53 protein-coding genes are annotated in these 50,616 nt (G+C 61.6%); 24 read left to right on the plus strand and 29 right to left on the minus strand.

Features of this window, described 5'->3' with window-relative positions:
- Positions 1–115 precede the first annotated feature (115 nt).
- From M6D32_RS01840 to M6D32_RS01870, 7 genes are all read right to left on the minus strand, one after another.
- Positions 116–535, minus strand: coding sequence for a thioesterase family protein (locus M6D32_RS01840; RefSeq protein WP_298252879.1), 420 nt, complete (start codon positions 533–535; stop codon positions 116–118).
- Positions 535–1,296 carry an SDR family NAD(P)-dependent oxidoreductase gene (locus tag M6D32_RS01845; protein WP_298252784.1) on the minus strand — a complete coding sequence of 254 codons (762 nt, stop codon included), beginning with the start codon at positions 1,294–1,296 and terminating at the stop codon, positions 535–537. Before M6D32_RS01845 ends, M6D32_RS01840 begins: the two co-directional genes overlap by 1 nt.
- A gap of 26 nt (positions 1,297–1,322) precedes the next feature.
- Positions 1,323–3,221, minus strand: a complete 1,899-nt coding sequence (locus tag M6D32_RS01850) for a feruloyl-CoA synthase (RefSeq protein WP_298252786.1) — start codon at positions 3,219–3,221, stop codon at positions 1,323–1,325.
- Positions 3,222–3,348: 127 nt separating this feature from the next.
- A complete protein-coding gene (locus M6D32_RS01855; RefSeq protein ID WP_298252788.1) occupies positions 3,349–3,810 on the minus strand; it encodes a DUF3237 domain-containing protein in 462 nt (153 codons plus the stop codon).
- Positions 3,811–3,885: 75 nt separating this feature from the next.
- On the minus strand, positions 3,886–5,199 hold the full coding sequence (locus tag M6D32_RS01860) for a TRAP transporter large permease (protein ID WP_298252790.1): 1,314 nt from the start codon (positions 5,197–5,199) through the stop codon (positions 3,886–3,888).
- Between the two features lie 7 nt (positions 5,200–5,206).
- Entirely contained in the window at positions 5,207–5,716 is a 510-nt protein-coding gene (locus M6D32_RS01865; protein WP_298252791.1) for a TRAP transporter small permease, read from the minus strand.
- A 202-nt stretch (positions 5,717–5,918) separates the two neighbouring features.
- Positions 5,919–6,935, minus strand: a complete 1,017-nt coding sequence (locus tag M6D32_RS01870; protein ID WP_298252793.1) for a TRAP transporter substrate-binding protein — start codon at positions 6,933–6,935, stop codon at positions 5,919–5,921.
- A gap of 418 nt (positions 6,936–7,353) precedes the next feature.
- On the opposite strand from M6D32_RS01870, the gene pobA reads away from it, so the two are divergent.
- Positions 7,354–8,523 carry a 4-hydroxybenzoate 3-monooxygenase gene (pobA, locus tag M6D32_RS01875; RefSeq protein ID WP_298252795.1) on the plus strand — a complete coding sequence of 390 codons (1,170 nt, stop codon included), beginning with the start codon at positions 7,354–7,356 and terminating at the stop codon, positions 8,521–8,523.
- Here pobA and M6D32_RS01880 read toward each other — a convergent pair.
- Positions 8,520–8,912, minus strand: a complete 393-nt coding sequence (locus tag M6D32_RS01880; protein ID WP_298252797.1) for a DUF6632 domain-containing protein — start codon at positions 8,910–8,912, stop codon at positions 8,520–8,522. The two genes, pobA and M6D32_RS01880, sit on opposite strands and share 4 nt — an antisense overlap.
- A 100-nt stretch (positions 8,913–9,012) precedes the next feature.
- Between M6D32_RS01880 and M6D32_RS01885 the strand changes: the two genes are divergently transcribed.
- The 5 genes from M6D32_RS01885 (at position 9,013) to M6D32_RS01905 (ending at position 11,829) form a co-directional block, all read left to right on the plus strand.
- Entirely contained in the window at positions 9,013–9,594 is a 582-nt protein-coding gene (locus M6D32_RS01885) for a glutathione S-transferase family protein (protein ID WP_298252799.1), read from the plus strand.
- A gap of 98 nt (positions 9,595–9,692) precedes the next feature.
- On the plus strand, positions 9,693–10,049 hold the full coding sequence (locus M6D32_RS01890; protein ID WP_298252800.1) for a metalloregulator ArsR/SmtB family transcription factor: 357 nt from the start codon (positions 9,693–9,695) through the stop codon (positions 10,047–10,049).
- Positions 10,049–10,561: an SRPBCC domain-containing protein gene (locus M6D32_RS01895; protein ID WP_298252802.1), complete on the plus strand. Its 513-nt coding sequence runs from the start codon at positions 10,049–10,051 to the stop codon at positions 10,559–10,561. The genes M6D32_RS01890 and M6D32_RS01895 overlap by 1 nt, the downstream gene beginning before the upstream one ends.
- A gap of 83 nt (positions 10,562–10,644) precedes the next feature.
- Positions 10,645–11,247 (plus strand): glutathione S-transferase family protein, encoded by a 603-nt coding sequence (locus M6D32_RS01900; protein WP_298252804.1) that lies wholly within the window; start codon positions 10,645–10,647, stop codon positions 11,245–11,247.
- A gap of 162 nt (positions 11,248–11,409) precedes the next feature.
- On the plus strand, positions 11,410–11,829 hold the full coding sequence (locus M6D32_RS01905) for a PaaI family thioesterase (RefSeq protein ID WP_298252806.1): 420 nt from the start codon (positions 11,410–11,412) through the stop codon (positions 11,827–11,829).
- Here the strand turns inward: M6D32_RS01905 and M6D32_RS01910 are convergent.
- The gene (locus M6D32_RS01910) at positions 11,826–12,719 is read right to left on the minus strand and encodes a LysR family transcriptional regulator (RefSeq protein ID WP_298252808.1); all 894 of its coding nucleotides are present in this window, start codon (positions 12,717–12,719) and stop codon (positions 11,826–11,828) included. The genes M6D32_RS01905 and M6D32_RS01910 overlap by 4 nt on opposite strands.
- 105 nt (positions 12,720–12,824) lie before the next feature.
- Here M6D32_RS01910 and M6D32_RS01915 point away from each other — a divergent pair, with 105 nt between their 5' ends.
- Positions 12,825–13,451 (plus strand): pyridoxamine 5'-phosphate oxidase family protein, encoded by a 627-nt coding sequence (locus tag M6D32_RS01915; RefSeq protein WP_298252810.1) that lies wholly within the window; start codon positions 12,825–12,827, stop codon positions 13,449–13,451.
- Between the two features lie 149 nt (positions 13,452–13,600).
- On the opposite strand, the gene M6D32_RS01920 is transcribed toward M6D32_RS01915, so the two are convergent.
- Positions 13,601–14,329, minus strand: coding sequence for a glutathione S-transferase family protein (locus M6D32_RS01920; RefSeq protein ID WP_298252812.1), 729 nt, complete (start codon positions 14,327–14,329; stop codon positions 13,601–13,603).
- Between the two features lie 223 nt (positions 14,330–14,552).
- On the opposite strand from M6D32_RS01920, the gene M6D32_RS01925 reads away from it, so the two are divergent.
- Together M6D32_RS01925 and M6D32_RS01930 are read left to right on the plus strand one after the other, a co-directional pair.
- The gene (locus M6D32_RS01925; RefSeq protein ID WP_298252814.1) at positions 14,553–15,251 is read left to right on the plus strand and encodes a YafY family protein; all 699 of its coding nucleotides are present in this window, start codon (positions 14,553–14,555) and stop codon (positions 15,249–15,251) included.
- A gap of 35 nt (positions 15,252–15,286) precedes the next feature.
- A complete protein-coding gene (locus tag M6D32_RS01930) occupies positions 15,287–15,619 on the plus strand; it encodes a YkgJ family cysteine cluster protein (RefSeq protein ID WP_298252816.1) in 333 nt (110 codons plus the stop codon).
- 16 nt (positions 15,620–15,635) lie between these two features.
- Here M6D32_RS01930 and M6D32_RS01935 read toward each other — a convergent pair whose 3' ends face one another.
- Entirely contained in the window at positions 15,636–16,028 is a 393-nt protein-coding gene (locus M6D32_RS01935; RefSeq protein ID WP_298252818.1) for a hypothetical protein, read from the minus strand.
- A gap of 129 nt (positions 16,029–16,157) precedes the next feature.
- Positions 16,158–16,511, minus strand: a complete 354-nt coding sequence (locus M6D32_RS01940; protein ID WP_298252880.1) for a DUF3307 domain-containing protein — start codon at positions 16,509–16,511, stop codon at positions 16,158–16,160.
- Between the two features lie 391 nt (positions 16,512–16,902).
- On the opposite strand from M6D32_RS01940, the gene M6D32_RS01945 reads away from it, so the two are divergent.
- From M6D32_RS01945 to M6D32_RS01955, 3 genes are all read left to right on the plus strand, one after another.
- On the plus strand, positions 16,903–18,300 hold the full coding sequence (locus tag M6D32_RS01945) for a TAXI family TRAP transporter solute-binding subunit (protein WP_298252820.1): 1,398 nt from the start codon (positions 16,903–16,905) through the stop codon (positions 18,298–18,300).
- 17 nt (positions 18,301–18,317) lie between these two features.
- Positions 18,318–19,427 carry a cyclic nucleotide-gated ion channel gene (locus M6D32_RS01950; RefSeq protein WP_298252822.1) on the plus strand — a complete coding sequence of 370 codons (1,110 nt, stop codon included), beginning with the start codon at positions 18,318–18,320 and terminating at the stop codon, positions 19,425–19,427.
- A gap of 115 nt (positions 19,428–19,542) precedes the next feature.
- Positions 19,543–20,322: an enoyl-CoA hydratase/isomerase family protein gene (locus tag M6D32_RS01955; RefSeq protein ID WP_298252824.1), complete on the plus strand. Its 780-nt coding sequence runs from the start codon at positions 19,543–19,545 to the stop codon at positions 20,320–20,322.
- 172 nt (positions 20,323–20,494) lie between these two features.
- On the opposite strand, the gene M6D32_RS01960 is transcribed toward M6D32_RS01955, so the two are convergent.
- The 6 genes from M6D32_RS01960 to M6D32_RS01985 form a co-directional block, all read right to left on the minus strand.
- Complete coding sequence (locus M6D32_RS01960) at positions 20,495–21,196, minus strand: nitroreductase (RefSeq protein WP_298252826.1); 702 nt, start codon at positions 21,194–21,196, stop codon at positions 20,495–20,497.
- A gap of 3 nt (positions 21,197–21,199) precedes the next feature.
- On the minus strand, positions 21,200–22,444 hold the full coding sequence (locus tag M6D32_RS01965; protein WP_298252828.1) for an acyl-CoA dehydrogenase: 1,245 nt from the start codon (positions 22,442–22,444) through the stop codon (positions 21,200–21,202).
- Between the two features lie 130 nt (positions 22,445–22,574).
- Positions 22,575–23,822, minus strand: a complete 1,248-nt coding sequence (locus M6D32_RS01970; RefSeq protein WP_298252829.1) for an acyl-CoA dehydrogenase — start codon at positions 23,820–23,822, stop codon at positions 22,575–22,577.
- 129 nt (positions 23,823–23,951) lie between these two features.
- A complete protein-coding gene (locus M6D32_RS01975) occupies positions 23,952–25,079 on the minus strand; it encodes an acyl-CoA dehydrogenase family protein (protein WP_298252831.1) in 1,128 nt (375 codons plus the stop codon).
- A 22-nt stretch (positions 25,080–25,101) separates the two neighbouring features.
- The gene (locus M6D32_RS01980) at positions 25,102–25,860 is read right to left on the minus strand and encodes an SDR family NAD(P)-dependent oxidoreductase (protein ID WP_298252833.1); all 759 of its coding nucleotides are present in this window, start codon (positions 25,858–25,860) and stop codon (positions 25,102–25,104) included.
- A complete protein-coding gene (locus M6D32_RS01985; RefSeq protein ID WP_298252882.1) occupies positions 25,851–26,495 on the minus strand; it encodes a TetR family transcriptional regulator in 645 nt (214 codons plus the stop codon). Before M6D32_RS01985 ends, M6D32_RS01980 begins: the two co-directional genes overlap by 10 nt.
- 231 nt (positions 26,496–26,726) lie before the next feature.
- Here M6D32_RS01985 and M6D32_RS01990 point away from each other — a divergent pair, with 231 nt between their 5' ends.
- Positions 26,727–27,899, plus strand: a complete 1,173-nt coding sequence (locus tag M6D32_RS01990) for an acetyl-CoA C-acetyltransferase (protein ID WP_298252835.1) — start codon at positions 26,727–26,729, stop codon at positions 27,897–27,899.
- 57 nt (positions 27,900–27,956) lie between these two features.
- Here M6D32_RS01990 and M6D32_RS01995 read toward each other — a convergent pair whose 3' ends face one another.
- Positions 27,957–28,862 (minus strand): ATP-grasp domain-containing protein, encoded by a 906-nt coding sequence (locus M6D32_RS01995; protein WP_298252837.1) that lies wholly within the window; start codon positions 28,860–28,862, stop codon positions 27,957–27,959.
- Positions 28,863–29,063: 201 nt separating this feature from the next.
- On the opposite strand from M6D32_RS01995, the gene M6D32_RS02000 reads away from it, so the two are divergent.
- From M6D32_RS02000 to M6D32_RS02010, 3 genes are all read left to right on the plus strand, one after another.
- Positions 29,064–30,206, plus strand: coding sequence for an alpha/beta hydrolase (locus M6D32_RS02000; RefSeq protein ID WP_298252839.1), 1,143 nt, complete (start codon positions 29,064–29,066; stop codon positions 30,204–30,206).
- Between the two features lie 117 nt (positions 30,207–30,323).
- Complete coding sequence (locus tag M6D32_RS02005) at positions 30,324–30,641, plus strand: hypothetical protein (protein ID WP_298252841.1); 318 nt, start codon at positions 30,324–30,326, stop codon at positions 30,639–30,641.
- Positions 30,642–30,858: 217 nt separating this feature from the next.
- The gene (locus M6D32_RS02010; protein WP_298252843.1) at positions 30,859–31,263 is read left to right on the plus strand and encodes a hypothetical protein; all 405 of its coding nucleotides are present in this window, start codon (positions 30,859–30,861) and stop codon (positions 31,261–31,263) included.
- A 93-nt stretch (positions 31,264–31,356) separates the two neighbouring features.
- On the opposite strand, the gene M6D32_RS02015 is transcribed toward M6D32_RS02010, so the two are convergent.
- Positions 31,357–32,079, minus strand: coding sequence for a hypothetical protein (locus tag M6D32_RS02015; protein ID WP_298252845.1), 723 nt, complete (start codon positions 32,077–32,079; stop codon positions 31,357–31,359).
- 171 nt (positions 32,080–32,250) lie between these two features.
- On the opposite strand from M6D32_RS02015, the gene mbfA reads away from it, so the two are divergent.
- A complete protein-coding gene (gene mbfA / locus M6D32_RS02020; protein ID WP_298252847.1) occupies positions 32,251–33,222 on the plus strand; it encodes an iron exporter MbfA in 972 nt (323 codons plus the stop codon).
- 30 nt (positions 33,223–33,252) lie between these two features.
- Here the strand turns inward: mbfA and M6D32_RS02025 are convergent, their stop codons facing one another.
- A complete protein-coding gene (locus M6D32_RS02025; RefSeq protein WP_298252849.1) occupies positions 33,253–35,028 on the minus strand; it encodes an acyl-CoA dehydrogenase family protein in 1,776 nt (591 codons plus the stop codon).
- Positions 35,029–35,107: 79 nt separating this feature from the next.
- Between M6D32_RS02025 and M6D32_RS02030 the strand changes: the two genes are divergently transcribed.
- Positions 35,108–35,809, plus strand: a complete 702-nt coding sequence (locus M6D32_RS02030; protein ID WP_298252851.1) for an SDR family NAD(P)-dependent oxidoreductase — start codon at positions 35,108–35,110, stop codon at positions 35,807–35,809.
- 147 nt (positions 35,810–35,956) lie between these two features.
- On the opposite strand, the gene M6D32_RS02035 is transcribed toward M6D32_RS02030, so the two are convergent.
- Together M6D32_RS02035 and M6D32_RS02040 are read right to left on the minus strand one after the other, a co-directional pair.
- Positions 35,957–36,571: a GNAT family N-acetyltransferase gene (locus M6D32_RS02035; RefSeq protein ID WP_298252853.1), complete on the minus strand. Its 615-nt coding sequence runs from the start codon at positions 36,569–36,571 to the stop codon at positions 35,957–35,959.
- Positions 36,572–36,702: 131 nt separating this feature from the next.
- Positions 36,703–36,906 carry a DUF1127 domain-containing protein gene (locus M6D32_RS02040; RefSeq protein ID WP_298252855.1) on the minus strand — a complete coding sequence of 68 codons (204 nt, stop codon included), beginning with the start codon at positions 36,904–36,906 and terminating at the stop codon, positions 36,703–36,705.
- A 111-nt stretch (positions 36,907–37,017) separates the two neighbouring features.
- On the opposite strand from M6D32_RS02040, the gene M6D32_RS02045 reads away from it, so the two are divergent.
- From M6D32_RS02045 to tcuB, 5 genes are all read left to right on the plus strand, one after another.
- On the plus strand, positions 37,018–37,905 hold the full coding sequence (locus M6D32_RS02045; RefSeq protein ID WP_298252857.1) for a transcriptional regulator GcvA: 888 nt from the start codon (positions 37,018–37,020) through the stop codon (positions 37,903–37,905).
- A 252-nt stretch (positions 37,906–38,157) separates the two neighbouring features.
- On the plus strand, positions 38,158–39,468 hold the full coding sequence (locus M6D32_RS02050; RefSeq protein ID WP_298252859.1) for an MFS transporter: 1,311 nt from the start codon (positions 38,158–38,160) through the stop codon (positions 39,466–39,468).
- 58 nt (positions 39,469–39,526) lie between these two features.
- Positions 39,527–40,924 carry an FAD-dependent tricarballylate dehydrogenase TcuA gene (gene tcuA, locus M6D32_RS02055; RefSeq protein ID WP_298252861.1) on the plus strand — a complete coding sequence of 466 codons (1,398 nt, stop codon included), beginning with the start codon at positions 39,527–39,529 and terminating at the stop codon, positions 40,922–40,924.
- 221 nt (positions 40,925–41,145) lie between these two features.
- A complete protein-coding gene (locus tag M6D32_RS02060) occupies positions 41,146–42,177 on the plus strand; it encodes an esterase (protein WP_298252863.1) in 1,032 nt (343 codons plus the stop codon).
- Positions 42,178–42,194: 17 nt separating this feature from the next.
- The gene (tcuB, locus tag M6D32_RS02065) at positions 42,195–43,295 is read left to right on the plus strand and encodes a tricarballylate utilization 4Fe-4S protein TcuB (protein WP_298252884.1); all 1,101 of its coding nucleotides are present in this window, start codon (positions 42,195–42,197) and stop codon (positions 43,293–43,295) included.
- Between the two features lie 139 nt (positions 43,296–43,434).
- Here tcuB and M6D32_RS02070 read toward each other — a convergent pair whose 3' ends face one another.
- Genes M6D32_RS02070 through M6D32_RS02080 form a run of 3 tightly spaced genes read right to left on the minus strand, consistent with a single transcriptional unit; the run spans position 43,435 to position 46,070 of the window.
- The gene (locus tag M6D32_RS02070; protein WP_298252865.1) at positions 43,435–43,848 is read right to left on the minus strand and encodes a Rieske (2Fe-2S) protein; all 414 of its coding nucleotides are present in this window, start codon (positions 43,846–43,848) and stop codon (positions 43,435–43,437) included.
- Positions 43,849–43,854: 6 nt separating this feature from the next.
- The gene (locus M6D32_RS02075) at positions 43,855–44,976 is read right to left on the minus strand and encodes an amidohydrolase family protein (RefSeq protein ID WP_298252867.1); all 1,122 of its coding nucleotides are present in this window, start codon (positions 44,974–44,976) and stop codon (positions 43,855–43,857) included.
- Positions 44,973–46,070 carry an amidohydrolase family protein gene (locus M6D32_RS02080; protein ID WP_298252869.1) on the minus strand — a complete coding sequence of 366 codons (1,098 nt, stop codon included), beginning with the start codon at positions 46,068–46,070 and terminating at the stop codon, positions 44,973–44,975. The genes M6D32_RS02075 and M6D32_RS02080 overlap by 4 nt, the downstream gene beginning before the upstream one ends.
- Before the next feature lie 237 nt (positions 46,071–46,307).
- Here M6D32_RS02080 and M6D32_RS02085 point away from each other — a divergent pair, with 237 nt between their 5' ends.
- The gene (locus tag M6D32_RS02085; RefSeq protein ID WP_298252871.1) at positions 46,308–46,790 is read left to right on the plus strand and encodes a CinA family protein; all 483 of its coding nucleotides are present in this window, start codon (positions 46,308–46,310) and stop codon (positions 46,788–46,790) included.
- A gap of 9 nt (positions 46,791–46,799) precedes the next feature.
- Here M6D32_RS02085 and M6D32_RS02090 read toward each other — a convergent pair whose 3' ends face one another.
- The 3 genes from M6D32_RS02090 to M6D32_RS02100 all read right to left on the minus strand — a co-directional run bounded on the left by M6D32_RS02090 (position 46,800) and on the right by M6D32_RS02100 (position 50,384).
- On the minus strand, positions 46,800–48,131 hold the full coding sequence (locus tag M6D32_RS02090; RefSeq protein WP_298252873.1) for an HlyD family type I secretion periplasmic adaptor subunit: 1,332 nt from the start codon (positions 48,129–48,131) through the stop codon (positions 46,800–46,802).
- Positions 48,128–49,876 (minus strand): type I secretion system permease/ATPase, encoded by a 1,749-nt coding sequence (locus tag M6D32_RS02095; protein ID WP_298252875.1) that lies wholly within the window; start codon positions 49,874–49,876, stop codon positions 48,128–48,130. Before M6D32_RS02095 ends, M6D32_RS02090 begins: the two co-directional genes overlap by 4 nt.
- Before the next feature lie 238 nt (positions 49,877–50,114).
- Positions 50,115–50,384 (minus strand): GlsB/YeaQ/YmgE family stress response membrane protein, encoded by a 270-nt coding sequence (locus M6D32_RS02100; protein WP_298252877.1) that lies wholly within the window; start codon positions 50,382–50,384, stop codon positions 50,115–50,117.
- Positions 50,385–50,616 lie beyond the last annotated feature (232 nt).

Below are 50,616 nucleotides of genomic sequence, written 5' to 3' on the forward strand. Positions count from 1 at the left end.
GCTGGGCGCTGCCGGCAGCGCGAATGCGGCAGCCGCAACGACAGTGAGAAGCATCTTGTTCATCAATTCCCTCCCTTGGCTTTATTATCTTATCGTTTCGCTCGGACAGATCGAGCTATCCTTTCGTGAATTTTACGACCATCTCCTCCGGCATCGGCGCCGACTTCAGCCGGGTGGGGTCTTCGGGATGATGCCCAACCAGGACCCGCGTCTCGAACGCCTCGATCGCAAGCTGCTCGCCCTTGAACACCTTGTGGGTGACCTCGAAACTCGAACGCTTGACACTTTCGACCCGGCTCTCGATCGTGATCCAGTCGCCATGGGTCGAGGCGATGTAGAATTTCGCGCTGGTATCCACCATGGGGATGCCGACCAGCCCGTACTTCTTGACAATGTCCTGCTTGGAAAAGCCGGCCGCCTCGAACAGGATCGAGGTCGAGTCGTCGAACATCTCGAAATAGCGCGGGTAATAGACGATGTTGGCGGGGTCGCAATCGCCCCACTGGATCTGCACATCGCGCCGGTGAACGAACATCATTTCGGCGCCATGCGCAGCGAGGCGTCGAGCCGCACCACCTCACCATTGAGGTAGGGGTTGTCGACCATCTGCATCACGAGCGAGGCAAATTCGCCGGGATCGCCGAGGCGGCGCGGGAACGGAATCGATGCAGCGAGCGAATCCTGCGCCTCCTGCGGCAGCATGGCGAGCAGCGGCGTCAGGAACAGGCCCGGCGCGATCGCGAGCACGCGAATGCCGAATTGCGCCAGCTCGCGCGCGATGGGGAGTGTCATCGAAACGATGCCGCCCTTGGAGGCCGAATAGGCGGATTGCCCGATCTGGCCGTCATAGGCGGCGACCGAGGCGGTCGAGACCACTACGCCGCGCTCGCCGTTTGCCAGCGGCGCGAGCTTCGACATTTCCGCGGTCGCAAGCCGCAGCATGTTGAACGAGCCGATCAGATTCACCTTGATGACGCGCTCGAAGTCAGCCAGTGCCATCGGCCCCTCACGTCCGACCACCCGCTTGGCCACGCCAATGCCGGCGCAGTTGATCAACACCCGCGCCGGACCATGGGCTTTCGCCGCGGCCGCTACCGCCGCTTCCGCCGAGGCGGTTTCGGCGACGTCGCACGTGATAGCCACGCCGCCGATTTCCCTGGCGACCGTCTCGGCGAGCTTGGTGTTGAGGTCGCACACCGCGACCTTTGCACCTTCCTTCGCAAGCCGTCGCGCGGTCGCCGCGCCCAATCCCGATGCGCCGCCGGTAACGATCGCGGCCTGGTCCTTCAACTGCATTCCGTCCTCCTCAACACGTTTTCCACCTAAGGCGTGATCACGCCGTCAGCCACTTCAGATGAATAAAGCATCTCGACCAGGGCGTTGCGGTGATCGAGCACCGCACGCTGGTTGATCGATCCCTTGTCGGTAACCTCGCCGCGATCGATCGAAAGTGGTGTATCGACCAGCAATGCCCGGGCCACCCGCGTCGACGAGCCGGTCGCTGCCGACTGGAACGTGGCAAATTTCTGCCAGAAAGCGTGACGCACCGCTCCATCATGCGCGCAGATGGAAATGTCGTTCGACGGCAATGCCGGATTGATCTGGCGGCAACCGTCAGGATCGAGCACCACCAGCGCGGCAATTTCGTCGCGGTTGATGCCGGCGATGACGACATCGCGCACCAGCGGCGCGCAGGCCGCGATAAAGCGGGCGCGCAGCGGACCGACGCTGACCCAGGTGCCGCTCGCAAGCTTGAAATCCTCGGCAATGCGGCCGTCAAAATCGAGACCGGCGGCAAAATCGCACTCTACTGCCGGCTTGGCGGCATCGCCGAATTTGTAAAACCCTTCTTCGTCGAAGGCGGCGGCCGTGAGCTTCGGCTCGCGCCAATAGCCGGGCGTGACGTTCGGTCCCCTGGTGCGGAGATCGAGCTTGCCGTTGACCGGCACCAGCTTGACGTCGTTGCCGAGCACGGGAAGGCCGATATGGCCGGACCGGCTGCTCTGCGGTGTCGCGAGCAAGCACAGCGGCGCGGTCTCGGTCGCCCCCAAGCCAGTCAGCATCGGCACGCGGTAGCCGGTCTCCCTGACCGACAATTCGTCAAGGCCGTTCCAGATATGCGGCGACATCGCAGCGCCGGAGAAGAACATCGACTGCAGGCGGTGGAAGAACATGTGACGCAGATGCGCGTCGTCGCGCAAATAAGGCAGCAGCGACTCGTAACCTTTTGGAACGTTGAAATAGACTGTCGGCGAAATCTCGCGGAGATTGCGCACGGTCTCTTCGATGCCGCCGGGCATCGGCTTGCCGGCGTCGAGATACATCGAGCCACCGTTGACGAGCACAAGCCCGGTATTGTGGTTGCTGCCAAAGGTGTGATTCCATGGCAGCCAGTCGACGATGACGGGCGGCTCTTCCTTCAGGAAGGTCATGGTCTCGCGGATCATCACCTGGTTGGCGCACAGCATCCGCTGGGTATTGACGACCGCCTTCGGATTGCCGGTCGAGCCCGACGTCAGCAGGAATTTCGCGATGGTGTCGGGACCGATCGCCTGATGCGCGGCATCGAGGCCGGGATCGAGCGGCGTTGCGATCAATTCGGACAGCCGTGTCATCGAACGGTCTACTAGCGCGCCGCGGGAGGCGGCGATCTCGACCTCGCCGGGGACATTTGCTTTCAGCGCGGGAGCGAACTGATCCGCGTCATCGACAAAGACCAGTCCCGGCGTCAGCAGCTTCATCAGATAGGAAAGCTTGCCGTAGTCTTTCGAGATCAGCGAATAGGCCGGCGAGACCGGACAGAACGGCACACCGGCATAGAGCGCGCCGAACGAGACCAGCGCATGGTCGATCGAATTGCCGGAAAGGATCAGCAACGGCTTCTCTGCCGAAAGGCCGCGCGCCAGCAAGCTGGAGGCGATATGGCGACTGAGCGTCAACAATTCGTCGTAGCTGAGCGTGCGCCAGCCGCTATCAGCATCACGCTCCGCCATGAAGACGCGATCCGGCGCGACCTCAGCCCAATAGTGCAGAGAATCAGTGAGCCGCACCGGATAACCGGTGAGCGCTTGCTTCGGCCTGAGATAGATCGTGCCGTCGGCGCGGCGATCGACCGATACGGCCGGATCGCCGAATGAAATCGGGCGCAACGGATGCGAGCCGCCGCCAGGCGGCGACACGCTGCGCTTCGACTGCAGGGACAGGTCGGCTTTCGCGCTCATGTCCGGTGCTCTCCTCCCGAATAGTTATGTTTTATAACTAATTTGCCGGGAGTCAATAATTTCACGAGAATTCCTCATCCCGAGGTGCCGCCAACGGGCCGCGCGAACGCGCGCCCGATGCCAGCGCTCACAGCACCTGATGCACATCGATCACGACCCGCGAAGCGTGGCGCGCGGCGGAGGCAACGAACAGGCTCTGCATCAGCCAGCGGTATTTCGCAGCCCCGGTTTCGAACCGCGGTACCGTACGAAAATAGATCAGCGCCGGGTCGACCGCCTCGCCGCGATTGAGCCTCTCGATCAGTTCACTCGGGCCACAACGAATGCCACGGTTTTCGACATAGATCACTGCGCCGTCGTCGGTCTCGATCGCGTATTTCGCTTCCAGATCGATAGAGGAGTCCGGGCGGACGATCTGGAAGTCCGCGCCAAAGCCCAGGACCTTGCCGCTGAGGTCCTTGCCCCGCACGTCGCCGCCCGTGATCGGAATGATGCGGCGCTCGCCGTAACCGAGCTGGCCGGCCGATGTGACGCCGGCAATGTGCGCGGTAATGGTGAAGGCATATCGGGTCGCAAGCACAGGTTCCATCGAACCACTCCAATGCGTCATTATCCACCCATCCTTCGAGACGCATCGCCGGAGCGATGCTCCTCAGGAATGAGATCATCTCATGTGCTGCGGCAACCAGGTCGCCAGCAGCGGAAACGCAATCAGAATAATCAGGCGGATGATATCGGTGGCGACAAAGGGAATCACGCCTTTGAAGATCGTGGTGAAGGAGACGTCCTTGACCACGCTCTTGATGACGAAGACGTTCATGCCGACCGGCGGATGGATCAGTCCGAGTTCGACCGTCATCACGATGATGACGCCGAACCAGATCGGATCAAAGCCAAGCTGCGAGACGACCGGAAAGATGATCGGCACCGTGAGGATGATCATCGCCATCGCATCCATCAGGCAGCCGAGCACGAGGTACATCAGCATGATGACGGCGAGCACGCCGTAGCTGCCGAGGCCGAGACCGGTGAGAAACGCCGTCACCTTTTGCGGTGTCTGCGTCACCGTCAGGAAATAGCCGAACAGCAGGGCACCGATCAGCACCGTGAAGACGGCGGCTGCCGTTCGCGTCGCCTGCAACAGCGAAGCCAGCACCTTCTCCTTGTCGAGCCGGCCGGTGAAGATGCCGATCAGGAACGCGCCGGTCGCGCCGACGCCGCCGGCTTCGGTCGGCGTAAAGCGCGGCAGAAACGGCAGGCCATAGAGGCCGCCGATGACAAAAACAAACAGCAGCACCGGCGCCCAGATATCCTTCAGCGCAAGCAAGGTCTCGCGCCGGGACAATTGCGTGCCGGTCGGCAGGAAGCCTGGGCGCAGATAGCCGATCAGGGTGATCGTGACCATATACATCGTCATCGCGAGCAGGCCGGGAATAATGCCGGCCATGAACAGCTTGCCGATGTCCTGTTCGGTGATGATGCCGTAGACGGCGAGCACGGTCGACGGTGGCAGCATCGCCCCCAACGTGCCGCCGGCCGCAATCACGCCGGTGGCAAAGGACTGCGGATAGCCGAAGCGGCGCATCTCCGGATAGGCCACGGCCGAGAACGTCGCGGCGGTCGCAACCGACGAGCCGCAGATCGCGGCAAAGCCGCCACAGGCCGCGATCGTCGCAATGCCGAGACCGCCGCGCAAATGACCGACAAAGCCGTTGGCGGCGCGGAACAGGTCGCGGCTCATGCCGGAATGGCTGACGAACGTTCCCATCAGGAGGAACATGGGGATAACGCCGAAGGTGTAGTCGGTCACCGTGCGCATCGCGGTCTGGCCGACAAGCTTTAGCGCCGGCGTGCCACCGACGAGGTAACCGAAGCCGGAGACGCCGACGAGGCCCATCGCCATGCCGACCGGCACGCGCAACAGCATCAGCACAAACAGCGCGGCGAATCCGAGGATGGCGGCGGCATCGGTGCTCATGCCGCGCTTACTCCGTGCTCTTGAGCTTGGGGTCGTGCATGTCTTCGGGGTGGAAGACAAGCCGGTAGGTACGGATCGCGATCAGAAGCACCGCGGACACGTCGCCGATCCAGGCCACCGCGAAGAACGGCCAGGTCGGCATGTGCAGGTCGAAGGTCTCGACATGATCCCGATAGGTGCCGTGCACCTTGTCGAACAGCGTCCAGGTTTGCACCGTCACCACGAACAGCAGCACCAGCGTCGCGAACACGTCGACCCAGCGCTGATGTCTCGGGCTGACGTTGCCCCAGACGAGATCGACGGTGATGTGGGTGCCGCGATAGCTGGTCGCGGCAATGCCCCAGAAGATAAGGATGCCGAGCAGCATGCGGCCGATATCGAACGAGTCCGGGATCGAATAGTTGAACAGGTTACGCAGCAGCACCGATGCGAAGATGTCGATCGCGACGAGGCCGACAAAGCCGGCCGCGATCCATTCGATCGTGTCGATGAAGCGATCCATGAAATGGCGCGTCATCTATCGCTCCAGCGATGCGCGAGATGGCGAACCAGTGGCGTGGATTTGACATTCGCTATCCGGTAGCCGAGCACTCGAAATGCGAATGTCAAATCCGGAACTCCACTGGAGATTTTTGGTTTGCTAGTGGTCCTTGGATTCTAACATTTGCAAATGCACCCACCGCGACGGGATGCAAATGTTAGAATCGGACCACTAGTCGCTACGGCGTCAGGGCGTTGTACTTGGCGAGAGAGGCTTTCAGTTCCGAAAGCGCCGCATCGGGATCGACGCCCTTCCTCCGGACATTATCGGCCCAGGTCTTGACCAGCGGTTCGGCGGCCTTCTTCCACTGCGCGGTCTGCTCCGGTGTCAGCGAATAGACGTCCTGGCCGGGCTCGGCCTTCACCTTGCCGAGCCCTGCGTCTTCGAATTCGCCCCAGGGGCCGCCGACGCGGCCGGCCGCCTCCGTATTGCAGTTGTCGTCGATCGCCTTCTTCTGGCGGTCCGACATCTCGTTGTATTTGTCCTTGTTCATCACGAGAACGAAGGTGGTGACATAGAGCGGCGCGTCCATCTGGAACTTCGTCACCTTGTCGATGCCGAACAGCACCAGTGATCCCCACGGGAAGGTGACCGCATCCGCGACGCCGCGCTCGATGATGTCGCGCACTTCAGGCGCGGAAGCTTGCACATTGGTGCCGCCAAGCAAGGTCACGAAATTCGCGATCGTCGCATCCGCGGGGCGGATCTTCATGCCCTTGATGTCCTCAGGCACGACGATCTTCTTGGTGCGGGAATGAAAGGAGGAAGGCGAATGGATGAAGGCTAGGCAGAACTTGACGTCGCCCATCTCCTTCGGCGCATATTTGCGGTACCAGGCGTCGAGCCCCATCGAGCCACCCTTGGCAGCCGACATCAGGAAGGGCAATTCGCCGGCGGCGATGATCGGGAAACGGCCGGGCTGGTAGCCAGGATTGACGTAGGTGACGTCGGCGATGCCGTCGCGCGCCATGTCGTAATGGTCGAAAGCCTTGCCCAGCTGCTGTGCTGGATAGACGTGCGACTTGATGGTGCCGCCGGAGGCCTTCTCGACCGCGGCGCCCCAATCTTCCAGCGACTTTTGCAGCGGATGCGATGCCGGCACCCAGTGCGAGATCTTCAGGTCGAAGGTTTTTTCCTGCGCCATCGCGGGCGAGGCGAGCGCAGCCAGCAGCGCCGCGAGCAAGGCCTTTTTCATCGATCACTCCCTTTGGGCAAAGACAGGCTTCGGCCCGCTCTTTTTATTTAACATGTTATAGAAGATTTGGTTGTCGTTTCAACACGAACCGTCGGCATCCAAAAATTCCGTGCGATATGCGAACCGAATCTCTTCCAGACGCCCCCGCACACCATCCGATTGAACTAGAGCTCCGATTCCGAAGTTCGCAAACCATCGCGGTGACCTCCGATGCGAACTTCGGAATCAAAGGAGCTCTAGCAACTTGTTGATTCTAGTGCGGCTTTGAATTTGAAGTTCCTATGACGAACTTGCAGCAATCCAGATAGGAACTTCAAATTCGCCGCACTAGTTGCCAGCCGCTTTCCCAAAACCGTTATATGATATAACTACCAGCGTCGACCACCGTCGCAAACTAATACTATCGGGGAGGGAAAGATTGCGGACCAAAGTCGCGATCATTGGCGCGGGGCCTGCGGGTCTCTTGCTCGGACAGTTGCTGCACATCTACGGTATCGACAATGTGATCCTGGAGCGTCACACGGGCGAATACGTGTTGGGGCGCATTCGCGCCGGCCTGCTTGAGGAAGGCACCGTCTCGCTGCTCGACGAGGTCGGCGCTGGCGGACGCGCGCACCACGATGGGCTGGTGCACGAGGGCATCGAACTCGCCTTCGGCGGGGAGCGCCACCGCATCGATCTCCATGGCCCCACCGGCAGAACGGTGATGATCTACGGCCAGACCGAAGTGACGCTGGATCTGATGAACGCGCGGCGCGCGGCTGGGCTGACCAGCGTCTACGAAGCCGACCACGTCACGCCGATCGATTTCGACACCGACCATCCCCGCGTCTCCTACGTCAAGGACGGCGTCACGCATGAAATCGATTACGACTTCATCGCCGGCTGCGACGGCTTTCATGGCGTCAGCCGCGCCAGCGTCAAGCCGCAAGCGATCGAGACGTTCGAGCGGGTGTACCCGTTCGGCTGGCTCGGCATTCTGTCGAACACCCCGCCGGTCAGCCATGAGCTGATCTATTCCAACCACGCGCGCGGATTTGCGCTCTGCACCATGCGATCGACCAAGCGCAGCCGCTATTACGTGCAATGCCCGCTGGACGATCACATCGACCAGTGGCCGGACGACCGGTTCTGGGACGAACTGAAAAGACGCGTCGATCAGAAGGCCGCCGACATGCTCATCACCGGGCCCTCGATCGAAAAGAGCATCGCCCCCTTGCGCAGCTTCGTCGCCGAGCCGATGCGCTTCGGGCGAATGTTTTTGGCGGGCGATGCCGCTCACATCGTGCCACCGACCGGGGCCAAGGGACTTAATCTAGCGGCGTCGGACGCACATTATCTGGCGCAGGCGTTCCGCGAATATTACGACGAGAAATCGTCCGCCGGCATCGACGCCTATTCGGCGAAAGCGTTGTCGCGGGTGTGGAAGGCGGTGCGCTTCTCGTGGTGGATGACCTCGATGCTGCACAAATTCCCCGACAACGGCGCTTTCGGCGCGCGGATTCAGCTTGCCGAGCTCGACTATGTCGTGAACTCGAAAGCGGCCGCCGCGTCGCTGGCGGAAAACTACGTCGGGCTGCCGTTCTAAGCGCTTGCGGTTGCCATCTTCGACCGCGGCATCAGCATCGCCAGTACGATCGCAACCACCAACAGCGCCGGCACGTCGCCAATCAAATGGCCGTATTCCATCGGATCCTGGATCGACTCGACGGCCATAATTGCGCCATGCACGACGCTCGACCAAACGGTGAACCAGATCAGGCTGCGGCTGCCAAGCGGATCGCGCGAGGCGATTAGCAGGAACACGCCGAGCGTCGCATAGACGCCGACAATCATCATGGCGTAATGCGAATGCTCGTGCCCCCATGCCCAGCCCGACGGCCACAAAATCGTCAGCGGATAGATCCCAAGGATAAAAATCAGACCGACCACGATCAAGGCGATTCGAAGATAGAAAATCTGAGTGTCGTTCGACATATTTCCCTCTCCTCTACTGCCTTAACTTCCCGAAGTTCTCCGATTTGCCATACGCTACGATAGCAGAGACAAGGTCACCGGTCAGTCGCGGAATTGGATGATGCTCACGCTTTATTTCTCGCCCGGCTCAAGCTCGATGGCGGCCCATATCGCGCTTCACGAGATTGGGACCACATTTGAGGCGAAGCCGCTATCGTTGAGACGCAACGAGACGCGATCGCCGGAATTTCTGAAGATCAATCCTGCCGGCAAGGTACCGACGCTCCTGGTCGATGGACGGCCGCTGGTCGAAGTTGCCGGAATCCTGTTTTATCTGGCCCGGCGTTTTCCGGAAGCCGCCCTGTTGCCGCACGGCGATATCGAAGCCGAGGCCCGCGTCGTTTCCTGGATGTCGTTCATCGCATCCACGCTGCACCCGGCGCGTCAGCGCGGGATCGATCATGCCCGCGAAGTCTACGGCCTCGCGGACCGGCTGCTCGGAAGCGGCTGGGTGCTTGGCGACCGCTATTCGATCGCCGACATTCATCTGTTTCGCCTGTACTGGCGACTGTTTCACGCGCTCAAGCTGGAGCGCGGCACGTTTCCGAACCTCGACGCGCTCTACGAACGCATGATGGCGCGGCCCGCCGTGCAGCGGACGATCGAGGCGGAGAGCGCGGTCGGCTATGACTTGCCGCCGTGAGCTGTTCAAAACGCGCGCGTAAATACTGTTTGAAACTTTGTAGGCGGTGATTTTTCGCCGCTCGCCCGGTCTTCAAGGGCGGTTCATCGAAAACACGATTGGAAGAATGTAAGCCGCCCCACGCCGGACGATGCCCGCTTGCTGATCCTGCCCGCCTGCGCATCCTCGAGGCCATGAAGTCTCGCGAATGCGCCGTCGGCGAAATCGTCGGACGCATGGACATCTGTCAGTCGGGCGTCTCGCGACACTTGCGCATTTTGACTGAGGCCGGGATCGTGCAAGCGCGCCGCGACGGACAGAGGCGACTCTACTCGTTGCGAAAGGACGGCTTCGATCAAATCGAGGCTTGGGTAGCGGGGTATCGACGCCATTGGGAGGCGAGGCTCGACCGATTTGGTGCGGCCCTCGAAAAAGGCCGCGCTCGCCCAAAGGAAAGCTCTCGGGAGAAATCATGATGGCCGCGACAACCGGTACGGCACGCGCCCAGTTTTCGATCCAGCGTGAATACGCCGCCTCTATCGATGAAGCCTGGACGCTTTGGACCACAAAGGCGGGGATCGAATCTTGGTGGGGTCCCGAGGGCTTCGAGGTAGACGTTACCGCGCTGGACCTGCGCGCTGGAGGCGAACTCGCTTATCGGATGACCGCGGTGGGACCCGAACAGGTGGCTTTCATGAAGCAGGCAGGCATGCCGCTGACGACGGTATGCAAAGTGACCTATGTCGAGGTCTCGCCTCCGCGCCGGCTGGCTTACATAACCCTGACTGATTTCGTGCCGGGCGTGACGCCGTATGAAGTTGCTACGGTCGTCGAATTCCGGGCAACGTCAGGCGGCGTGCAGGTGACGCTCGCCTTCGACGCCATGCATGATGACGTTTGGACGGAACGCGCGCGAGCGGGACACGAAGGCCAGTTGCGCAAACTCGACGCACTGTTTACCGCGCAAGGCAAGGCGGTGCGTTCGTGAAGACTTCGCTCTCCGACGCAGTCGCGGCCGGATTCATGGTTACGGCGCTGGCCCTCACACCGCCGGTACTAAGGCAATAACCGATGATCAAAATCCATGATTTTCCTCACGGCGCGCGTGGACTTCGGGTGGCGTGGTTATGTGAGGAAATGGACCTCGCTTACGCAGTGACACCCGTCAGTTTCCCGCCGGATAACGACTATCGAGCCCTCAACCCGTTCGGCACCGTGCCTTTTTTGCAAGATGGCCAGGTTTCGATGGGCGAATCGATCGCCATGATGCTTTACGTCGCACAGAAATATGGACCGACTGATGCTTTGCCGTTGGCCGACAATGGGCGCTACGCCAAGGTTCTTCAATTCACCCTGTTGGGAGAGGCTACGTTGTCATCTCTGATGACACCGCTCCTTGCGGTACGTTTTGGTGCGCCGAGCGACCAAAAACGCAATTGGTCGGCGCTCGGGATCGAGTCTCGGCTCAAGGGAACCATTGATCACCTGCGTGACGAACTCGGCGATCGCGATTTCCTTGTGGGAAGTTCGCTTACGCTGGCCGACATCTCCATCGCAACCGCGCTACGGATATGGACCCGAGGCGTTGGCCAGGAAATGCCTGCGACCTTGCGGGCCTATTGCGAGCGCCTTGAGGATCGCCCGGCCTGCAAACGCGCATTGGGGGGGCGCTAGTTCCAAGTCAAGGACGCCGACAGGCTGTCGCAATGTTCGCCTATCGTCATCAGGCGTTGATCCGATCGAGTTGCGCGTGAATATTTCTGTTTTAAACTTTGTAGGCGGTGATTTTCGCCGCGCACTCGTCTCAATGACGGCTCATCAAAGCAAGAGCCGCCCATGACATCGTTGGACATCCCTGAAGGCTTCGAGCCGCATTTTCGCAAAAGCCCGCTGACCGATACCTGGGAGCCGATTTATTCCCGGAAAACGGACAAGGCCGTGATCATGGGATTGCGGCTGGCAACGCCGCACACGAATTCGCGCGGATTGATCCATGGCGGACTGATTGCGGCTCTGGCCGATGGAGGCATGGGCTATAGTTGCGCGCAGGCGACAGGCTGGCGTTCTTCTTTCGTGACGATTTCGCTTGCGGTCGATTTCACCGGCTCCGCCGGGATCGGTCAATGGCTCGCGGTCGAAAGCGAGGTCATCCGCACCGGCGGTACGATCTGCTTCGCGCAATGTCTGGTCAGAGCCGACGATGCCGTGATCGCGCGGGCGAACGCAACGTTCCGCGTGGTAAAGAAAGACGCTTAGCCGAAATGCCAGTCCGTGGCCTCGACCACAAGATCGATGAAGGCGCGCACCTTCGCCGATAACAGCCGCGAAGTCGGATAGACGACATGGATGGGCAGCGGCGGCTGCTCGAATTTCGCCAGCACGACCTTGAGACGACCACGCTTGATCGCATCCGCGGCCTGATAGGCCAATACCCGCGTCAGGCCGCCGCCTTGAACGGCATATTGGATCGCCGCGTCCGCGCTGTTGGTCATCAAGCGAGGAACGGGTGCGATGCGAATCTCCTTGCCGTCGCGCTGGAAGCGCAGATCGGGCGACGCCGTGGTGGCGCCGAACTGGATGGTCTGGTGAGATGCGATCGCCTCGGGCGTCTTCGGCTCGCCGTGGGCTTTGAGATAGCCGGGCGAGGCAACCACGATGCGCCGCATCTCGCCGACATGGCGCGCCACCAGGCTCGAATCGGCGAGATGGCCGATCCGCACCGCAAGGTCGACGCCATCTTCGATCAGATTGATCATCCGATCGGTCAACCGCAGTTCGCCGGACACCTCCGCGTAGCGCTTGAGGTATTCGGACATCACCGGGCTCACATGGAGCCGCCCGAAACCGATCGGCGCGGACACCACGAGGCGCCCGCTCGGCCGGGTCCGCTCATCCTGGATCGAGGCCTCGGCCTCCTCGACATCGGCGAGAATTCGTCGGGCGCGCGCGAGATAACGCTGCCCGGCATCGGTCAAGGCGACCGACCGCGTGGTCCGCTGCAACAACCGCGCGCCCAGACGCTCCTCCAGCGCGGCGATCAGCCGTGTCACGCCGGAAGGCGACAGCCCGAGCTTCCGGGCGGCGGGCGCAAAGCCTTCGAGGTCCGCGACCGCGAGAAAGGCTTGCATGGCGTCAATGCGATCCATGGCATTATTTCATAATCCGCAATGATCTGGTGTCAATCGCGCCAATTGTTTTGGAGCGAAAAAGCCTCCATTTTGCGTGGATGGAACCGGAGACGGAGGTTTCCGATGTCAGAGCTTCAAGCCGTTTCGAGCGACGTCGCGTTCACGCCGGCGGTGAAAGCCGTTCAGTCCCGCAAGGGTTCGCGGCAGGCTTACGCGGAGCGTGGCGACTGGCGCACCGAAATCGATGAAAACCTGGCGGCATTCCTTCGCCAGACCGATAGCTTCTATTTCGCAACCGCCTCGGCCGACGGCCAGCCCTACATCCAGCATCGCGGCGGGCCAAAGGGGTTCATCAAAATTCTCGACAAGAACACGCTCGCCTTTGCCGACTATGCCGGCAACCGGCAATTCATCACGCAAGGCAATCTCTCGGAAAATCCCAGGGCCTATATGTTCGTGATGGACTATGCCCACCGCCGACGGGTGAAGCTCTGGGGCGAGGCGAAGATCGTCGAGGACGACCCGGCGCTTCTGCAGTCGCTGATGCCGAAGGGTTACAGGGCGCGGCCCGAACAGGTGATCCTGTTTCGGATATCGGCCTGGGACACCAATTGCCCGCAGCACATCCCGCAGAAATTCGATGCGGCGGACGTCGCCGCGGCTCTGGCCGCGCGCGATGCGCGGATTGCGGAACTGGAGGCGGAGGTCGCGGCGTTGAAGAAAGCGCCGGTCTCCGAGCGATCCAACTAGTCGATCAGGAGGGTCGTCCCCGCGGAACGCGGGGATCCATAACCACCGACGCCTGTTTGGGTCGATGTCAACCACCGCGACGCTATGTGTTAGGCCGCGGCGTATGGGTCCCTGCTTTCGCAGGGACGACTGAAACGCCGGTCCCAGATTCATGCCGCCTCGCAAAGCGGTCTCCAGGCGAAGTCGGGATAATATTGGCTCATCATGCGGTCCACATAGGCAATAAGATTGCCGAATTGCTGTGTGCGTTCACGCAAAGGAGACTCGAAGAACGGGGTGAGTATTCCCGCAACGACAGCAAATGCCGTGGCGTCGGCTCCGCACGGCGTATTGCCCATCAGGTAAGGCTTGTCGCCAAGCTGGACCGACAGCGCGAGCAACGAACGGATGGCGAGATCGATATCCTCGTCAGGCGCGTGACGGCCAAGGCCGCTGATCAGGTAATTCTCCGCCACGCGAAATTGGGCGTCCTCGCGCAGTCTCTCGCGCATATGCGCCGGCGCACCATCGAAGAAGTGCGAGGGCCCCTTGGCGAAATTCTCAGGATTGGTCCAACGCGCGCCAACCAGCGCCCAGTACAGATGGTGCTCGATCATGCGTTCGAACGCCCAAGCCTGTGCGCGCTGCTGCAGATTCAGTGGGGCGTCGAAATCGAAGCCGTATTCGGCCTCGATATGCGCCCGGATAAAGGTGGAATCGGCGATCGCCTCGGCGTCGTCCTGGATATAGGGCAACTGCCCCTTCGGCGACGCCGTTGGCCTCGCCTTTTCCTTGTGATAGTCGAGGCCCGCCATTTTGAGCTGAACCTCGGTCTTGGTCACGAAAGGGCTGATTTCCGGCAGGCCAAAGCCGGCGCCAAAGCCATAGACCGTGATCAATGGATCACTCCCTTTTCCCTGAGAAGCCGCTTAAGGCTAGCCACGCCCTGCTGCCACCGTGGTGTCAGCAGCGGTGAAACCGTCGCCCAGAGGTCGAGGCCGTAAAGTATGATCATGGGACAAACCCCTCTCGATTTGAGTGTTGTCCCGTTATACTTGCCAGCTGCTGCCAACATGGTGTCAGCATCCAACGGCCTTCCTCGAATAAATTACGAGCCTTCCCATGCGACGTGCCGACCGTCTGTTTCAGATCATTCAGGTGCTCCGGCGCACCCGCAAGCCGCTGACGGCGGATGCGATCGCGGCTGAACTGGAAACCTCCAAGCGCACGATCTATCGCGACATTGCGACCCTGATGGAGCAGCGCGTGCCGATCCGCGGCGAGGCCGGGATGGGCTACATCCTGGAAAAGGGATTCGACCTGCCGCCCTTGATGCTGACGCCCGACGAGATCGAGGCCGCGGTGCTGGGCGCGCAGTGGGTCGCAAGCCACGCCGACGAAACACTGTCGCGCGCAGCTGCCGACCTGATCGCGAAGATCGCGGAGACGGTGCCGGAGCGTTTGCGGCCTTTCGTACTCGAACCGACGAGCCACGCCCGTCCAAGCTGGCGCAAGGAGCCCGACCGCATCGACATGGTGAAGACGCGCACTCAGATCCATGAGGGACGGAAGATCACACTGCACTACCGCGACGAGCACGGGCGCGACAGCGAGCGCACCATCTGGCCGATCGCGATCGGCTATCTGGAAGCGGTGCGGCTGCTCGCCGCCTGGTGCGAACTGCGCCGCGACTTTCGCAGTTTCCGGACCGACCGAGTCATCGACGCGGTGTATCTTGAGGAAAGATACCCCGAGCGGCGCGATCTGCTACGGGCCAAATGGCGGCGCAGCCTGGTCTGGGAAGCGCCGAGCGATGTCTGATCATGGATGCGAATGTTAGAATCGGACCGCTAGCCATGGAAGTAGGCCATCAGACCTCAAAACCCGAAAGCCCGTGCCAGTCTTGCGGCGCCTGCTGTGCGTATTCGCAAAACTGGCCGCGCTTTACGATCGAAGAAGACGCCGCGCTCGATCTCATTCCGCCAAGCTTCGTCAACGAAAGAGGGTCCGGCATGCGCTGTGACGGAGATCGCTGCTCCGCACTATCGGGACGGATCGGCGTTGCGACCTCCTGCACGATCTATGAGATTCGGCCGGAGGTGTGCCGCACCTGCATGCCGGGCGATTCCGAATGCGGCACGGCGCGCCGGAAATGGGGATTGCCAGTGTTGGCGGACCCCTGCCCTTGAGCGAGGGACGTGGCGATCAGGCCGTGACGGCCCTGGCGAATTCGGCGAAGTCCGCGTCGTCGGGTTCGTCGTCGATCGGCGCAAGCTGCGTGAGCGGCTTTGTCGAGAGCGTGATCGGCTTGCGACCGCTCACCGATACCGGCGAGGTCCGCGCGGCAGGCTCGCGCGACAAGGCGTAAAGCGTCGAACCGACGCGGCCGCCAGCCTGAACCAGTTCATGCTCGCTGCAGCTTGCCGCTATGGTCATCGCCAGGGAATAAAGATGGCTCTTGCGATAGCAGAACAGCGCCAGCATGGCCCGGACCTCGGGCGAGACACTGGCCACCAACTGCGGCAGGCCATGTTCGCTCGCGCGATACATCTGGCCAAGCAGTTCGTCCTGGACCGGGCAAAAGTCGTTCTCGAACATTTGCATAACCCCCGGCGTCGAGGATGCAATGCGACTCTCTAACGAAAGGTTAACCACGGCAGCCAGTAGTGCCACGGGGAACTTGATTGACAGCACATGTTTAAGCTGAACCAGCCCGGCGCGCCCGAATCAGTGGCCGGCCATAAAGATCGACAGGCCGAAATCGGTCAGATGGTGGAGGGCCTGGTCCACGCCGATCAAGGTCCAGAACCAGGGGTGCTGATTCTCCTGCGTGACGCCCAGTCGCGAGGACACCAGCCCCTTGCAACGATCGACCGCGAAATGAATGACAAAATCGATCACGGCCACGAACCAGAACCGGGGCGCGACGACGAGAATGAGCGCCAGGATGACCGCAAAGTGCACGCCGCAATGGGCGAGCAGCGGAAGAAACCAGCCGGTCTTCTGATCCTTGCCGATCGCCATCCAGGACGTTTGCAGCACGAAGTCGGCGATGACGTGCTTGACGGTCAGAAGCACCATCCAACCAATCAGCGCACCTACCGGAACCGATGCGGACATGGGGGGAAACGACAAGCGGAAGCCCTCAGGCGAAAATGACGGAGTGGTCTCTGGAAGGCTTCAGCGCTACTTCTTCTTTGCCCGCCAAATCGGCCGGGTTCCCTTTTTATGACATCTCCGGGTGCAGAATGCACCATCACCGCCTTGGAAAAACACAGAGTGTGGCGGACGCGCCGTGCCCGGTAAGGTTACCGGTGGGCGGCCGGTGGCGCAGCGTTTGCAATCCGCAAACCAGCGGATATCATGTGAGCCTATAAAATTATCGTTCTTTTTTAGGCAGTTATGACCGAGTTCGGGCGATTTCTGCCGTGGCTGTTGCTGCGAGCGCGCCTGCAGGTTGCGGATATGGGCCATGAGTGCTGGAGTCCCAACACCATCCCCGGGCAAGCGGCGTTCACGCCCGTCATTTCTCAACAGCAACGGCAAGCAGGTGATCCTGTTCGCCGTGCTGACACTGTTGCTTAGCCTTGCAACCGTTTGGGGCGGCCGCATCTGGCTGCGCAATTCCGAAACGCTGACGTTCGCAGTTGGCGAGGCCAACGGGCCGGAGGCCCGCTTCGCGGTCAAGCTTGCAGCGATGCTCAAGGCGGCGTCCTCGCGGTTTCATCTCAGGATCATTCCCAACATCGACAACGCCAAAGCTATTACCCAGTTCGATCACAAGCTGGCGGACCTCGCCGTGTTGCGGACTGATGCCAAGGTCCCGCCGCGCGCCCGATCGTTCGCGATCCTGGAACACGACGTGCTGATGCTGATCAGCCCGGGTAACAAGAAGATCAAATCGCTGGCTGAACTGAAGAAAAGGAAAATCGCGCTGCTGACGCGCGGCAATAACCTCGCCTTTGTCCGCAATGTGCTCGAAATCCCGGCAAACGCGGATGCCAGTGCGCGGCTGCAACTGGCACCGCCGAATTCGACGATCGACAGACTTCTCTCGTCGGGTGGCTACAGCGCCGTGATCGCGGTCGATCACGCCTCCGCCATCGTCAGGGACAAGAGCTTCGAGCAATCTGCGCGACGCGCTCCCTTCACGGTGAACGCGATCGACGAAGCGACGGCGTTGAGCCGCCGCTATCCCGGCATGTCGGAGGAAACGCTGGCCACGGGGCTATTGTCATCGACGCCGCAGATTCCCGACGACGACCTCGACACCGTCGGGCTGCAATGGCTGCTGGTCGGCCAGGCCGCGATCCCTGCGAATACCGCAGGCGAGCTGGCGCGCACGATCTATGAGAACAAGGCGGAACTCGTGCTCGACGACGGCTTCGCCTCAAAGATCGAACCGGCTGATGTCGACAAGAGCGCTTTTGTCGCGGCCCATCAAGGCGTGGCCGAATATATCAACGACACCTCCAAGTCGTTCCTGGAGCGCTACAGCGACCTGCTTTATATCGGCGTGGCCGCGCTCGGCGTGATCGGCTCGCTGTTTGCCGCGCTCTACACCAAAGTCACCCGGGTGGCCCCGGAAAAGGCAAGCGAACTCGCCACCGCGATCCTCGACATCGGCGAGCGGATCGCCGATGTGCAGACCATCGAGGCGCTCGACGGACTGCAGGACGAACTCGAAAGCGTGCTACGAGGCGCCGTGATCGGACTGCGCGACGGCACGATCTCCAGCGACGGGCTCGATACGTTCAAGCTTGGCTATGAATTCGTGCGTGACGAAATCGGCATGCGGCGCGAGAGCCTGAAGCGGCAAAGTGGCCATGACGACAATGTGGTGGTCGTCAAGACCGCGCAAAGTGCGTAAAGACGGCCCGGCCCCCGATGTCCCAACCGCCTGGGTTTCCCCTCTCCGAGTTTGCGACCGCCACGACCGGCCGCAACATGACCAGATCCGCCTATGTCGCGGTGACCTGCGGCGTCGTGATGATGGTGCTGCTGACGGTCGATCCGGTCTATGCGGCCATGCACGAGGTCATCGGCGCGCTTTTGTGGGCGTGCCTCGTCTTTTTCGTGTTCGAATGGCTGATCAGGCTCCGCCATGCCGCCGGCACCGGCCGCAGGGCGGCCTATATCGTCTCGTTCCGCGGCATCGTGGATGCCGCCTCCGCACTGGCAGTACCCATTGCGCTGGCGGCCGGCGTCGGTTCCAGATCGGCTTGGCTGCTCGGCATGTTCTGGGTGCTCAAGGTCATTCCCGGCACTCGCGGCTTGCGGCAATTGCGCCGGGTGCTGGTCGTGGAATCCGGACCTCTGTTGAGCGTGCTCGTGCTTTTCCTGACGGTCCTGTTCATGGCCGCGGTGGCGGAATTCTTCCTTGAGCACGAGCTCCAGCCCTCAAGCTTCGGCAGCATTCCGGCGGCCTTGTGGTGGGCGGTGGCGACCCTGACCACCACCGGCTACGGCGATGTGGTGCCACTCACCCCGCTCGGCCGGCTGGTCGCGGCGGGCGTCATGATCTGCGGTCTCGGCGTGTTCGGGCTATGGACCGGCATCCTTGCGACCGGCTTTGCCGCGGAGACGCGGCGCGACAATTTTCTGCGCAGCTGGGAAGCCGTGAGCAAGGTGCCGTTCTTCGCCTCGCTCGGCCCGGCCGCAATCGCCGACGTCACGCAGCTGCTGCGAACCATCGATCTGCCGGCGCGCACCACTATCATCCGCAAGGGCCATGCCGGCGACTGCATGTATTTCATCGCCAGCGGTGAGGTCGAGGTCGATTTGCCGGGCAAGAAAGTCGTGCTTGGCGAAGGTGCCTTCTTTGGTGAAATGGCGCTGTTGGGCAACAATCTGCGCTCGGCCGATATCACGACAACGCGGGTGACGCGTCTTCTGGTGCTCGACCTTGTCGACTTTCGCCTGCTGATGGCTCGCCATCCGGATCTGGCCGAGACGATCGACGCCGAAGCCAGGCGGCGCGCACTGGAAAATAAATAAAGCATGATCCGGACCCAGAGGGCCGCGCCAGCGCAAAGTGGAAGGCGGTTTTCCTCGCGACAAACGTAGAATACGTTTGCGCGGAGATCATGCTCAAGACATAACGGAGAAAAGAATGTCGGAAAACGACGCAAGTCCACCCGTGCTCGAACGGCAAGGCGCTCGCGCCACGATCCGGCTGAACCGGCCGAAGCATCTCAACCGCCTGCAGGCCGAAGACCTCGACGTGTTGCTGAAGCAGTTCGCCGAGGTTGAGGCCGATCCTGCCACCCGCGTGCTCGTGCTCACCGGCACCGGCCGCGCCTTCAGCGCCGGATACGACCTCAATTCGGTTTCCGAGCGCGCCGTCAGCGACGTCGAACAGAGGAGCGCGGGCTCCGCCTTTGAAGTCGTCGTCAACCGGCTTGAAGACATCGGCATCCCGACGGTCTGCCGCCTCAACGGCGGAGTTTATGGCGGTTCGACCGACCTTGCGCTTGCCTGCGATTTCCGCATTGGCGTCGACACCTGCGAAATGTTCATGCCGGCAGCAAGGCTCGGCCTGCACTACTACAAGAGCGGGATCGCCCGCTATGTGACGCGGCTCGGGCTCGACAACGCCAAGCGGCTGTTTCTGACCGCAGAGAAAATCGGCGCGCCGGAGATGCTCCGCATCGGCTATCTCACCTCCGTCGTGCCGGCCGAAGCGCTTGACGAAGAGGTCGATCGGCTGGCTACCATTCTCGCCGGAAACGCGCCGATCGCGATGCGCGGCATGAAGCAGACCATGCACGAGATTTCACGCGGCAAGCTCGATGAAGAGGCTGCCGACCGGCGGGCTCGCGACAGCATGCGCGGCGAAGAGATCAAGGAAGGCATCAAGGCGTTTGCCGAAAAGCGGCCGCCGAAGTTTTAAGACATCCACAAAGTGGTGTCCCGGACGCGGTGCAGCGCGTAGCGTTGCATCCGCAGATCCGGGACCAAAAATTGCTAACCCATGGACCCCGGATCAGCAGCACATCACGCCGCGAAGAGCGGCGCGCCGCGCAGCATCCGGGAAACGCCACTTCTGCCTCAAACCAGATTCTCTAATCCACAAACGCGGCCGCCTCCGCTACGCTCGCCCGCGAGGTGCGGTAGCTGTTGATGCGGTGGTCGCGATCGGCAAAGCCGAACGATATGCCGCAAACCACCCGCCGGTCGTCGCCAAGCTTGAAGTGACGCCGGATCAGGCCCGACTGATGCGCCAATGCGGCCTGCGGAATCGTGCCGAGACCAAGCGCCTGCGCCGCCAGCATGAAGTTGCCGACATAAGCGCCGCAATCGATCGCGCCGTAGACGCCAAGCGCCTCATCGCTGTGGATGATCGCAACATGCGGCGCGCCGAAGAAATTGAAATTTTCCAGCGCCTGTTTTGCGTAAGCCGTCCTGTCACCGCGCGGGATGCCGAGCGTGTTGTAAAGCTGGAAACCGCTCTCGCGCCGCCGCTCCAGATAAACGCCGCGATATTCCCGTGGAAACGGAAAATCGCCGTCATCCTTGCCGGAACTCGCGGCCGCATAAATTGCCTTGCGAAACCTTTCCTTGGCCTCGCCGCTGGCGATCACGACCTGCCAGGGCTGGCTGTTGCACCAGGACGCCGTGCGCTGCGCCACTTTCAGCACCCGCTCGACGATCGGGCGAGGCACCGGATCGGGCTTGAACGCGCGGCAGGAAAATCGCTCGTCCAGCAATTCCTGGAGAAGCCCGATACGTTCCTCGGCGCTGCGTTTACCGGCAACAGTTGACATGCTTTATCGTCCCTTGGTCGGGATTTTGTTGAACGGCACATCCTTGTCGACGCGGATGTCGCCGGGCAACCCCAGCACGCGTTCGGCGATGATGTTGCGCAGGATCTCGTCGGTGCCGCCGGCGATCCGAATCGAGGGCGAGGACAGCAGCATGGCCTGGAACTGGCCGGCAGCTTCCGCCGTTTCAGGATCGGTCAGCATGCCGCTGGCGCCTTGCAGGTCCATCGCATAAGTCGCGATGTCCTGCAGCATCGCGCCCGACACCAGCTTGCCGATCGAATTTTCCGGCCCCGGCCGCTCGCCTCTGGAGAGCGCCGAAATCGTACGCATGCTGGTATATTTGAGGCCGCTGTTCTTGACCGCCCACGAAGCGAGTTTTGAGCGGGTGGCGCGGTCGTCGATCGCAAGGCCGTCTTCGATCATCAAGTTGCAGCAGAAATCGAAGATCTCGTTGAAGCCGGTGGCGAGCCGCGCGCCGATCGACATCCGTTCGTTCATCAGCGTCGTCAGCGACACGTTCCAGCCGTCGCCGACGGCGCCGAGCCGCTGCGAATCCGGAATGCGCAAGTTTGTGAAAAACACCTCGTTGAATTCCTGCATGCCGTTGGCCTGTTTGATCGGCCGGACCTCGACGGCGGGGCTCTTCATGTCGATGAAGAACATGGTGAGCCCCTTGTGCTTCGGGACCGTCGGATCGCTGCGGGTGATGAGCAGGCCGTAATCGGCATAATGCGCGCCCGACGTCCAGATCTTCTGGCCGTTGATGATCCAGTGATCGCCGTCGCGCTCGGCGCGGGTGCGTAGGCCCGCGACGTCGGACCCGCCGGCGGGCTCGGAAAACAGCTGGCACCAGATTTCCTCGCCGGAAGCGATTTTCGGCAGATAACGCCGCTTGTCGGCCTCGCTGCCAAACGCCATCAGCGTCGGCCCGCACATGCCTTCGCCGATCTGGAACGGGCTTGTGAGCTTGAAGTAGATTCCCTCTTCCTGCTGCCAGATCACGCGCTCGACGGCAGACGCGCCGCGGCCGCCATATTCCTTTGGCCAGTTGAGGCACACCCAGCCGGCTTCGGCTTTCTTCTTTTGCCAGGCCTTCGCGACCTCGACGATGTCCTGCTTCTGCAGGCGGATGCGGCCGAGCGAAGCCTTCGAAAGCTCGGCCTCGAATTCCTTGGGCGCATTCGCATCGATCCAGGCTCGCGCTTCTGCGCGGAAGGCGGCCTCTTGCGGGGTGTCATCGAAATTCATCGCGCTTCCCTTCTCATGTCCGGCTATCTCTCCTCATGGTGAGGAGGCGCTTGCGCCGTCTCGAACCATGAGGCCCGCTTTTCTGGCCTCATCCTTCGAGACGCCGCTTCACGGCTCCTCAGGATGAGAGTCAAGATCGCCCCTTGGTCGGGATCTGGTTGAACGGAACGTCCTTGTCGACGCGGATATCGCCCGGCAGGCCCAGCACGCGCTCGGCAATGATGTTGCGCATGATCTCGTCGGTGCCGCCTTCGATACGCGTGCCCGGTGCCCGCATCAGCATGGCCTGGAACTTGCCGGCCGCTTCGGCTTCCTCGGGGCTGGAAAGCACGCCTACGGCGCCCTGCAAGTCGAGCGCGTAGGCCGAGATATCCTGGATCATCGAGCCCGCGACGAGCTTGCCGATCGAGTTCTCCGGTCCCGGCCGCTCGCCTCTCGATAGAGCCGAGATCGCACGCATGTTGGTATATTTCAGTCCGCTGGCGCGCACTGCCCAATGAGCGAGTTTGGCACGGACGCTGCGATCCTCGATCGCTGGGCCCTCTTCGAGCATCAAATTGCTGCAGAATTCGAACAGCTCCGGAAAGCCGGTCGCAATGCCGGCGCCGATCGACATGCGCTCGTTCATCAGCGTGGTCAGCGACACGTTCCAGCCGTCGTTGACGGCGCCGAGCCGCTGCGAGTCGGGAATTTTCACATCGGTGAAATAGACTTCATTGAAGTCGGAATTGCCGTTGGCCTGCTTGATCGGCCTGATCTCGATGCCGGGGCTCTTCATGCTCAGGAAGAACATGGTGAGCCCCTTGTGCTTGGGGACATTGGGATCGGTGCGCGTCAAAAGGATTCCGTAGTCGGAATAATGTGCGCCCGAGGTCCAGATCTTCTGGCCGTTGATGACCCACTCGTCGCCACGCTTCTCGGCGCGCGTGCGCAAGCCCGCGACATCGGAGCCGCCGGCGGGTTCGGAGAACAACTGGCACCAGATGTCCTCGCCGGAAGCGAGCGGCGGCAAATACCGCCGCTTATGCTCTTCGCCCGCATAGGCCATCATGGTGGGACCACACATGCCGTGGCCGATGATGAAGGTGAAGGAGAGCTTGCCGAAAGCACCCTCCTCCTGCTGCCAGATCACGCGTTCGATCGGCGAAGCTCCGCGGCCGCCATATTCTTTCGGCCAGTGCAAACAGGCCCAGCCAGCGTCGGCCTTCTTCTTCTGCCACGCTTTCGCGACATCGAGAATGTTGGCGCCCTTGAGCACCGTGCGCCCAAGTGAAGACCGTTTCAATTCCTCTTCATATTGTTTGGGCGCGTTCGCCGCGATCCAGGCTTTCGCTTCAGCGCGAAAGGCAGCTTCCTGCTGGGTATCGTCGAAATTCATGCCGTGCTCTTTCCTTACGTTCCCCGGACGCAGCTCAGCGCGTGCGGTGCGCTACTGATCCGGGGTCCACATGGATCCCGGCTTCTCGCGGAGCAGCGTGAACGCTGCGCCGAGTCCGGGACACGATCCTCAAGCTGCATTCCGCTTGCGCATGCGGTCGATCAGCGCGTCTTCCCAGTACGACAGCGAGCCCAACGACAGCGCGGTCGCATTCGCGCGCCGGTAATAGAGGTGGCAGTCGAACTCCCAGGTGAACCCCATGCCGCCGTGAACCTGAATATTGTTCTTCGCGCAATGCTGGAACGCCTGCGTCGCGCTGATGCGCGCGGCCGCGGCGGCTTCCGGCAATTCGCCGGCATTGGTCGAAAGCGCCCAGGCGCCGTAGTAGCAGTTGGAACGCGCCAGCGTCGCGGAGACATACATGTCGGCGAGCATGTGCTTGATCGCCTGGAACGAGCCGATCGGCCGGCCGAACGCGATACGGTCGAGCGCGTAGTCGCGTCCCATCTCGAGCGCACGGTCGGCGCCGCCGACCTGTTCAAAAGCGAGCAACACCGCAGCCCGATCCAGCACCTGCGAGATAACGCTCCAGCCCTCACCGGCCGACCCCAGCGGCTCCGCCCTGCACTTCTTGAAGCTAATTTCGGCCTGGCCGTGCGACGGATCGATATTTCCGAGTGCCTTGGCCTCGACTCCGCCGGCCTTCATGTCGACCAGAAACAGCGAGATGTCGGTCTCGCGGCCGCTCGAACCGGTGCGCGCGGCAACGATCGCGAAATCGGCAATCGCCCCGTCGGCGACAGGCTTCTTGACGCCGTCGAGAACTCCGTTGGAGGCGGCAAGCTTGATCGATTGCGCCGACGGATTGCCCTTGCCCTCGAACAGGGCGAGCGTTCCGATCGCTTCGCCGGAGGCAATCAGCGGCAGCCACTTCTGCCTCTGCGCCTCGCTGCCCGCAAGCAGGAGCGCTTCGGCGGCGAGATAGACGGTCGAGGAAAACGGCACCGGCGCCAGCGCCCGGCCCATTTCTTCGGCGATCACGCAAAGCTCCAGATGGCCGGCGCCCGTGCCGCCATAGCTTTCCGGGATCGCAACGCCAAGAAAGCCCATCTCGGCGAGCCCCTTCCACAACTCCCGGTCATACGGCGACTTGCCGTCGATGACGCCGCGCACCGCCTTGGGCGGGCATTTTTCGGCGAGAAATTTCCGCGCGGTGTCGCGCAGCTGCTTCTGGTCGTCGGAAAAATCGAAATTCATCCCGTTACTCTCCGATGCGATGTCAGCGCGGCGCCATGCGAATGGCGCCGTCGAGGCGGATCGTCTCGCCGTTGAGCATGGCGTTCTCGACGATGTGGACCGCGAGGTTGCCGTATTCGGCCGCATCGCCGAGGCGCGCGGGATGCGGCACCTGCGCGCCAAGGCTTTGGCGCGCCTCCTCGCTCAAGCCCATCAAGAGTGGCGTAAAGAAAAGCCCGGGCGCAATCGTGTTGACGCGGATCTTGTGCTGGGCGAGATCGCGCGCGGCCGGCAGTGTGAGACCAACCACGCCACCCTTGGAAGCCGAATAGGCAATCTGGCCGATCTGGCCCTCGTAAGCGGCGACGCTCGCGGTATTGATGATGACGCCGCGCTCTTCGCCGACCGGCGCGTCGGTCAAAAGCCGTTCGGCGAACAGCCGCAGCACATTGAAAGTTCCGATCAGGTTGACGTTGATGATGCGCGCGAACTTGGCGAGCGGGTAGACGCCATCCTTGCCGACGATGCGCTGCGATCCGCCGATCCCGGCGCAGTTCACCAACACCCGCGCGATCCCGTGCGAGGCTTCCGCCTTTGCGATGGCCGCCTTGACTTGTCCCTCGTCGGTCACGTCGGCGACCACTGCGATACCTTTCAGCTCGGCGGCGACCTTTTCGGCGTTCTCCCTGCTTTGATCCAGCACGGCGACCTTGGCACCCTTGGCCGCCATCGCGCGCGCGGTCGCGGCGCCAAGGCCGGAACCGCCGCCTGTGATCAAGACAGCAACGTCTTTCAATTGCATTTTGGTGTTCTCCCTGATCGCTTTTTGTCTTGAAACTTTGAGTCTCGAACTTGCGCCGACCCTGCCGCAGCTTTTTCTTTCTTGGCATTCAGCATGCCGCCGCAGATCAACGCTTCCATATGCTTGACGTAATCGTGGCAGACCTCATCGGTCAGGGGGCCAACTCCGACGGCACGCGACATCGCATGGCGGCCGAAAAACAGGTGGTCGCAGGCGCCGATCAGGCTGGTGTAGAACAGAACAGGGTCGATGCTGCGAAACTCGCCGGCGGCAACGCCCTCCGCAAGCAGCCGGCGATGAAAATCGAGCAGTGGCGCTACGAAGAATTGCGAAACTTCATTGGCTGACTCGGCGCTGCTCTCGTGCAGCAGATAGTGGATCAGGCGATTCATGTAGGGAAAGCGCCAATAGGCGCGGATGATGCCGCCGATATGGAGTTTCAGTTTATCGGTCGACGAAATCGGCTGAGCCATCAGATATTCGAGTTGATCAATCTCGGTTGCCGCGTCGCGCGCGAGCAGCGCCAGCAGCAGGCCGTCCTTGTTGCCGAAATGATATTTGACCAGCGCGGCGTTCACCCCGGACTTCTGTGCAATATCGCTCAACGAGATCTCGACGGAGGCACGCTCGATCATGAGCGCGCTGGCCGCGACCAGAAGTTTGTCGGCCGTCGCGTTCCTGCCATTGCTGAGCGTGCTGGTGGCGCCGGTGTTCAAGGGTCGGTCGATCCTGGCTGAAGTTCTGGCTTGGAACGCAGCTAAGCTCAAGCCGCTCCGCATCTCAAGAGTTAATTGAACGATTGACTAAATCGGTGGGCGCCCTTTTAATTCGACGCCAACCGGAACAAGCAATCAGGGAGAACGCCCATGGCCGAGGCCTATATCGTCGCCGCCGCGCGCACCGCTGGAGGCCGCAAGGGAGGCCGTCTTGCCGGCTGGCATCCTGCCGATCTCGCGGCTTCCGTGCTCGATGCACTGGTGGAACGTTCCGGCGCAGCACCGGACCAGATCGAAGACGTGATCATGGGCTGCGTCATGCAGGTCGGTGAACAATCCAACAACATCGCGCGCAACGCCATTATGGCCTCCAAACTGCCGGAAAGCGTGCCGGGCACATCGATCGACCGGCAGTGCGGGTCCTCGCAGCAGGCGCTGCACTTTGCCGCACAAGCCGTGATGTCAGGGAGCATGGACGTCGTGATCGCGGCCGGTGTCGAAGCGATGACGCGGGTGCCGATGGGGCTTGCCTCGCAACTGCCGGCGAAAAACGGTTTCGGCCATTACAAGAGCCCGAACATCGAGCAGCGCTACCCGAACATCGTGTTCAGCCAGTTCACCGGCGCTGAAATGATGGCCGAGAAATACGGCCTCTCCAAAGACGATCTGGACGAATACTCCTACCAGAGCCACCAGCGCGCCATCGCGGCGACGCAAGGAGGCCGGTTCAAGGACGAGATCGTGCCGCTGCCGATCACGCGCGCCGATGGCTCAAAGGACATTCACTCGATCGACGAGGGAATTCGTTTTGACGCGAGCCTGGATGGCATCAAGGGCGTCAAGCTGATCGCGGAGAACGGCAAGCTGACGGCGGCCTCGGCCAGCCAGATCTGCGACGGCGCATCCGGCGTGATGGTCGTCAACGAAAAAGGCCTGAAGTCGCTCGGCATTGCGCCGATCGCGCGGGTTCACCACATGACCATGATGGGCGGCGATCCCGTCATCATGCTTGAAGCGCCGCTGCATGCGACGGAACGCGCGCTAAAGAAGGCCGGCATGAAGGTCGACGACATCGACCTGTTCGAGGTGAACGAGGCCTTTGCCTCGGTGCCGACCGCGTGGCTGAAGACCACCGGCGCCGATCCGGAGCGGCTCAACGTCAACGGCGGCGCCATTGCGCTCGGCCATCCCTTGGGAGGTTCCGGCACCAAGCTGATGACGACCTTGGTCAACGCGCTCAAACAGCGCAACAAGCGTTATGGGCTGCAGACCATGTGCGAGGGCGGCGGCATGGCCAACGTCACCATCGTGGAGAGGCTCTGAGGCACAGCTATCGCCGGTTCACGCATTCTAGGCGTTGGTAAAGAGTCTCGCCCAAGATCAATTGTGATCACGGCAATTGATCGTAATGTTTGCAAGCTTGCTCCACAGATCGAGTATCTCGATATGACTTAGTCCCGCGAATTGACCGTCACTGACCTCGATGACGATCCACTCTCCGGTCTCCAGTTGTCCGACATCGACCGCTAGGAACGGCGTTCCAACGCGACGCGCGGCTTCAATCACTAGTGCTCTGAGGATCTGCTCTTCGGCGGCAGAGAGAGGACTGGAATCGACATATTCGTCCCAGTAGAAACCGAAAGCGAGTACGGTATCGCCATAGATAAAGGCGCGATACTCACGGCCAATCGGAAAGGATTGGCTGTCAGTTGCGATTGCACGAAATTTGACGAGACGTCGGGCGACAACCTTCCCGCGCGAGCGGCGGTCGCGGGTGAGCAATCTATCTGCGATGCCGCGCAGTTCGGCATGGTCATGCGCGACGCAAGCTGCCCATCCCTGATCCTTGTTGGATTTGACGGCGCCTCTGACAAACATGGGAAATTCGAGATCCTGTTCGATTTCCTGGAGACCATCGAGGTCGTTGACGATGACGCTCTTCGGCGTTAGTTCGTCGAGCAACGGATAAAACTGGTCAAATTCCATGGCTGTCCGATGTTGCGCGGGCGTGTTGATTAGCCGCACTCCTTTTGCGGCCGCGGCGTCGAAGATTGCCGTGTATCGCTCAACGGAGGGAATGTAACCGGCCCAGACGCCGACTATCGGAGCCCCGAACTCGGGAAGATAAGCGAGTGCGTTTTCCGCAGTCCCACACTCTTCGAAGTCCAAAGGAATTGGATAGATGCGGCAGCCGAGCATGCGCACCACGTCTATAATTGAGCGGAGTTCGCGGCCGTTGATCGTGTTCGGATCAACAAAAGAATCTTCGCTGAGAACGAGTATCATCGTCAGCTCGCTGCACTTGGGTTGATCGCGCTTCGTATCAAGGATTCGCGGAACTGTACTACCCATGATCGAGGCGGCGGGAAGGTAAACGCAAACCGCGATGAATCGTCGCGTCCGACCTTGAGCTTGATATTTGCGCCTTACAATATGGCTGAGTGAGCCGTTTTCTGAACTGAAGTCCGGCCATGACGAGGACCTGCCGTGATCAATTTCCCTGACCTTCCGCTTCCCGCCGGCATCCGGGCGCGCTTCGTCGAGGGCGTCAATGGGCTCACCATGCATGTGCTGGAGGCCGGCTTTGAAAGCAAGGGACGGCCGTGCGTGCTGCTGCTGCATGGCTTTCCGGAGCTCGCTTTTAGCTGGCGCAAGGTGATGCCGGCCTTGGCGGACGCCGGCTATCACGTGATCGCGCCCGACCAGCGCGGCTACGGACGCACCACTGGATGGGACGCGAGCTATGACGGCAGCCTGACACCGTTTCGCTTGCCCAACCTGGTGCGTGACGCGCTTGGCGTCGTCGCCGCGTTCGGTCACCGCTCGGTCGCGGCCGTCGTCGGTCACGATTTCGGCAGTTCGGTCGCCGCCTGGTGCGGGGTGATCCGGCCGGACGTGTTTCGATCGGTAGTCTTGATGAGCGCGCCATTCGCGGGTCCGCCGCAGGTGGCCTCCAATCTCGCCGACGCGCCGCTGCCGCCGAAGCGTGTCGACCCCGTGCATCACGAGTTGGCCGCCCTGCCGCGTCCGCGCAAGCATTATCACTGGTACTATTCGACGCCCGAGGCGAACGACGACATGTGGCGGCCGCGCCAGGGCGTTCACGATTTCCTGCGCGCCTACTATCATCACAAGAGCGCCGACTGGAAAGACAATAAGCCTTATCCGCTCAAATCCTGGTCGGCAGCGGAACTGGCGAAACTGCCGGGCTATTATGTGATGGATCTTGCCAAGACCATGCCCGAGACGGTTGCGGAAGAAATGCCGTCGTCAGAATCGATCGCCGCGAACAAGTGGCTTCCCGACCACGAGCTCGCGGTCTACAGCGGCGAATATCGGCGCACGGGATTCCAGGGCGGCCTGCAATGGTATCGCTGCGGTACCTCGGGCGCCTTCGCCGCGGAACTCGAGACATGGTCGGGCAGAAGCATCGACGTGCCCTCCTGCTTCATCTCCGGCAAACAGGATTGGGGCACCTATCAGCGCCCCGGCATGTTCGAGGCGATGCAGAAAGCGGCCTGCACCAACATGACGAGCGTTCATCTCGTCGACGGCGCCGGGCATTGGGTCCAGCAGGAGCAGGCGAGCGAAGTCAGCCGTTTGCTGCTGCAGTTTCTGAAAGCTGCCTAGTACAGTTTGGACCGCGCCTTCACCGTCCTCCCCAGCCGGGACACAGGAACAATTGCTTGTTCCCCGGCGTTGGCTGCCGATGGGTCATGTGCCCGAGATCAGGTTTGGAGGAGATATATGGAGAAGAGAATCGCTGGACTTCTGGGCGCGGTAGCGACGCTCGGGGCGATGAATGCAGCTCAGGCGGCACCAACACCGCAAGTACCGACCGAGACATTGAGAGCGAATTCATTCGCGGAATTGCTGGAACCGATTCCCAACGCCGCATCGATGCTGCAAGCCGTTGACCAAGCTCCCACAGCACCGTCGGCTGAAGGCAATGTGCAACTGGCGCAATACTATTACCATCATCACCACCACCACCATCATCACCATTTCTGGCGGCGGTATCGGCATCACCATCATCATCATCACGGTTACTATCGCTATTATTGACATCTCCCGGATTATGAATCCAAAACAGGGCCGCTTGGGGCCCTGTTTCTTGTCTCCGATCGCGGCTTCCGACGCGGATTGCGGGGAAAGGCGTTCTGTCCGGGGCGCCCATCCCCGAACCGGAGTTTGATTCGACGCTGACTCAGTTTTGTCATAGGCATCAGATAGTACCCGGTGTTGCGGGCCAACACCCGGTATCCGCTATAAAGGAGGTATAATGGAAAAGAAGATTGCTGGTCTCTTGGGTGCGGTAGCGACGCTCGGCGCGGTCAACGCCAGCCAGGCGGCACCGATGCGGGCACCAGCCCCGAGCGACATTCTGAAGGTCAATTCCTTTGCCGAATTGCTCGAACCTATTCCGAACGCAGCAGAGCTGCTGAAGATCGTGGATCAATCCGGGCCGGGCCCTTCACCAGCAGCCAACGTCCAGCCGGCCCAGTATTGGTACCACCATCATCATCATCATCATCACCATAACTTCTATCCACGCTACGGTTATCCAGGGTATGGATATCCAGGGTACGGATATGGCGGCGTGGTCGTGCCAAGATATCCCCGGTACTATCATCATCACCACCATCACCACCATCACCACAACTTTTACCCGCGTGGCTACTGGTAAGGTGCGAAGCGGTCAGGCGCCAAACTGCCAACAGGACACCCGACCTGGTGCTGACGTGTCGCGGGTCCTGTTGGTTTGCCAGATGCCGCCGCTTTATCCTTGGCGAGCCTTTTCCTTGGCTGCGCGATGAAGATGCCGATAGGTGCCGTCGAACACGGTGTCTGTTGAGGACGTCCATTCGGTCCCGGCCGATAGCGTTGGCCGGCTGTTGTAAATCCGGCGAGCCTGCAGCTCGCGTTCGGCAAACTCTTCCATGCTCATCGGCTCTAGTTCGAAATTTGCCTCTTCGGGAATGACGATGATCTGAGCGAACGGCTCCTTTGGCCGAAAAATATGCGTGCAGCCCTCGTCCGGTGACTTGAACACGCAAAAGAACAGCATCGGCCACCAGTTTCGGATCAACGCCGGCACAGCGATCGGAACGGTACCGGTTCGATCGTTATAAAAACGCGGATGCGGCTCGGTACGGATCGCCATGCCCTTCTCGACCTTGAGATCGAGGAGAAGCTGATAAGTGTAAAAATCACCACCGAAGCTCCGGAACGGCGGCCAGTTCACGCCGCTGTCAGGTGGATCGCCCCAATCGCTTTCCAGAACGAGGCGCCCATCTTTGGTGCTGACGCGCAACTCGTTGTCATAGGGGTAAAACAGTTCGATCCCGTATTGGGCTCCTTCCGAAAACGGAACGCAGTGCCAGACCTGCTCGCGTGAGCCATTGGCGCGAGGCTCACGCTGACCGGCCCATCCGGGGATCTCGAGTTTGGTCCGCCGGGGCGCAAGCCTCGGATCATTCAAGCGGTATTTGACCTTTTCCATCAACACTCCCCAGCGATGCCGATAACCGCAAGCTCGAACGAGCGGAAGCCAGAACGGTTCCCCGCCGCAGGCGAAACGGACGCTGCGATCGGAAGCCGGCGAATTGACCTTGCGTCGAACCGACTGCTATACAGTTTAGAACTATTCTAAATCAATCCAAAAGGCCATACCGTGAAGAAATTTGCCGATTTGACCGAGCGGGAAGTGCTGGCGGTGGCAATCGCCGCCGAAGAGGAAGACAGCCGCATCTATATGAGCTTCGCGGAGGACCTCGCCGAGCGCTATCCGGAATCGGCCAAGATCTTCGAGGAGATGGCCGAAGAGGAAAGAGGCCATCGCCACCGATTGCTGGAGATCTACGAAGCGCGTTTCGGCGAACACCTGCCGCCGATCCGCCGCGACAATGTCAAAGGCTTCCTGCGCCGCCGCCCGATCTGGCTGACCAAGAATTTGTCGTTCGACGCTATCCGCAAGGAAGCCGCGACGATGGAGTTCGAAGCCGAGCGTTTCTACATCAAGGCGGCCGAGCAGACGCAGGACGTCGGCGTTCGCCGCCTGCTCGCCGATCTCGCCGAAGCCGAAAAAGGCCACGAGCACACCGCGACGAAGCTTGCGGATGAGATTCTCACGCCGGACGTGCGTGCGGAAGAAGACAAAACCCGCCGACGCGTGTTTGTCCTGCAATATGTGCAGCCGGGTCTCGCAGGATTGATGGACGGATCGGTTTCGACGCTGGCTCCGCTTTTCGCCGCGGCCTTTGCCACGCATCATAACTGGCAGACGTTTCTGGTCGGTCTCGCCGCTTCGATCGGCGCCGGCATCAGCATGGGTTTTGCGGAAGCGTTATCGGATGACGGCTCGCTCACCGGACGTGGCTCGCCGTGGCTGCGCGGATTGACGTGCGGCCTGATGACCGCGATTGGCGGCCTCGGCCATACCATGCCTTATCTCGTGCCCGACCAGTGGGCCAATGCTTTCTGGATTGCAACCGCGATCGCGAGTGTCGTGGTGTTTTTCGAACTTTGGGCGATCGCCTATATCCGCGCACGTTACATGGACACGCCGTTCCTGCAGGCCGTATTCCAGATCGTTCTCGGCGGCGTCATCGTGCTTGGCGTCGGCATTCTTATCGGGGCGTCCTGAAAGAAGCGAGACGACGGCAATCGGCGATGATTAACCGACGAACTCGCTGGCCTCGGCCATTCCGACCGCGCGCTCACTCAGCAAGATCTGGGTGATCGTGCGCTGCCGGCCACCGTCGGCCAGATGGAATGGATCACCGCCGGAAAGCCGGTGATCGATCACAAGTCGCGACAACAGCAAGCGCCGCGCATCGCTACGCATCTGTTGAATGCGGTGAGCCTCCCAGGCCAGCGCGACGGCGCTTGCAACGTGATAGAGAAGGCTGGTAGCGCGGCGCGCCTCAGCCTCGTTCTCGGCTCGCGCGGCGACCTCGCGGGCAAAGCCGACGGCACGATCGGTCAGGCCGTGGAGGCGGTCGCGCCAGGCGTTTGGTACGGCCGCACTGTCATCGAGTCTCGCGTGCAGACCAGCCGCCAGCGCCGCGTCTGCGCCATGGCGACCGACCGCCCGCGTCAGCGCATCGATCGCAACGATGTTGCCGGTGCCTTCCCAGATCGAGCCGAGATGGGCATCGCGCAGCAACCGCGCCGTGGCGAATTCCTCGATGTAACCGATACCGCCGCGCATCTCCATCGCGTCACCGCAGACCTTGCGCGCATCGCGCGTAGCGCGGAATTTCAAGGTCGGCGTGAGAATACGCAGCAGAGCCGCGGCGTCCTGGCTGCCGGCCTCGGCTCGGTCAAGCGCATCGGCGGTCAGAAAACTCATTGACAGTGCCTGCTCGGTCGCAAGCGTGATCTTCATCAATTGCCGCTGCGCCAGCGGCAGATCGATGATGCGACGGCCGAACACCACGCGATTTCTGGCGACCGTCATCGCGTCGTGCCAGGCGCGGCGCATCAGCGCGGTGGATTTGACGCCGTTGGAGAGCCGTGACGAATTGACCATCTCGGCCATCTGCACGAAGCCGCGATCGAGCTTGCCGACCGCATAGGCGATGGCGCCCTCGAGCTTGATCTCGCCCGACGCCATCGATCGCGTACCGAGCTTGTCCTTCAGCCGCACGATCCGGTAGTGATTGGGCGAGCCGTCATCGAGCGTGCGGGGCATCAGGAACAGGCCGACGCCGCGCGTGCCGGGCCCTGCGCCTTCCGGGCGCGCCAGCAGCATCACGACCTTGGCGTCGGCATTCGAGCAAAACCATTTCTCGCCATAGAGCCGCCAGTGGTCGCCCTCCTCGACCGCGGTCGTGGTCAGCGTGCCGACATCGGAACCGCCTTCCTTTTCCGTCATGAACTGACCGCCCTGGGTGAGCTTGTTCATGTCGGTTTGCGTCAGGCCGTCGAGATATCTGGCTTTCAGCGCCTCGCTGCCGAAATTCGCCAATAGCTTGGCGCAGCCGTCGGTGACGTTGATCGGGCAGCCCAGGCCGAACTCCGCCTGATTGAAGAGAAACGTAAAGGCGTGTTTGGCGACAACGGGATATTTGTCCGGCCAGCCGAGAATGCCCTTGCGGACCGACATTGCGTGAATGCCGAATTCGCCGAAGGCGGCGCGTTCGAGCTCGCGGTAGGCGGGGTGATATTCGATCCACTGCACGTCACGGCCGAAACGGTCGCGCTGATGCAGCTCCGGCACATGGCGATCGGCGAGCCTCGCGCATTCGTCGAGATGTCCGCCCGCAAGGCCGCCCAGGCGATCCAGATGCGGCTCGATATGGCGAAACAGCGCATCGGGCAGATGGATGCGCAGCAAATCCGAGAGCGACGGATCCGCATGATAGAAATTCATGCCTGTGGTGTCCGGCGCCAGCAACGCCGAGCGAGGGTCGGAATTCACAAGGCGATTTTGTGAATGCTGTTGCATTGAATTCCCTGGGTCGCTTCCTCATCTCTTCAGGCGAACTATTGCACATCTCGCCCGGGATAGAAGTAAGGAACATCCGATGGAAACGCCAAAATACAAGAATGCCCTGATCGTCGGGGCCGGTGAAGGCCTGAGCGCCTCGCTGGCGCGGCTGTTTGCGCGCGAAGGTATTCGCGTGGCGCTGGCGGCCCGCAGCATCGAAAAGCTCGGCGCGCTCTGCGCCGAGACCAAAGCGCGGGCCTATGCCTGCAACGCGGCCGACGCCGATGAAGTCGAGCGCCTGTTCGGCCTTGTCGAGCGCGAGATCGGGACGCCCGACCTCGTGGTCTACAATGCTAGCGCACGGGCACGCGGCCCGCTGGTCGATCTCGTGCCAGCCGACGTGGCGCAGGCAATCGCGGTCAGCGCCTTCGGCGGCTTCCTGGTGGCCCAGCAGGCGGCCAAGCGCATGCTGCCGAACAAACAGGGCGCCATCCTGTTCACGGGCGCGTCCGCCAGCGTCAAGGGTTACGCGCAGTCGTCGTCCTTTGCGATGGGGAAGTTCGCACTGCGAGGGCTCGCGCAAAGCATGGCGCGCGAATTATCGCCGCAAGGCATTCACATCGCGCATTTTGTCATCGATGGCGGCATCCGTAGCGCAGCGCGCGCCGAGCCCGCAGACCGGCCGGATTCGTTCCTCGATCCGGATGCGATTGCGCTGAGCTACTGGAACGTGCTGCAACAGCCCAGAAGCGCCTGGTCCTGGGAAGTGGAATTGCGGCCCTGGGTGGAGAAGTTTTGAGGCATTGCGATCGCGGGTGCGACGTGCGTAGGATGGGAAGAGCGAAGCGATCGGTCCGGGCCCGACGGTGATGGGTTTCGCATAGGCTCAACCCATCCTACGGCCCGGCATCTCCGCTGCCGCCCGCAATGACGCGAACCTGGACGCCTATGCCATCGCTTCCAGCGCGTGCTGCTCGCGCGCAAGCCGCCAGCTGGCGCAGGGTATGTCCTGATGGATCGGATCGATCGGCTTTTCGAAGCGCGCGAGCTTCCAGTCGTCGGGATGACGTGTGAAGGCATAGCCGGACTTGCGCGCCAGAGCGATCATCGCCTCGTTGGAACGCAGCGTGTCGCCGAACATCAGATGCGCGCCGAGCGCCGCCGCCCGGCACTCCAGATTGCGGAGCAGCGCCGAACCGATGCCCTTACCCTGCCAGCGATCGTCGATGGAGATGCCGAACTCGAAATTGCCGGTCGCGGCTTCAAAGCCATAACGCGCTTCGCCGACGGTCGTCTCATGCCCATCGATCATCATCGCCGCGATCACGCTGAACCGGTCGTTCTCGCCGGCATGAATGAAATGATCGAGCTCGTTTGCCGGCAATTCGCTCATCGCGCCGAGAAAGCGACTGTAGCGCGAGCCTGTCGAAAGCCGGCGGAAGTAGCCCTGCAGCGTCTCCGCGTCGTCGGGCGCGACGAGACGGACGGTGAGGGTTTTGCCGTCGCGCAGCCTCAGGTGATCGGTGTGGCGTGGATGCTCGACCAGATGAATGACGGTCATGATGCTCTCCGTCGAATTCGAAATTCGCGGCCGGCGCCCCTTGTCAGGAAGGCGGCGCCGGCCCCGGCTCTTAAAGCACGGTGACTTCGGGGCCGACCGTCATCGCGCTTTAGCCTTTGACTTGGCAGCCCTTACGCCCGCCAGAACGGCTTCTCGGCCTCGCGGACGACGTCGCTCCACGACAAGCCGACATCGTGCAGGTCCCGATCGGACCAATGGGTCAGCTCATCGCGCTGGCGCCAGCGGGTAAACCAGACTTGAAACTGGCGGCCGACCCGGTCAAGCGGACCGGCTTCATGATTATTTGTCACATTCTCATAAGTACAAAGGGACATTTCGCCCTCCATAATCCTAGAATTTCACGAGAATATCTGCGCATTTCGCAGTTGCGACAAACGACACTTTGGGACATAATACATGATATAATTTCATGTATTGGAATGCCGATGGCCACCCGACTCCCCTCTCTCAACGGCTTACGCGCCTTCGAGGCTGCTGCGCGCCAGCTGAGCTTCACGGCAGCTGCAGCCGAGTTGAATGTGACCCAGACCGCGATCAGCCATCAGATCCGGCGGCTGGAAGAGGAGCTGGGGATCCGGCTGTTTGTCCGTCAAAACCGCAGCCTGACGCTGACGGCAGAAGCGAAAGAGTACCTGCCGGGCATTCGCGCCGCGTTCAACGACCTGCGGCTGGCCACCGATCGCCTGTTGCGCAAGGACGGCGATCGGGTGCTGACGGTATCCACGCTAGCGTCCTTCGCGGCGAAATGGCTGCTGCCGCGCTTGTCCAGCTTCCAACAGACCCATCCCAATATCGACGTCCGCATCACCTCCTCGACCAGCCTGGTCGATTTTCGCCGCGATGACGTCGATGCCGCGATCCGCTATGGCCGGGGACACTGGTCTGGCCTGCGCGCCGACTGGCTCACCGCCGACGAACTGTTTCCGGTGTGCAGCCCGGCTTTGCTCCAAGGCGACAAGCCGCTGCGCTGCCCGGAAGACCTCGTCCACCACACGCTCTTGCACAGCAGCGGCGGCTATGACGACGACTGGCGCCTGTGGCTGATGGCAGCCGGCCTGCCTTCGGATATCTCGAAACAGCCTGGCTTGAGCTTCGACCTGATCCTGATGAGCGTTCAGGCGGCGATTGACGGTCTCGGCATTGCCATGGGCCGGACCTCCTACGTCGAGGGCGATATCGCCAAGGGCCGGCTGGTGGTGCCGTTCAAGATCGCCCTGCCGGCCGACGCCGGCTTTTACCTGGTGTCGCCGCAGGCGCGCGCCGAATCGGCGAAATTGTCGGCGTTCCGGAAGTGGCTGCTGGCCTCGGTCTAGTGCCGCTTGTGGTGCAGGAACGTCAAATAGGCGGCGCTAGGGCTGATCACACATCGCCTGATCAAGAAGCGCCTGATTTGCGGTTGGTCAGGCCGCGCTGGTGTATTGGAATTTCACATCGCAAAAAGTGCCGTCGGCGAAGGCAAGCGAATGTTGGAATCAGACGACCCCCATGGCAGATTGGCCCTGCAACATAATCCCGCCTGCTCGAAAACGGGCTGATCCAGCGCGGGACACAGGGAGAAGCCGTTAATGTCGTCTACGTCCAGTTCGCCACCGGTTCAGCTTAAATCGCGAATTGGCGCCATTCTCAGAGCTACAAGCGGCAATTTTCTCGAGCAGTTCGACTTCTTCCTGTTCGGCTTTTACGCCCGCTACATTGCGCAGGCGTTCTTCCCGTCGCATGACGAAACAGCAGCACTGCTGCACACTTTCGGCGTGTTCTGGCTCGGCGCGCTGATGCGCCCGGTCGGCGCCATCGTGCTCGGCGCCTATATCGACCGCATCGGCCGCCGCAAGGGTCTGATCGTGACGTTGAGCATCATGGCCATCGGCACCGTCACCATCGCGTTCTGTCCGACCTATGCGACGATCGGCGTCGCCGCGCCGACCATCGTCCTGATCGGCCGCCTGCTGCAAGGCTTTTCCGCCGGCGTCGAACTGGGCGGCGTGTCGGTGTATCTCTCGGAGATCGCAACACCCGGCAATCGCGGCTTCTATACCTCGTTCCAGTCGTCGAGCCAGCAGGTAGCGATTTTCGTCGCCTCCATCATCGGTTTCGCCCTGAGCGAATTGATCCCCGCGGAAACCGTTGCCGCCTGGGGCTGGCGAATACCGTTCTTCATCGGTTGCCTCATCATTCCCGTGATTTTCTTCCTGCGCCGGACCCTTGAGGAGACGCCGGAATTTCTCGCCATGAAGCATCACCCGACCACCCGCGAGGTGTTCGCTTCGGCCGCGGCAAACTGGCGGATTATCGTGCTCGGCATGATGATCGCGGTATTGACCACCACGACCTTCTATTTCGTCACCGTCTACACCCCAACCTTCGGCAGGACAGTGCTGAAACTCACCACGAGGGATGCGCTTCTGGTCACGTTGCTGGTTGCGGTGACCAATTTCATCTGGAATCCGGTCGGCGGCGCGCTATCCGATCGCATCGGGCGCAGACCGGTCTTGACCGGGATCGCGATCCTGTCGCTGCTTACGGCCTATCCGGCGCTGCATTGGCTGGTCGAGGCGCCGAGCTTCAGCAAGATGCTGGCGGTCGAGATGATGTTCTCATTCTATTTCGGCGTCTACAGCGGTACCATGCTTGGCGCGCTGGTCGAGATAGTGCCGAAGCATGTTCGCACCACCTGCTTCTCGATGGCGTTTGCGTTGGCGGCAGGACTGTTCGGGACCTTTACGCCGTTCGCAGCGACCCTGCTGATCGAGCACACCCATGACAAGGCCTCTCCAGCCTATTGGCTGATGTGCGCCGCTGTCCTTGGCATCATCGCCGCGCTTACCGTCTTTCGTGGTGGCGAACAGGCAGCGAAGGACCGAGCCCTCGCCGGCTGAATACCGCCCTGCACGGATGCGGCTTCTGATTTCCATGCCAACGAGCTAACCAGTAAGCATGGTCGACCTAACCCGCAAATACGATGTGCTGGTGATCGGCGGAGGCAACGCCGCTCTGTGCGCCGCGATCAGCGCGGCGCGCGACGGTGCCTCGGTGCTTGTGCTGGAAGCCGCCCCGAAATTCTATCGCGGTGGCAATACCCGCCACACCCGCAACATGCGCTGCGCCCATGATGCGGCGACCGAGATCCTCACCGGACCCTATACCGAAGAAGAATTCTGGGAGGATCTGCTTCGCGTCACCGGCGGCAAGACCGACGAGGAACTGGCGCGGCACATGATCCGCGAGTCCAAGGACATCCTGCACTGGATCGTCCAGCAGGGCGTGCGCTGGCAGCCCTCGCTCGGCGGCACTCTGAGCCTGGGGCGGACCAACTCGTTCTTTCTCGGTGGCGGCCGCGCGATGCTCAACGCGCTCTATCTGACCGCCGAACAGCTCGGCATCGACGCTCTCTACGACGCAGAGGTGATCGACATCGAGATTGCCGATGGCATGTTTCTGTCGGCGACGTTCAAACACGGTGACAGCCACGCCACCGTCAAGGCTTCGGCGCTGGTCGCCGCCTGCGGCGGGTTCGAAGCCAATATCGAGTGGCTGAAGCAGTATTGGGGCGAGGTCGCCGACAATTTCCTGATCCGCGGCACACCCTACAACCGCGGCTCGGTTCTCAAGGTGCTGCTCGACAAGGGCGTGCAGGAAATCGGCGACCCGACGCAGTGCCATGCGGTGGCAATCGATGCCCGGGCGCCGAAATTCGACGGCGGCATCATCACCCGGCATGACTCGGTCGTGTTCGGCATCGTCGTCAACCGCGACGCACAGCGCTTCTACGACGAAGGCGAAGATATCTGGCCGAAGCGTTATGCGATCTGGGGACGGCTCGTCGCTGCCCAACCCGGCCAGATCGCCTACATCATTTTCGACGCAAGCTCGCGCAACAGTTTCATGCCGACGCTTTTTCCGCCGATCGACAGCGACAGCATCGCGGGCCTTGCCGAGAAGCTGACGCTCGATCCCGCGGCGCTGGAAGAGACCGTTGCCGGTTTCAACGCGGCCGTGCGGCCCGGCACCTTTGATTACACGATGCTCGACGATTGCCGCACCGAAGGGCTGACGCCGCCAAAGACCCATTGGGCTCGAAAAATCGAGACGCCGCCCTTTTACGCCTATCCGGTGCGGCCCGGCATCACCTTCACCTATCTCGGCACGCGCGTGAACAAGCAGGCGCGGATGCTGATGAAAGACGGCAAGCCGTCAGCCAATATGTTCGCGGCGGGCGAAATCATGTCTGGCAACGTGCTGGGCAAGGGGTACGCCGCCGGAATGGGCATGACCATCGGCAGCGTGTTCGGCCGCATCGCAGGCCGTGAGGCGGCGAAGAATGCAAGGAACTAGAGCTCCGATTCCGAAGTTCGCAAGCTATTGCGGCCCCTCCGATGCGAACTTCGGAATCAAAGGAGCTCTAGCAACTTATTGATTCTAGTGCGGCTTCGAATTTGAAGTTCCTATAACGAATTCACGCCGAAACTGATAGGAACTTCAAATTCGCCGCACTAGCTGCACGTTCAGTTCACCTCGCCGTGCTTGCGGGATCGAAAACAAAAAAGGGGAACGCCATGTCACGACTGGTATTCGCTCTCGCCACGGCAGCCCTGATGTCGGCTAGCTCCGCACAGGCCGCAGAACCGATCATGCTGCGCGACATGGGCTCGTTCCATGTCGGCGGGCGTCTGGTCGAGATCAGCGGCAAGCCGGTCAAAGAAGTAACCTTCACGCCCGGCGGCGTCCCGGCGAAAGTCGACCCGAACGGCACCTACCAGGTCGAGCAGATGTATGTGCAGTACTTCCTGCCGGTCAACGAGCACGGCGCCTATCCATTGCTGATGTGGCACGGCGGTGGGCTGACCGGTGTCACCTGGGAGACGACGCCGGATGGCCGCGAGGGCTGGCGCAACTATTTCCTGCGCAAGGGCTGGAGCGTCTATAATTCCGACGCCGTCGAGCGCGGCCGCGCTGGCTGGGCGCAATATCCTGACGTCTTCAAGAGCGATCCGGTGTTCCTGACCACCGCCAACCCGTTCGAGCGCTTCCGCATCGGCGACGGTCCGCACTCCTACGATCCGGATCCGGCGAAGCGCAAGGTGCTGCCGGGCAGCCAGTTTCCGGTTGAGGCTTACGATAATTTCGTCAAGCAGGGTGTGCCGCGCTGGACCACCAATGACCACGCGACGATCGCGGCCTACATCGCCGAGATCGATCGGGTCGGTCCCTGCATCATCATGGTGCATAGCCAGGCCGGCACCTTCGGATTCAAGGTGGCGCAGGCGCGGCCCGACAAGGTCAAGGCGCTGATCGCGATCGAGCCGGCCGGCGTCGGCGATCCCGCCAAAGTCGACGCGCTGAAGAACATTCCGACCCTGATCGTCTATGGCGACTACATCGACCGCGATTCACGCTGGCCGAAAATGCGCGCAACGGGCGTCGCTTTCGCCGACAGCACCAAGGCGGCGGGCGGCAGCGTCGACGTTATCGACCTGCCCAAGATCGGCATCATGGGCAATTCGCACATGATCATGATGGACAAAAACAATGCGGAAGTCGCCGTTCTGATCCAGAACTGGCTGGAACGGAAGGGGCTCACGAAGTGAATCAACAACCGCGTAACCTGCACGGAAGCCCAATCCTGGAAGAAGCCGACCGCCTGATGACGGTCTGCAATTCCTGCCGCTACTGCGAAGGCCTCTGTGCGGTGTTTCCGGCAATGGAAATGCGCCGCGCTTTTACCGACGGCGATCTCAACTACTTCGCCAATCTCTGTCACGCCTGCGGCGCCTGCTACACCGATTGCCAGTTCTCGCCGCCGCACGAATTCAACGTCAATGTTCCGAAGACGCTCGCCGCCCTGCGCGCGGAGTCCTGGGCCACTTACACATGGCCGCGCGCCTTCTCTGGCCTGTTCGCCCGCAATGGCGTGGCGATCAGTATCATCTGCGCGTTGAGCGTCGCCGCCTTCATCTTCGGCTTCGCCGCCTCTAACGACCCACAGGTCCTGCGTGGCATTCACACCGGCCCCGGCGCGTTCTATGTGCTGATGCCACACAATGCGATGGCCGCGCTGTTCGGCGCGGCGTTCCTCTACGCCATGGCGGCGCTCGTGATGGGCCTGCGGGGCTTCTGGCGCGACATCGGCGAGCCCACTGGGGTGCTCGCCGATCCGCCGTCGCTGTTGCAAGCGATGAAGGATGCCGGACAGCTGCGCTATCTCGATGGCGGCGGCGTCGGCTGCTTCAACAAAGACGAGCGTCCGACCGATCGCCGCCGGACCTATCACCACCTGACGTTCTACGGCTTCCTTCTGTGCTTCGCGTCGACCTGCGTGGCGACGCTTTATCACTATCTGCTCGCACGCGAGGCACCCTATGCCTGGTGGGACCTGCCGGTGGTGCTGGGCACGCTCGGCGGCATCGGCCTTGTCGTCGGATCGATCGGACTTCTCATGGAGAAATCCAGACGTGACGTGGCCCTGGTGGACACCGGCAGCACCGGCATGGATGCCGCTTTCATCCTGATGCTGTTCCTGACCGGCCTCACAGGGCTCGCGCTTCTGGCCTGGCGCGACACGTCGGCAATGGGTCCGCTACTGGCGCTGCATCTCGGCGTCGTGTTCGCGTTGTTCATCACCCTCCCTTATGGAAAATTCGTGCACGGCCTTTATCGCTATGCCGCGCTGGTGCGCTACGCGCGCGAGCGGCACAGGATGGCTTAAGGCGCGTGGCTTTGGGACCTCATGGTTCGAGACGCTGCTTCGCATCTCCTCACCATGAAGGTCCGCTCCGGGTAACGTCCTTGGACCTGATCCTGGGGAGCCGTGCTCGCGCGGCGTCTCGAAGGATGGCCGCGGTAAATTACAAATCCACCACGACGTAATCGTCCTCGATCGACACATTGAGCGTTTCGGCCACATATGGCCCCTTCACCACCGCCGAGCCGGGCTCGACATTGACGGCGTAGGCACGAGTACGAAACCGCCGCGGGTCGCAGTAAGACTGCCCGGTGCGGATATCGAACTCCCAGCCGTGCCAAGGACAGCGGATGATTTCGCCCAATCGCGTATATTCGATCTCACCGGGATCGGACGATTGCGCCAGGCCGATCAGCGGCCCTTCACACAAGGCCGCGCCCTGATGAGGGCAGCGATTCAACAGGCCAAAGAATTCGCCGTTGACGTTGAACACCGCGATCGGCCGCTCGTCGATGGTGAGAAACTTGCGCGACCCCGGCGGCATCTCGTTCACGGGCGCAACGACGTAACGGGTCATCCTGATTTACGCCAGCCCGAACAGTTTCTTGGCATTGTTCAGATAAAACGCCTCGCGATTGACTTCGCTGACGCCCGGCGGCAATACCCGCGACGGCTCATCGAAATCCCAATGCGGATAGTCGGTGGCAAACAGCAATTTGTCCCAGCCGACCCATTCGACGACATCGAGCAGATGATCGCGCCGCTCCGGATCTTCCATCGGCTGCGTCGTAAACCAGATGTGATCGCGGATATATTCGGACGGCAGCCGCTTCACATGCGGCACCTCGCTTTTGAGAAGCTTCCAGCTGCGGTCCAGCCGCCACGACAATGATGGCGCCCAGCCGAACCCGGCCTCGATCATGATCATCTTCAGCCGCGGATATCGCTCGAACACGCCTTCCAGCACGAGGCTCGAGAGCACCGCCTGTTGGCATTGCGAATGCCCGACCATCTCCTCGATATAGAAGCTCGGCCAGCCTGAGGCCGTGATCGGATTACCACCAAAGCCGAACGCATGCACGCCGACCGGAAGTCCCGCTTCCTCGGCCGCCTCATAGATCGGCCAGTAGCGGCGCTGGCCCAGCGGCTCGACGGTGCGGCTCAACAACAGCACCTGAACGAAGTTCTTGTCGCCAGCACGCTTGCGGATTTCGGCAGCTGCGGTCGGCCCGTCCTCGTTGGCGACGACGATCGATCCTTTCAGGCGAGAATCCTTGGCTGTCCATTTGTCGATCTGCCAGTCGTTGATCGCCGAACAGATCGCCGCGGCCAGTCCGTGGTTGCGGATGCCCTGCCCGGTTGCGAGCGGGTTGAGGACGCCCAGCACGACGTTGTTCGGATCAAGATGCTGTTGCTGCATGAATGCCAGCGAGGAGCCCTGCGGACCGCCTTCGGGCGGATAGGCATCGCGGCGCGAGGCGTTGGGCTGCGCTTTCGGATAGGGCGGCCCCTCCATCATGCCTTGATAGGGGTGCTTGCCGTAGGTCTCGAGATGGTCGTGCCAGCGCTTCGCAAGAAAGGGATAGAGTTCGGTCGCGGTGGCGCGCGCGGGATGAATGTCGCAGTCGGCAATCGCGGCTTTGACGAGCGCCTTGGCATCGGTTGACGGTGCGGCCGCCGGCCGATCGCGGAACTGGATGTTCATGGCGTCGTCTCCCGATTGGTTTGGGCCGTCACCGTTTCCGTCAAGCGCGGATAGGTCGCGAAGGGATTATCGATCATGATCTTCCTGACGAGATCGGAGGAAATGCCTTCCGGCAACGCCTCGTCGCGATCGAACTGCCAATGCGGATAGTCGGTCGAGAATAGAAGCAATTCGTCCGACTGCATATGGTCGAACAGGCGATTTAGTACCTCCGGCTCCGGCGGCGCATCGACCGGCTGCAACGAAAAGCGAATATTGCTGCGCACAATCTCAAGCGGCGCGTGATCGACCCACGGCGTCTCCATGCGGATGCCGCGCAAGAATTTGTGCAGACGCCACAGGTAAGGCGGCAGCCAGGTGAACCCGCTTTCCAGCATCACCATCTTCAGGTTCGGATGCCGCGCGAACACGCCTTCGACGATCAGGCTGGTCAACTGCGTCTGGAATGCCTGCGCTTGGGCGACATGATCCTCGATGTGATAGGAGCCCCAGCCGACCGAGGTCGGCGGATTGTGATAGCTCGATCCGGCGTGGATTCCGATCGGCAGGCCCAGCCGTTCGGCTGCCGCATAGATCGGCCAATAGGCGCGCTTCCCCAACGGCATGTCGCCCATCACCAGCATCAGGACCTGAACGAAGCGCTTGTCGGCGGCGCAGCGCTCGATTTCGGCGACGGATTTTTCCACGCTCTGGACCGGAATAACGATCGAGCCGCGCAGGCGGTCGTCCTTGTCGAGCCACTCCTTGACCAGCCAGTCGTTCAAGGCGCGCGTGAAAGCGACCGCCATATCTTCCGAAAACACTATCTGCACGCCGAACAGCGGATTGCAGATGCCGAAGCGGGTACTGAAAGGATCGAGCGCCTGCACCTGCAGTTCCTTCAAGCTCGAGCCAGGCTTGCCCTTGGCCGGCCGCCAGTCCGGCCGCGCCGAAATCGGCGAATTCGGCGGATAGGATTGCGAGACGAGGTCGGTCATCCCGCGTGTGGTGATCTGGTCGCGCCAATAGTCGTCGAGATACGGCAGCAGGCTGGTCAGGTGAGGAACGGCGGGATGGAGATCGCAATCTACTCCACCCGGGATTGGGGACGTCATGGGCTTCGGTTCCTCTCACTCCGTCATTCCCGAGCGATGCGCAGCATCGAATTATGGCGCGCAATCGCGCAACCGATAATAATCGAGATTCCGGGTCTGGTGCTTACGCACCATCCCGGAATGACAGTTGGGTGGCATTGAAGCAGGCCGTCGCTAGCCTCGCAACACGGCAAAAAGCGATCGCAGGCGTGCTATAAAGCGGGTCCCGTCAGCCAGCCCACCAGGGAATTGGAATTCATGAAAGACCTCGTCGCGATCGCCGAAAAGATTGCCGCCAGGCTTAAGGAGCGCAAGGAGACCATCGCGGTCGCGGAATCCTCAACCGGCGGCCTGATTTCGGCAAGCCTGCTTGCCGTGCCCGGCGCGTCCGCCTATTTCCTCGGTGGCGCGGTGGTCTACACGCGCGATGCGCGACGGCTTCTTGCCGATATTCCCGACGAGGCGATGAAGGGAACGCGCTCGGCATCCGAACCCTACGCCCAGTTGCTAGCGAGCCGGACCCGCGAGCGCTTTTCGACGCATTGGGCCCTGTCGGAGACGGGCGCGACCGGGCCGACCGGCAACCGTTACGGCGATGCCGCCGGCCATAGCTGCATGGCGGTCGCGGGACCGCGATCATCGGTCATCACGCTTGAGACCGGCAGCGCCGACCGTTTCGCCAACATGCACGCCTTCGCGGCGCGTGCGTTGCAATTGCTGTTGGAGAGTTTGTCGCTGTGACTTCCGCCGTCACTTCTCCCGGAACGCTCGCATCAACTGATCGCTCAAGGGCTTCATCAAATAGGAAAACAGCGTGCGATTACCGGTTTGCACGAAGGCTTCGACCGGCATGCCGGGAATCAATTTGACATCGCCAAGACGCGCGACTTCTGCCGGCGGCATCGAAACGCGGATGGTGTAATAGGACTGCCCGGTGCGCTGGTCGGTGGTGGTGTCGGGCGAGACGCGGGTGACGACGCCGTTCAATTCCGGCGTGGTGCGCTGGTTGAATGCGGACAACCTCAGCAACGTTTTCTGGCCGACCTGCAATTTGTCGATATCCTGCGGATTGACCTTGGCTTCGACCTGAAGGTCGTCGGTCTGCGGCACGATCAACATGATGGTGTCGCCTGCGGTGATCACACCGCCGACCGTGTGCACCGTGGATTGCAGCACCATGCCGTCTTGCGGCGCACGAATATCGACCCGCCGCAACTGGTCTTCCGCCGTGACCTTGCGCTCGACGAATTCGCCGATCTTGTCATTGGTCTCGCGCAAATCCTTGGACACGTCGCTCACCATGTCCTTGTCGACCTGGATGATCTGCAACTCGGTTTCGGTGATCTTGCCTTTGGCCTGGGCGCGCTGAGCAACGTATTGCGCGCGTTCACCGGCGAGCCTTGCCGCGTCGCGTTCGAGCGTCGTCAGGCGGCTCAGTTGCACGAGGTGCTTGTCATAGAGATCGCGGACACCAGAGAGTTCCTTCTCTACCAGATCGATTTCCTGGTTCTTGGCTTTCTCCTGTGCGGCGAGGCCGTCGATTTCCTCGTTCAGTTGGACGATGCGCTCGCGCAATTGCGCCTTCTGACCGGCGCGGCCGTTGACGCGCACCTCGAACAGCTTGACCTCGTTCGCCATGATCGCCTTGACGTCTGGATCGTTGGCGCGATCGGTCAGCGTCTTCGGAAACACGATCTTGTCGAGGCCGCTCTGCTCGGCCTCAAGTCGCGCCGCACGGGCCCACAGACCATCGAGGTTCTTGGTGACGATCGCCAGGTTTGCCTTGGTGATGGTATCGTCCAGCCGCACCAGAATATCGCCCGCCTTGACGAGGTCGCCGTCATGGGCACGCACCTCGCCGACGACGCCGCCGGTCGGGTGCTGCACCTTCTTGACGCTGGATTCGACGACGATCGATCCCGGCGCAATCAAGGCCCCCGAGATTTCCGCGGTCGAGGCCCAACCGCCGAACCCGCCTGCCAACAAGATGACGACGGCGATCCCGACGATCAAATGTCGCTGGATCGACGGGCGCGTGCCTTCCTGCTGAAAATCCGTGATGGCTTTTTGGAGGGTTATCATGGCTTGACCACCCCTCCGTCGGAGACGATCTTGATCGGCGCCGGCGAGGCCACGCGCGGCTGCAGCACCTGCGCCAGCACGGTCTCCTTCGGTCCGAACGCCTGAACGCGGCCGTCCCTGAGCACGAGCAATTGATCGACCGCCTCGATCCCGATCGGCCGGTGCGCGACCACCACCACGATGGCGCCGCGTTCGCGCGCGCCGCGGATGGCGCGCGTCAACGCCTCATCGCCTTCGGTATCGAGATTGGAATTCGGCTCATCGAGAACGATGAGGAAGGGATTGCCGTAAAGCGCGCGCGCCAGCGCCACGCGCTGCGCCTGCCCGGCTGAAAGCGCCGCTCCCTGCTCACCGACCTGGGTGTCGTAGCCTTCGCGCATCTTGATGATCATCTCGTGGACGCCGGCTTCCTTGGCGGCCACGATAATGCCGTCGGAAGTGGCCTCGGGATCGAAGCGGCAGATGTTCTGTGCGACCGTTCCTGCGAACAATTCGACGTCTTGCGGCAGGTAGCCGATGTGGCGGCCGAGCACATCCGAAGACCATTGGTCGAGTGCGGCGCCATCGATCCGCACTTTTCCGCGCGCCGGCTGCCATACGCCGACCAGCGCACGAATCAAGGAGGATTTGCCCGAGCCGCTCGGCCCGATGACGCCGAGGCCGTTTCCGGCGGCCAGTGCAAACGTCACCTCCTGCACAATGAGGCGTTGATCGCCGGGCGGCACGATGCTGACACCCTCTACCGACAGGCGGCTGGAAGGCGTCTGCAGCAAGGTCGGCGTGGGACGCGCCGGCATCGATTCCAGCAAGCGGGTAAGGCGGTGCCAGCTTTGGCGCGCGGCAATAAAACTTTTCCAGTGCGCGATTGCCAGATCGACCGGCGCAAGCGCGCGCGCGCTCAGGATCGAACCGGCGATGATGATACCCGCGGTCGCCTCCTGGTGAATCACAAGATAGGCGCCGACCGCCAGCACGGCCGATTGCAGCATCATCCGCAAAACCTTGGCGACAGCGCCTAGCCCGCCCGAAACGTCGCTGGCGCGCTGGTTGCCATCGAGATAGTTCTGGTTGGCGTTGGCCCAGCGCTTGGTCAGCCGGCCGGACATGCCCATCGACACCAGCACTTCGGCGTTGCGGCGGCTCGCGGCTGCCAGATCGTTACGCCGCGTCGCGAGGCCCAACGCCTGGCGCGCCGGCGCGCGCGACAAGAACTCGGTCACGATGGTGAGTGTCACCAGGATGGTCGCACCGACCAGCGCGGTGAAGCCGATCAGCACATGGAAGGCAAAGCAGATCGCCAGATAAAACGGCAACCACGGCAGGTCGAAGAAGGCGCTCGGTCCCATACTGCCGAGAAAGCCGCGTATGTGGTCAAGATCGCGCAGCGGCTGAAGGCCCTCATTGCGACTGCCAAGGGTGAGCGGCAGCCGGACGACGACGTCAAACACCCGCGCATTGAGGGCTTCATCGAGCGCGGTTCCGACGCGGCCCAGGATCCTTCCCCGGATCAGATCGAGGATGCCCTGCGCGACATAGAGGCCGCCCGCCAGGATGATCAGGCCGATCAGGGTCGGAACGCTGCGGCTCGGCAGTACCCGGTCATAGACCTCGAGCATGAACAGCGAGCCTGTCAGATAGAGCAGGTTGATCATGCAACTGATGACGCCGACGCCGATGAAGGCGGTACGGCAGGCGCGCAGGGCTTCGCCAAGCTCGGAATGCCGGACACCGGAAACGGCTGCCATTTATTCTGGTCTCTTCAACTGGGGATCGCGAACCAGCTCAAATCAGGGGTCCACGACGCATTATTACCGAATTTTCGCAAATAGCGCCTAATGAAGTCACATTAACCTAAATGTCTGTAGCGGAACACCTTTCCGACGGCCGGACCAAGCCAATTCTACTTTTTGGTCGTTCCGGACGGGTCAAGAATTCGGGGCCGGCCGGCAATGGCTCGGCCGGCCCCCAACTGGCTTGCCAGCATCAGAGGCGGCCGCCGGACCGAATCAGCCGCACGATCAGGAGAAGGATGACGGCGCCGATCGCCGAATAGATGATTTCCGAAATCAGGCCGGCGCCGATGTGAATGCCGAGCCTTGGGAACAGCCAGCTGGCGATGAAAGCGCCGATAATGCCGATAACGATATCGCCGATGATACCAAAGCCGGCACCGCGCACCACCTTGCCGGCCAGCCAGCCCGCAACCAGACCGACGAAAAGAATAACGATAAGGCTTTCGCTCGAAATGTACATGAAGCTCCCCCTGATGATGCGCGACGTTCCACCTCGCGCTGAGGACGAATCTAGCGATTATTGGCTGACCTGACCACGTCAAATTGGGCCGATGTCAGTAGCGCGTGATCTGTCGCCTGTTTGTAGCTCGTGAAGTGTCGTGTTTTTAGTGCCCTGGAACAAAGGGGGCACGATGGGCACGGCATCCATTCACGAGGGTGTACGACGGATGCGGTTTTCAAGTTTGCTGGAT

This window comes from Bradyrhizobium sp. (genome assembly GCF_027307225.1).
Classification (GTDB): Bacteria; Pseudomonadota; Alphaproteobacteria; order Rhizobiales; family Xanthobacteraceae; genus Bradyrhizobium.

Excerpts from the sequence above, each read along its gene's own strand:
- M6D32_RS01970 (WP_298252829.1), bottom strand. The coding sequence starts at position 23,822 with ATGAATTTCGACGATACCCAGCAGGAAGCTGCCTTTCGCGCTGAAGCG.
- M6D32_RS02085 (WP_298252871.1), top strand. The coding sequence starts at position 46,308 with ATGAAAGACCTCGTCGCGATCGCCGAAAAGATTGCCGCCAGGCTTAAG.
- M6D32_RS02075 (WP_298252867.1), bottom strand. The coding sequence starts at position 44,976 with ATGAACATCCAGTTCCGCGATCGGCCGGCGGCCGCACCGTCAACCGAT.
- M6D32_RS02045 (WP_298252857.1), top strand. The coding sequence starts at position 37,018 with ATGGCCACCCGACTCCCCTCTCTCAACGGCTTACGCGCCTTCGAGGCT.
- M6D32_RS01925 (WP_298252814.1), top strand. The coding sequence starts at position 14,553 with ATGCGACGTGCCGACCGTCTGTTTCAGATCATTCAGGTGCTCCGGCGC.
- M6D32_RS02015 (WP_298252845.1), bottom strand. The coding sequence starts at position 32,079 with ATGGAAAAGGTCAAATACCGCTTGAATGATCCGAGGCTTGCGCCCCGG.
- M6D32_RS02090 (WP_298252873.1), bottom strand. The coding sequence starts at position 48,131 with ATGATAACCCTCCAAAAAGCCATCACGGATTTTCAGCAGGAAGGCACG.
- M6D32_RS01900 (WP_298252804.1), top strand. The coding sequence starts at position 10,645 with ATGATCAAAATCCATGATTTTCCTCACGGCGCGCGTGGACTTCGGGTG.
- M6D32_RS02005 (WP_298252841.1), top strand. The coding sequence starts at position 30,324 with ATGGAGAAGAGAATCGCTGGACTTCTGGGCGCGGTAGCGACGCTCGGG.
- M6D32_RS01940 (WP_298252880.1), bottom strand. The coding sequence starts at position 16,511 with ATGGTGCTTCTGACCGTCAAGCACGTCATCGCCGACTTCGTGCTGCAA.
- M6D32_RS01935 (WP_298252818.1), bottom strand. The coding sequence starts at position 16,028 with ATGTTCGAGAACGACTTTTGCCCGGTCCAGGACGAACTGCTTGGCCAG.
- M6D32_RS01880 (WP_298252797.1), bottom strand. The coding sequence starts at position 8,912 with ATGTCGAACGACACTCAGATTTTCTATCTTCGAATCGCCTTGATCGTG.
- M6D32_RS02070 (WP_298252865.1), bottom strand. The coding sequence starts at position 43,848 with ATGACCCGTTACGTCGTTGCGCCCGTGAACGAGATGCCGCCGGGGTCG.
- M6D32_RS01915 (WP_298252810.1), top strand. The coding sequence starts at position 12,825 with ATGTCAGAGCTTCAAGCCGTTTCGAGCGACGTCGCGTTCACGCCGGCG.
- M6D32_RS01870 (WP_298252793.1), bottom strand. The coding sequence starts at position 6,935 with ATGAAAAAGGCCTTGCTCGCGGCGCTGCTGGCTGCGCTCGCCTCGCCC.
- M6D32_RS02100 (WP_298252877.1), bottom strand. The coding sequence starts at position 50,384 with ATGTACATTTCGAGCGAAAGCCTTATCGTTATTCTTTTCGTCGGTCTG.
- M6D32_RS01955 (WP_298252824.1), top strand. The coding sequence starts at position 19,543 with ATGTCGGAAAACGACGCAAGTCCACCCGTGCTCGAACGGCAAGGCGCT.
- M6D32_RS01945 (WP_298252820.1), top strand. The coding sequence starts at position 16,903 with ATGAGTGCTGGAGTCCCAACACCATCCCCGGGCAAGCGGCGTTCACGC.
- M6D32_RS01855 (WP_298252788.1), bottom strand. The coding sequence starts at position 3,810 with ATGGAACCTGTGCTTGCGACCCGATATGCCTTCACCATTACCGCGCAC.
- M6D32_RS02080 (WP_298252869.1), bottom strand. The coding sequence starts at position 46,070 with ATGACGTCCCCAATCCCGGGTGGAGTAGATTGCGATCTCCATCCCGCC.
- M6D32_RS02035 (WP_298252853.1), bottom strand. The coding sequence starts at position 36,571 with ATGACCGTCATTCATCTGGTCGAGCATCCACGCCACACCGATCACCTG.
- M6D32_RS01865 (WP_298252791.1), bottom strand. The coding sequence starts at position 5,716 with ATGACGCGCCATTTCATGGATCGCTTCATCGACACGATCGAATGGATC.
- M6D32_RS02010 (WP_298252843.1), top strand. The coding sequence starts at position 30,859 with ATGGAAAAGAAGATTGCTGGTCTCTTGGGTGCGGTAGCGACGCTCGGC.
- M6D32_RS01910 (WP_298252808.1), bottom strand. The coding sequence starts at position 12,719 with ATGGATCGCATTGACGCCATGCAAGCCTTTCTCGCGGTCGCGGACCTC.
- M6D32_RS01905 (WP_298252806.1), top strand. The coding sequence starts at position 11,410 with ATGACATCGTTGGACATCCCTGAAGGCTTCGAGCCGCATTTTCGCAAA.
- M6D32_RS01960 (WP_298252826.1), bottom strand. The coding sequence starts at position 21,196 with ATGTCAACTGTTGCCGGTAAACGCAGCGCCGAGGAACGTATCGGGCTT.
- M6D32_RS02050 (WP_298252859.1), top strand. The coding sequence starts at position 38,158 with ATGTCGTCTACGTCCAGTTCGCCACCGGTTCAGCTTAAATCGCGAATT.
- M6D32_RS01985 (WP_298252882.1), bottom strand. The coding sequence starts at position 26,495 with ATGATCGAGCGTGCCTCCGTCGAGATCTCGTTGAGCGATATTGCACAG.
- M6D32_RS01845 (WP_298252784.1), bottom strand. The coding sequence starts at position 1,296 with ATGCAGTTGAAGGACCAGGCCGCGATCGTTACCGGCGGCGCATCGGGA.
- M6D32_RS01995 (WP_298252837.1), bottom strand. The coding sequence starts at position 28,862 with ATGATACTCGTTCTCAGCGAAGATTCTTTTGTTGATCCGAACACGATC.
- M6D32_RS02040 (WP_298252855.1), bottom strand. The coding sequence starts at position 36,906 with ATGTCCCTTTGTACTTATGAGAATGTGACAAATAATCATGAAGCCGGT.
- M6D32_RS02025 (WP_298252849.1), bottom strand. The coding sequence starts at position 35,028 with ATGCAACAGCATTCACAAAATCGCCTTGTGAATTCCGACCCTCGCTCG.
- tcuA (WP_298252861.1), top strand. The coding sequence starts at position 39,527 with ATGGTCGACCTAACCCGCAAATACGATGTGCTGGTGATCGGCGGAGGC.
- M6D32_RS01980 (WP_298252833.1), bottom strand. The coding sequence starts at position 25,860 with ATGCAATTGAAAGACGTTGCTGTCTTGATCACAGGCGGCGGTTCCGGC.
- M6D32_RS01895 (WP_298252802.1), top strand. The coding sequence starts at position 10,049 with ATGGCCGCGACAACCGGTACGGCACGCGCCCAGTTTTCGATCCAGCGT.
- M6D32_RS02060 (WP_298252863.1), top strand. The coding sequence starts at position 41,146 with ATGTCACGACTGGTATTCGCTCTCGCCACGGCAGCCCTGATGTCGGCT.
- M6D32_RS01860 (WP_298252790.1), bottom strand. The coding sequence starts at position 5,199 with ATGAGCACCGATGCCGCCGCCATCCTCGGATTCGCCGCGCTGTTTGTG.
- M6D32_RS01975 (WP_298252831.1), bottom strand. The coding sequence starts at position 25,079 with ATGAATTTCGATTTTTCCGACGACCAGAAGCAGCTGCGCGACACCGCG.
- M6D32_RS01850 (WP_298252786.1), bottom strand. The coding sequence starts at position 3,221 with ATGAGCGCGAAAGCCGACCTGTCCCTGCAGTCGAAGCGCAGCGTGTCG.
- M6D32_RS02095 (WP_298252875.1), bottom strand. The coding sequence starts at position 49,876 with ATGGCAGCCGTTTCCGGTGTCCGGCATTCCGAGCTTGGCGAAGCCCTG.
- M6D32_RS01950 (WP_298252822.1), top strand. The coding sequence starts at position 18,318 with ATGTCCCAACCGCCTGGGTTTCCCCTCTCCGAGTTTGCGACCGCCACG.
- M6D32_RS01840 (WP_298252879.1), bottom strand. The coding sequence starts at position 535 with ATGTTCGTTCACCGGCGCGATGTGCAGATCCAGTGGGGCGATTGCGAC.
- M6D32_RS01990 (WP_298252835.1), top strand. The coding sequence starts at position 26,727 with ATGGCCGAGGCCTATATCGTCGCCGCCGCGCGCACCGCTGGAGGCCGC.
- M6D32_RS01930 (WP_298252816.1), top strand. The coding sequence starts at position 15,287 with ATGGAAGTAGGCCATCAGACCTCAAAACCCGAAAGCCCGTGCCAGTCT.
- M6D32_RS02030 (WP_298252851.1), top strand. The coding sequence starts at position 35,108 with ATGGAAACGCCAAAATACAAGAATGCCCTGATCGTCGGGGCCGGTGAA.
- M6D32_RS01885 (WP_298252799.1), top strand. The coding sequence starts at position 9,013 with ATGCTCACGCTTTATTTCTCGCCCGGCTCAAGCTCGATGGCGGCCCAT.
- M6D32_RS01965 (WP_298252828.1), bottom strand. The coding sequence starts at position 22,444 with ATGAATTTCGATGACACCCCGCAAGAGGCCGCCTTCCGCGCAGAAGCG.